This is a genomic window from Sinorhizobium sp. BJ1, assembly GCF_002531555.1.
In the GTDB taxonomy this organism is placed as follows: domain Bacteria; phylum Pseudomonadota; class Alphaproteobacteria; order Rhizobiales; family Rhizobiaceae; genus Sinorhizobium; species Sinorhizobium fredii_B.
The window spans coordinates 1-56,377 of record NZ_NWTH01000017.1 but is presented as its reverse complement, the minus strand read 5'-3'; the positions used below and the strand labels follow the sequence as shown (position 1 = coordinate 56,377).

The following is a 56,377-nucleotide window of genomic DNA, read 5'->3' as shown; positions in this document are numbered from 1 at the left end:
GTTGTGGACACGAGACAAGCGGCTGCGCAGGGTCGCGGAGAGAGCATGCGCGCGGGTAGTTTCTGACGGCACTGCAACCAACTAAATCCGCTTGAGCACTCGCCCGCACGAAGGTCTCCGCGCCAGCGTCCTGGCAAGCTCGTGCCAGTCACAAGCGCGCAGCCCATCGGCCTCTCGGTTCATAATCGCAGTGGCGCCAACGCGGATTGACGAGCACCGTCCCACCGGCTTCCACTCGTTGGCGGCGCTTCGCTATCATCTTCTGGATCGAATGCGGCATCGGGATGGCGAGGTAAAGAGCATAGCGGGCGCCCGCCGTGTGGTGTGCTCAAGGTGCGCGCCGATCATCGCCGCGGATCCAAGCATTCCTGTCAGCTCGGTGCGTCAGTTGCGGGACAATGGGATCTGTGGCCATTCGACTTGGTTCTATATTGCGAGAGCTCATCGAGTTCGGCAAGCAGGTCAGCAGATCCGCCCGAATGCGTTTAGAATCTAATCCGGTCGCGTCGCACAAGTGGTGGAGCTGGGCGGCGGCGAAGCCGCTCGCGAGCGCGCTCTCGACAGCGCCGTAGATGCGAGCGGCGGTGGGCATCAAAGTTCCCCGGTAGGTCGGGTTTTGTAGCCCTGTTGAAATCCACTCTGAATTGCGTAAACTAATCGGCGCTATTTAAAGTAACGCCTTTCCAGCATCTACAACGAACTACGCCGCGAACGGCGGTCATCGATCCAGTACCAATGGCGACTGGGCGCTCGCTGAACGCAGCCAACTCGTTGCTCGAACCTGAAACCGATGCTTCGAAATAGGAGCGGCAGACGCCGAGTACGGCGCAATACCCAGCATCGCAGAAAATTGTCTCAAGACACTTCTTCGGAGGATTGCACCGATGGGACCACTATTCAGGAACGCGGGGCTCCCGACCTACCATGAAGCGATGTTGTTTGTCCGCATGAAGCCGCAGCCGCGCCAGCCAAACTTCGAAGCCACCTTTGCGGCCGCCCGCACACCGCTGAGCAGCGGTCTACAGGCATTGTCCTATTACGAGCGAGCGGGGATGGTGAAACGCGTGACACCTGTGTCGCGGGAGTCACCACACTACGCCAGTCGAATGCTGGTCCGGCCAAATCGTGACTCCGGCGCCCAACCGGAATTGGTGGGGATCCCAGGCAATGAGGTGGAAGGATGGTCGGCACCGGCCCTGAACATGAACGCCGCCATCGATGAACGAACACCGGGCGGAGCAACCAGCCTGGTCGAGTTGGTCAGTGACGTCGATTTACGCCAGCTTCAATTGGCTCTCGCCGGAGATCCGACGGTTGCATCCGTGTCCCGGGTGCCGCTACGCTACCTGGTGGCGAAATCGCCGCGAAAAACCGCCGGGTCGACCTCCAGGAAATCGTCGCCCGCGGGTCGTGGCCGAATTGCCGCGGTACCGCCGCCTGCCCATGTGATGTGGAATCTCCGAAAAATCAAATGGGATGAAGCGCGCAACTTAACCGACTTCAACGACGCCAGCAGGGTCAAAGTCGCAGTGCTCGACACGGGCATAGACGCTGAGCACCCTGACCTCAAGGACCAAATCGGTGGATATGTATATGGACATCCGGATCTTCCTGCAGCTAGCTCTGCACAGGATCTTGTCGGGCATGGCACTCACGTAGCGGGCACCATTGCCGCGACCATCAACAACGATCTCGGCATCAACGGCATATCGCGGGCCAGGATTCACGCCTGGAAGATTTTCGACGATCGCCCCGACCTGATGACCTATCCTGATGGCACGGCGGAGTTTGCCTATTTCGTCGATCCGGTTATGTATCTGCGTGCGCTGCTCGACTGCGCGGATGCGGGTATTGACGTCATTAATCTCTCCATCGGCGGCGCAGGCGCGCCCGACCCTACGGAGAGTGCGGCATTCGAGGAATTGCTGGCGAACGGAACCACGGTCGTTGCGGCGATGGGAAATGAGCGGCGCGAAGGCAGCCCGATCTCCTACCCTGCGGCCACACCAGGCATCATCGCCGTCGGCGCGACGAACCTCCAGGACCGAATCACGAATTTTTCCAACCGCGGCAACCACATAACCATCGCGGCGCCAGGTGATGCAATCTGGTCCACGCTGCCGACTTACCCCGGTCAATTGCGTTGGCGAGCAGAAAGAGGCCCCGATGGAGGATGGAGGCAGGGAAAGCCTGATGTACGCGAGACGGACTATGACGCGTGGCCCGGAACATCGATGGCATCTCCGCATGTGGCTGCGGCTGCGGCGCTCTATATTGCAAATGGCGGCGCGAGAGACCCCACAGTGATCCGAAGTGCGTTGGCTGCGAGCGCCGATAAGGTGCCGGCCATGAGCGGCCAAGACTTTACCCCGGATTTCGGCTATGGTCGCTTGAACTTGGAGCAGCTGATCGGCAGCATAGCGACCGGGAATTCAGACAATGACTGACATCCTGTTTACAATCCGGGCCGGCGTGAGCGTCGAAGAACGCGAACGGCTATTGACTAAGATTCAAGCTATCCCAGATGTCGAGCACGCAGCTCCGGTTAAGCGCGACAGCAGCAGCGAGGCTTTGCAGCGGATCCATTTCGCTCGTTTAAGGAAACATTCCGAGGCGACTGGCTGCCTGTCGGTGATTAGAGAGATGCCGGAGGTGGAAGAAGCGAACATACCAGCTCGACGAAGAATATGATCTCGTCATTTCCGGCGCGTGCTCGCGGCGGAGCGCCTTGGCTGTAAGTCGCTTTGCCTCCTCATCTTGCGACGGGCGGTGTCGCTGACGACCTACGCGACTGCAGGAAGCAAAAATGGCCTGGACAGCTAGCAGACGGGTTTTCGCGGCTTCTGAGTCTTCGATGAAGCAAATATGAGCCAGGAACCAACATTTCCGATGGTCGTTGTCCTTCGAAAGGAGAACGCCATGCCGAAGCAAGATCCTATTCCCACCCCCGCCGAAACTCCAAGGGAACCACAGGGCATCCCCGGCAGGCCGGACCGTGGCCTGGAGAAGCCTGCCGAGCCGCCGATCAAAAAGCCGGAGGATACCAAGAATCCGACGGACCCGGCCCTTCTGCCGATCGGCGACCCGGCCGGGATGGCTTAGCCGGGACCATTCGTACGACACCGCTATCCTTGGGACGGCGACGGCACGGCCTCATGCTTGATCAGCTAGCCTGATCCAGCACATTGCCGGCGCGCATTTTTGATCGAGTGGTACTGGAGCCACATCCCTGCTCCAAGCGCGGGACGCGAGAGGCCAAGCCCGCCTCCCGCGTCGAACGGAGTTCCTGAAAGTCTCGTCCACGCGCTCCACTATGCGTGTCCGAGCGGCAGAGCGACGAAGCGCGTCGCACCGCCCGACGGGATGCGGAGCAGCGCGGCCACTCTGCCTTCCTTGCGAAGCGACGCAAGATCGCGGCGGAAGTCCCTGGCGTTCGTGACCGCCTTGCCGTCGACGTCGAGGATGACGTCGCCCGCTTCCAGCCCCTGCTCCGCCGCCGCTCCTTTGGGATCGATGGCGACGACGACCATGCCTTTCTCATTGGGGCCGGCCACCTGGCGTGCCGGCGCAAGCAGAAGCCCGAAGTCTTGCTCGCTGGTAGAGGCGGCGCTGTCGCTGCTTGCCCCTTCGATCGGCGCCGGGCGTTCTTCAGGCATCGTTGCAAGCTTCACGGCGAGGTCGTTCGGCGCGCCGTCGCGGACAATGCTCACCGTCGCAGAGGTCCCGGGTGCCATCGCACCGACCTTCTGGGCCAGTTCACGCGGATCATTGATGATTGCCCCGTCGACCGCCGTGATGACGTCGCCGGAGCGAATGCCGGCTTTGCCGGCCGGGCCGGCAGGGTCCGCCTCGTCGATAAGCACGCCCTTGGCTTCCTTCAAGCCGAGGCCCTTGGCAATGTCGGCGGTGACCTGCTGTTCCTTGATGCCGAGCCAGCCGCGCGTCACATGGCCCTTGTCCTTCAACTCGGCGATGACGGCTTTCGCCGTGTCGGCCGGGATGTCGAAGACGATGCCGACCGAGCCGCCGGAAGGCGAGAAGATCGCCGTGTTGACGCCAATCACATCGCCGTTGACGTCGAAGGCGGGTCCGCCGGAATTGCCTCGGTTGATCGGCGCATCGATCTGAACGAAATCGTCATAGGGACCGGCACCGATGTCGCGCCCTTCGGCGGAAACGATCCCGGCGGTGCAGTGCCGCCCAGCCCATAGGGATTTCCGATCGCGATCACCCAGTTGCCGACGCGCGGACGTTGATCGGCAAAGCGGACATGCGGAAAATCCCGGCCATCGACCTTGATCAGAGCGAGATCGGTTTTCGGGTCGGTGCCGACGACTTTGGCGTCGTAGCTCCGCCATTATTGGTCATCACTTCGAGGGACTTTGCATGGTCGACGACGTGATTGTTGGTGACGGCATAGCCGTCCGCCGAGATGAAGAAGCCAGAACCTTCGCCCATCATGACACCCTGTCCGTCATCGGGATCGATAGCACTGCCGTCACCCTGGGTCTCCACCTGCTGCTGCTGCGCGCCGTCGATCTCGACCCGCACCGAGAGGACCGCCGTTTTCACCCGGGCGACGAGGTCGGCAAAGTCAACGGACTTCGCCGCGGATTGAGCGGTATTTGCCGCCGCCCGCGCCGTGGATCCGGGTCCAGTTGCGTGCATCCCGACAGGCTCCGCTACGAGAGCGGCAAGGCTGAGGGCGGAAACGGAGGACAGGGTCGCCAGGGCGGCCGTGAAGCCGCGCACCCGCGAACCCTTTTGTTCTGGATAATTGGCCATAGCGTGTCTCCTTCTCTAGTTCGGAGGGTTTGATACACGCGACCGCAGTGGAATTACATCAGCTCTCAGAATAGATGCTGATGTTGAAATCGGCTCCATCGGATCGTCACGACCACATGGCGCCACGACAAAAATCAAATATGAAAAATCGACCCATTTGCGGGATTAAATTTCGTTCATCAAAAAAGTTAATCTTAGCCAATACGAAAATGCATCTTGAGCGACACCTTTTGTTTTTGAAGGGCGCACTGCCGGCACGTAAAGAGCAGGCTCGGCATTGCCATGCTGAGCAGCCATTACCGAATCCAGGACGATGTCGCCGGACTTGCGCTGTACCGGACCCGATGCGCCGCCGGGGCCGGATGGAGAATCTTGCAATCAGTCCTGAGAAGCGACAGCGGTATCGACCACCTCGAAATCGTGGGTGATCGTCGCCGTCTTGGCGAGCATCGCCGAGGCGGAGCAGTATTTCTCGATCGACAGCGCGATGGCGCGTTCGACTTTGCTGGCCGCAAGCCCCCGCCCCTTGACTACGAAGTGCATATGGATGCGGGTAAAGACTTTCGGCTCCTGATCCGCCCGCTCCGCGCTGAGCTCGACGATACAATCCTCGACCGCCTGGCGACCCTTTTCGAGGATGTGGACGACATCGAAGGCGGAGCAGCCCCCGGTGCCGATCAGCACCATCTCCATGGGGCTCGGCCCCGGCGTGCTTCCCTCCGGCCCGAAAGCCGTGCCGAGCACGACCTTGTGCCCACTTCCCGACTGGCCGACGAAGGTCCGTCCTTCAACCCATTTGATACGCGCCTTCATTAATCACCTCCTGTCGCGATTTGCGGGCTATTGCAGACGTTGATAGCCTGATTCATCCTGCAAAAACATGCCGCGCGAAGATATAGCGCGACATGTTCTCTTCGAATTCAGCAATCCAAGATGAACGTCAACTTCGGAGTGGTCGAAGCGCGCGACATCCGCATCCGCTCTGCTATTCCGCCGCCTGGATAAGCGACCAAAGGGGCATTCTGTTGTGGCGCCGGCCAGGCTCGGGTGACCCAGACTGATAATCACCCGCGGTGTTCGCGCCAGGCCAGGATGGGCGCGACGGCGTCCCGAAGCGCGGCGAGATCGGTCGCCTCGATCTTTCGGAACGGACGCCGTGAAGGCCCGCAGTTGACGCCCATGATGCCGAGCAATGCCTTTGACCCGGGCATTACGCCTACCTTGATCAGTGCCTGGATCACCCGGTTGGCCATGACCTGCAGTCGCCGCGCTTCCTCGATCCGACCTGCCGCCGCGCACGTCCTTAGGGCAACAAACACGTCGCCCATGAAGTTATAGGTCGTGCCGATCGCACCTTGTGCCCCCATCGCAAAGCCGGCGAGGCACATTTCGTCATACCCGTTGTAGACGATGGCGTCGGGTACGGCATGGCGGATGCGTTCGAGCTGAAACATGTCGCTCGATGTGTGCTTGATGCCGATGATATTGGGATGCGAGAGGAGTTCGACGAGTTCAGGCAGCGTGAAGCCACTGGTGCGGGCGGGAAAATTGTAGACGATGAGCGGCAAGCCGGAGGCATCGGCGAGTTCTCGATAGTGCGCCATGACTTCGTGCCGGGAGAAATCGTAGTAGAAAGGCGGGATGGCCGAGATCGCTTGATAGCCGGCTTTTGCTGCGTGCTCCGAAAGCCTGAGCGCGTCCCTCGTGGCAATCGTGCCGACATGGGCGATCAGCTTCAGGCGGCCGGCCGTGGCGGCAGCGACACTGGAAAGATAGTCGGCGCGCTCTTCGCGCGACTGCAGCATCGCTTCGCCGGAGCTGCCCCCGACATAAACGCCATCGATGCCAAGCCGGACCTGAAACTCGAGAAGCGGACCGATCGCCCGCCGGTCGATGGTCTCGTCTTCGGAAAACGGCGTGAGGAGGGCCGAATAGATCCCTTCAAGTTCCATGGTTGTGATCGCTTTCAAAGGTTCGTGGGAAAAAGCTCAGGCACTTCCTGGCGGGCCGCAGCGCCAAGCTGGACGACCGCTTCGTTGGGCGCGGAGCTGTAAGGCCAGAGCAGTTCCGGACCGATTGGGCACCAGCGGCCGGCTGCAGCCATTGCCTTGTCGAGTGCGGCGTTCGACAGGCCATAGCGCGCGGCAAGCGGCAGAACATGCTCGTTCATGAAGCCGACGACGCGGGTCTCGAACGCGAGAGCATCCGTCGGATCCTCATGGAGCTGCCGCCACCACCGCGCAGCGCCGGCGGGACTCAGACACGCGACATTGGAATAGGAGCCACGCCCCCCCGCCAGACAGCCGCTGGCCATGAAATGTCCGGGAATGAAGACTGCGAGATCCGGCAGCTTCCGACGAAGCTCTTCGTACCAGGTACGATCGCCTCCCGGCAGCTTGGCGCCGATCAGGGTGGGCACTGCTGTCTGAAGCCTTGAGATCTCGTCGAGGCTCAGCCGGCGCTTGGCATGCGGCGGATTGTAGAGGACCAGCGGAATGTCGGGTGCTGTTGCCGTCATGCCGGCAACGAAACGCTCCGCTTCGTCATAGGTCGGTGCCCACCAATCCGGCAGAGTTACCTGGACGGCATCGGGCCTCAGTGCGGCGATACGGGCCAGCCGCTCGCGTGCGACGCGTGCGTTCGTATGCGAAACGCCGATCTGGAAAGGCAGGGAACCGCTACGGCAGAAATCGGCGACCACGTGGCTAAGCCGGTCGAACTCTGCCTCCGTCTGGCTGTGAAATTCGCCTGCCGTGCCGCTCGTATAAATTCCCTCGAGGCCGCTCCCGTGAAGCACGGATAGCTGCTCTTGTAGGGCGGGCCAATCGATCGCGCCTTTTTGATCGAGCGGCAGGAGCACCGCTCCCCAGACGCCTTCGGGCGGTTTGGCGGGAAGGCTCACCGAGCAGCTCCGAGCATCTGGTCGGGAATGAAGGTGACGAGGGCTGGAAAGACGGTGATCAGCACCAGGACGATGATCAGCGGAACGAGCAGTGGAAGGATACCGCGGGCAAGCACACCGAAGGGAATGTTGGCGACTTTCGAGACCACGAAAAGCGCCACTCCCATCGGCGGTGTCAATATGCCGATCATCAGGTTGAACACCACCACCACACCGAAATGGACGGGATCTATACCGTATTGAAGCGCGGTCGGCACCAGCACCGGCACGATGAGCAGCAGGATCGCCAACGCCTCGATGAAGGTGCCGAGTGCAAGCAGCATGAGGTTCACGAGGATGAGGAATGTCAGCGGGTCATCCGCATAGTTGAGGAAGAACGCGGCGACGTGCTGAGGCACCTGCTCCCGCGCGATCACATAGCCGAATAGCGACACGCCCATGATGAGGAGGCCGACGGCGGCCGTATGGCCGACCGTCTCGCGGAGCACCGTCACGAGTCTGGCGAAAGTAATTTCGCGGTAGACTACGACGCCGAGGAAGAGCGCATAGCTGGCCGCAACGACGGCAGCCTCTGTCGGCGAGAAGATCCCCGCAAAGATGCCGCCAATAATAATGAAGGGCGTCATTAGCGGAAAGAGCGCTCGCCAGAAGGTGGACCAGACCCGGCGAAGGCTGGCGCGCTGCTCTGTCGCATAGTTCCGCCGCCAGGCGATGACATAGACCATGACCATCAGCGAGGCCGCGCACAGGAGGCCCGGCACGATACCGCCCAGGAAAAGCCCGCCGATTGAGGTGTTGGCAATGACGCCATAGACCACGAGAGGGATGGAGGGCGGGATAAGCGGTCCGATGATCGCAGATGCGGCCGTGATCGAACCGGAGAACTGCTCGTCATAGCCAGCGTCGCGCATTGCCTTGATCTCAAGCTGACCAAGACCGGCCGCATCGGCAACAGCCGAGCCTGACATGCCCGAGAACATCACGCTCGCCATGATGTTCACATGGCCGAGTCCGCCGCGGATATGGCCGACAAGGGCCTTGGCGAAATCGAAAATGCGCTCGGTTACGCCGGAAACGTTCATCAGCTGGGCGGTGAGAATAAAGAAGGGAACCGCAAGGAGCGGGAAGCTATTGAGGCCAGCGACCATGCGCTGCCCAGCAAAATTGAGACCCGTGCCCTGCCAGAGCATATAGGCGAGAGCCGCCACGATCAGTGTGAAGCCTACCGGCATGCCGGCGACCAGAAGAGCAAACCATCCCCCGAAGAGCGTCGTCATCTAAAGGTACCTTTCGGAAGGGGCATCGGCGACCGGATGACCGCCGCTCAAAAGCGCTCGGGTATCCCGCGCCATAACCAGCATGATCCTGATCGCCGCAAGCATGCCGAAGACCGGCAAAGCTCCGTAGAGCCAGGATTCCGGCACGCCGATCGCAATCGACATCACCTTATGGGCGCGAATTGCGCCGAAGATGCCGTAGTAGACGAGGATGAGGAGCGCGCCGAGCACCAGGCCATCCAAAATGAGCCGCAAGACGAGCTGCGCCCGCTCCGGAAGCATCATCGGCACAATGTCCATGGTGATGTGCGTGCGCGAGGTGATCCCCTCTGCAGCGCCTAGCGCCACCAGCCATACGAAAGCGTAGCGGGCAGCCTCCTCCGTCCAGAACAACGGATCGCCGAGAATGAACCGGGTGATGATCTGGAGCGCGATTACGGCAAATGCGAAGACCAAGAGGCCGGCTGCCAGTGTCTCTTCGATACGGGCAATGCTTTGCCTGCGACTTGGATTGGCCATTGCTGAATTCCTTGGGGTCAGAAGGCGTTGCCGCCTGCGGCAACGCCTGTATGGCCTAACGGAGATCGAGGAGCGTCTGCACTGTGCCGGCACCGAACTTTGCGTCGAGATCGGCATAGACAGGCTTCATGGCCTCCCGAAAAGCCGCCTTGTCCGGCTCGACTACGGTGATGTCGCGCTCGCGGAAAGCGCTGACGAGGCTCGCTTCCTTTTCATTGACGAGTTTGTTGTTGAGGACGCCGCCCGCCTCGAAGGCCTCCATCACGACCTGCTGGTCAGCCGGTTCGAGCGCGTTCCATGTATCTTCCGACATGAGGATGAGCTGGTCTTGCACCAGATGTCCGGTCAACGAGACATGTGATTGCACCTCGGTGAACTTCATCGAGTCAATGATCGGCAACGGGTTCTCCTGGCCGTCGACCTGGTTGGTTTGAAGCGCCAGATAGACTTCCGCGAAAGCCACGGGCGTCGGGCTGGCGCCCATCGCCTTCGCCCAGGTGAGAAGCGGCGCCGAGTTGGGAACGCGCAACTTCATGCCGGCGAAGTCGGCGGGCTTTTCGATCGGCTTTTTCGCCGTCGTGTGCCGCGTTCCGAAATACCAGGAGTCGACCGTTCGCCACTTGTGCTCGGTTCGCATCTCCTCGACGATTCCCTTACCCCAGTCCGAGGCGATGATCTTTTGAAGGTGATCGAAGTCACCAACCACATAAGCGGTGCTGGCCACCACAGCGCGGGGAACCCAGGCGTCCATCCCCCCGAACGGATTGAGCGTGAAGTCGAGCTCGCCGAGGGTGACCTGTTCCATCATTTCGCTGAAGGTACCGAGTTGGGAATTGGGAAAGATTTCCAGCGTCAACCGACCGCTCGATTTCTCCTTGATGATCCGCGCCGCCTCCGTGACACCCTCGAATTGCGGATCGCCGGCGGTGCCCTGCATCCCCAGCCGCAGCGTACGCGTCTCCTGAGCCGAGGCTTGCGACGCCATCAGCAGGCCCGCGAGGGCCAGTGACATCAGTCCCGTTTTCATTTGAACATTCCTCCCTTGTCGTATAGGCCCTAAGGGCTCGTTTGCCTGTACTTGCGTGCCGCACTCTCCAGATGCTCGCGCATGGCGCGCCCGGCCCGCTCCGGCTCTCCGGTCCGGATCGCCTCCACGATCGCGACGTGCTCCTCGAAACTCTCTCTGTTGGAAATCTCCGGCTGGACCGGCAAGGGCCGCTGAGCAATCAGCCAGTCTACGAAAGCATCATGGACGGCGAGAAAAATGGGATTCGAAACCATTTCCGTCAGCGTCCGATGAAAGGCGACATCGGTCATGGCGAAGGCGCGGGCCTTGCCGATCGCGGCCTCGTTGCGGGCAAGTGCGGCCTCGATCGCCTCAATCTGAGCCGCTGTGGCGTTCGCCGCGAGGTGACGGGCGCAACTTTCCTCCAGGAACAGCCGCGCCTGCTCGAAATTGGCGACGCCCTCCGGTCGGCCAAGCAGCATACGTGCCGCACCTGCGAGCGAAGAGAGGAAATGATCCGGCGTCGGCCGTGTGACCTTGGCACGCTCGCCCGTGTTGATCTTCACGAGCCCCATGCGCTCCAAGGCGAACAGCGCCTCGCGGATCGATGGTCGCCCGACCCCGAACATTTCCATCAGGTCCCGCTCGGAAGGAAGCGTAGTACCCAAGGGGTAGATCTCCTCCCGGATCATCTCCTCAAGGCGGAAGCGGACTTCGTCCGAGAGTTTTTTGCGTATCGCCAACGTGCTCATGGTATAACTGTTAAGGTGTTATACCACTTCTGTCAAGAGATACGCCCGGGACAGCTCGGCTAAAAAGGCAGACGCCTTGACTATCGCCATGTTCGAGAGATGACTGCGGGCGAAGAACCAGTGGCTGACGAGGCGGCCTGCATACCTGTGACAGGACAATGCCTCTTACCCGAGGAGTTCAAGCACCTTCGAGAAGCGCGGGTGACTACGGATCGGATCGAGATCCGAGTCGTATTTCACCCACCTCTTTGTTTCGTGGGTGGCACCGGGGAGAAGCTCCACTAGCAGGTCGATCGCTCCTTCATGTTCGCCCTCGAGCGCATAGAAGCAAGCGACGTTGTATTTCGCCAGGCGATCGTCGGGATCGATGGCCAAAGCGCGTCCCGCCCATTCCTTGGCACGATCAAGCTCGCCAAGCGCCGCCAGCCCCAAAGCCCCCAAGTAGGCGGGTCTCGGATTTTCCGGACGCAGCTTCAGCTCACGCTCGGCGCGCGCAACACCTTCCCGCGCCGCCATCTTCATTTCCTGCTCGCGCCCAAGCGATCGGAGAATGTTAATGAGCACAAGCAAGGCTTGGTAATCGTCAGGCTTGATCTCTGCGGCGCGCTGGAAAAGCCTGGCTGCTTCCTCCAGTTTCCCCTGGGTGAAGCAGGCGCGGGCGTAGAAGTAATAGGCTTCAAAAAGATTGAGATCGAGGGCGATCGCCTGATCGAACTCTTCCATCGCTTCCGGATGACGCTCGCGAAGTGACAGAGCAAGACCGCGTGAAGCATGCGCTTCTGCGAGACCGCTCTCAAGCTCCAGCGCCTTGGCGCTAGTCGCCAGAATGGCATCGATCGAGACATCCGCGTTATAATGCAGGAAGAGGAAGGAATCGCAGTCCGCAATTCCGGCGTAGGCCCGCGCAAAATGCGGGTCGAGTCCGACCGCCATGGCGAACATGCGCTTCGCCAGGACGTAATGAGATCTGGAGTGCCAGTGCAGGAAATGCCGTCCTCTAAGGTAGTACGTATAGGCCTCGAAGCTCCCGGTCGGCACCCGAGCGATTACCTTCTTCTCCTCTGGCAGCAGCTTGACCTTCAAGTGATCCACAATGGTATGGGTGATCTCGTCTTGAAGGGCAAATATGTCCGTGAGATCACGGTCGTACCGGTCGGCCCAGAGATGACCGCCGCCACTTCCGTCGACGAGCTGCGCAGACACCCGCACACGCGAGCCGACCTTGCGGACGCTTCCCTCCAGGATAAAATTGACCCTGAGATCCTGGCTCACCTGCTGCACCTTTACCGGCTTGCCCTTGTACGTATAGGCCGTGTTGCGCGCGACGACGAAGAGGCCGGAGATTTTCGACAGGTCGGTAATGATGTCCTCGGTGATCCCATCACTAAAATACTCTTGCTCGGGGTCACCGCTTATGTTGTTGAAGGGCAGGACCGCAATGGAGGGCTTTTCGATCTCCCAGGGCTCTTGCGGGCTTGCATCCGAACGGCGCGTTCGGGGAGCCGGTGGAAAGTCCAGGGTAATGCTATAGGCGCGCACCGGCCTGTCTATGTTCTTGAGCGTCTGCTCGCCCATATCATCGAATTGAAGATCGAGCCGGTTGCCGACATTGTCGCGGACGGCTGCAGAAACCGCGATCCCGCCGGGCGTCGCTATGCTTTCAAGCCGAACCGCCACATTGACGCCGTCCCCGAATATATCGTCGCCCTCAACGATCACGTCCCCAAGGTTGATGCCTATGCGAAGCTCAATGCGGCTGCGCTGCGGCACACCCGCATTGCGCTCAAGCATACCCAGTTGGACCGTGGCCGCGCAGGTGACCGCATTCACGACACTCGGAAATTCCGCCAGAAATCCGTCGCCTGTGAGCTTCACGACGCGCCCCTCATACTCGGCGATCTTGGCGTCGATCAGTTCACTGCGATGCGATTTCCATGCCGCGTGGGTGCCTGCCTCGTCCCGGCTCATGAGTCGGCTGTAAGTCACAACGTCTGCGGCGAGGATGGCCGTCAAACGTCTGTGCACCGTCGCATCGTTCATGTGACCACCCAGTCTTCGTGTACTGCCACTCTCGGGGTGCCAGAATTCCAGGCTGATCCGATCATACTCCTGCGTTGAGTGAATGTCTCTTTTTGCTGCGGCCAAGATGACATCTGTGAACCGCCGAGCGGCATCTCCGTCCGGATCAGACGACGCCGGGATACTTCGGCGTTCAAGAGTGTCGGCGACTGTAGCGGCCCCGACTCCCGGCATTGTGCTTCGGATGCAAGAAGGGCTTGATCGCCTTACTACGCTGAAACACCGAAGGGCATCGCGATGCCGGCACGCGAGTCGCTCCAGATGGAAGAGCGACGCCGATTAATTCGCGAGTTGTAAAGAGCTCCGTCACCGGAGGTTGCTGCGCCAAAAAACTCTCGACCTGTCGGCGATTGTCTGCTTCTATGTCCGCGGTATTCCGGCGGACAGAAGATGGTCTACGATTGGGAAGGAAGGCGCACGCGTCGCCTTCAATTGCTTAGATTCATCGGAGCGTTGGCTGTGCCCGCTCTGCTGCTCGGCTCCGCGATGACAGCAGCCAAATGGGCCAAGACCGGAACCTCTACGATTGCAGCACGATCACCGGCAGTTCCGAGGTGAATACAGCGAAGCGCGGCTGCGACCGCTTTGCACGCGGCAGCGGCGCCGAATGAAAACTCTATTAGCAGGGAATCTAGAGATGGACGACTGCGACATTGACTATCCGAGAGCAACCGCCGCGGCTTCGACCCTTTTGGAGATTGCCGAGCAACTCGCCGCTCTGGCACGGGACATCGAAGCTTTGGTTCAAAAGCCGATAGGATCAGACCTACCCATCGAGCCGGACGAACGGGCCGCCTCATTGGTCCGGTAACCGTCGGCAGGTGGGAATAGTGTTGCAGCAATTGCTCGCAACCGCTCAATACCGATGAAAGGAGCGGCCACGTTCTCCATCAAGGCGTTGGCCCGGAGTTACCGGATTCAAAGAACGGAGGAGCCTCGCGCCAGCCCGAGGATGGCAACCGACGTCTCCGGGAAAAACGGCACCGTTAGATAATCAGCCGACAGCAAAGGCGGGCGTTGAGCTTCAAGTCAGGTGAAAGTGTTTATTGGCGGGCCTGTTGGCAAATTGGTGCAATATGTTCAGAACCATCCGCAATGAAGTATACCCAATCTGGCCGTAAGGAGACGCAAGCAGGAGACTCGCCAAGATGAGGTATTCAGGGATATCCGTCAGATGCATATGGATTAAGCCCGGATCGCAATGACCCAGGCTTAATCGTGTTCAAACCGTATCTTCTGTAATATTAAGCATCGACACTGCAATGCTTATTCCCCTTGCCGATTCAGCAAGTTCTAAGAGCAATTCTGGGAAAATGTGCCGTTGCAGAAAGGATATTATCCGAAAGTATAAGAGACACAATAAAAAATAAGGGGTTTATTGATTAATCATACTTATACGCGCATTGGCCTTTCTGTGGCTATCCCAGCCGCGGTGTAGGAGAGCCGCACAAAGGCCCTCACGGCGCGTTCGAGCGGCGACGGGCTTCCGGCGAGTTACCGGCCGACTGCGACATACGGTTGACATGCCCCGGAATGCGGATGATTTAACGCCACGAACATGTCGCACATGAGAGCGCGACATGTTGTATTCAAATTCACCAATCCACCACCACGTCAACTTCGATGTGGTTGAGCTGCGCGACGTCGGCTTCGCTACTCTGCCGGCTGGGCAAGGGAGCCGACAGGGCATTCCGTTGTCGTGCCGGCTAGGCTCCGCTGACCCAGACCGATGGTCACCACGGTCGCAATGCCTGCGATCACGGACACCCAGAAGCCGTTCTGCGCTCGGAAATTGTCGACGACCCAGCCCGCGAGGAAGGCACCGAGCGCCATGCCGATCCCGATGCCGGTCATCACCCACGTCACTCCTTCCGTCAGCATCGACGCCGGCACACGGCGCTCGATCAGGCCGAAGGCGGTAATGAAGGTCGGAGAGATGGCGATACCGCTGACAAACACGGCGAGTGCCAGAAGCGGCACGGTGTCCGCCACCAGGAGCGGCAAGGACGTGATGGCAAGCACGCTGACCGCGATCAAGAGCTGCCTGTGCAAAGACATCGTTGGATTGAGAGCGCCGAGCACTAGGCCGACCACGAAGGAGCCGATTGCATAAACCCCGATGACGATGGTTGCTGCATTAGGCTGCCCGAGTTCCTTGGTGATTGCTACGGCGCTCACTTCGGCCGTCGCGAACATGGAACCCACGAAGACGAGAGCGAGCGTGATGATCTGCACGGCACGCAGGCGGATCGCCGAGCCTTGCGGGGCATCGATCTCCGTATGGCGCAGGTTCGGCTCGGTCGAGCGCTGCAGGATGAATGCCAGAGTTCCAACGGCAAGGAAAATAGTGCCGGCGAGCATGCCTGCCTCCGGGAAGAGAGCGACCGCCAAGCCTACCGAGAGCGAAGCGCCGGCGATGTAGACCAACTCGTCTGCCGATGACTCAAAGGCGAAGGCGGTGTTCAACTCGGGCCGGTTGCGGAAGATCTCAGTCCACCGGGCCCGCACCAGGGCCGGGATGCTGGGCATGGCTGCAGCCAGGAAGGCCGAGACGAAGAGCGCCCAGTCGGGCCATCCTTGATTGGCCGCCGCGATGAGGGCGAAGAAGGCAAAGACCGAAATGATCGTGGTCGGGATCACGACGGCCGTCTGGCCGTAGCGATCCACCAGCCGCGATAAGTGGGGAGAAACCAGCGCGTTCGTCAGCGCAAAGGTTGCCGACACCGCGCCCGCCAACCAGTATTCCCCGTGCGTCTGGGAGAGCATCGCAACGATGCCGATCGGGGCCATTGCTATCGGCAGGCGTGCGAGGAAGCCGGCCGCTGAGAAGCCCTTTGCTCCTGGCGCTCTGAAGATCTCTGCGTAAGGATTGGACATGGGACGTTCCTTGTGCGGTTCCACCACTTACATACGTGGCGTATGTCCTAGTTAGTTGCATACGTATCGTATGTCAAATAAAATACGCGACGTATGTGACCGGAGAGTATATGCGCAGACAACGCCACGACATGATCACTGAGACCCGGGCGAAGCTGATTGCCGCTGCCCGACAAGCCTTCGGCACCGTCGGATATGCCGACTCCTCGATGGACGATTTCACCGCAGCGGCGGGGCTGACGAGAGGCGCCCTCTATCACCATTTCGGCGACAAGAAGGGCCTCTTCCAGGCGGTCATCCAGGAAATCGACGCCGAGATGACAGCTCGGCTCAATCGCGTTTCGGCAGCCGCTCCGAGCCGCTGGCAGGGATTCGTGGAGGAGTGCGTCGCCTATATCCAGATGGCACTCGAGCCGGAAATCCAGCGCACCATGTTCCGCGATGGCCCGGCCGTGCTGGGGGACATATCGCAATGGCCGAGCACCAACGGCTGCATCGCTGCTCTCAGCGAAAGTCTGCGCCAGCTAAAAGCCGAGGGCGCGATCGTCGACATCGACGAGGAGGTGGCGGCCCGCTTGATCAACGGGGCCAGCAGCCATGCCGCATTGTGGATCGCCAATTCCGACGAGCCCCAGGAAACATCGAAGAGAGCGGTGGAGGGTTTCCGCGCCTTGCTTGAAGGGCTAAGGGTCGACAAAATGTGAGATGGGACTGCGCTGTGTCCACGTCAGTCCGTATTGACTTCGAAGAGGTGGTCGAGAACTGAACCGAGGCGGGACGCTTCAATCTCGTCTAGCGCCACCAGGGGAGCCCGGACGTTGAGCCAGGTGCGATCGCCGCTGCGGTGCGCGACGAGGGCCTTTACGGCCGGAACGACAGAGTATCTGAGCACCTCGTCCACCAAGCTGTTGATCCGCGCGTCGCCTCGCCCGTCCTGCGCCAGAGGCAGCAGCACCTGCGGGCAGACGTTGGCGAGGCCCGAGATCGCCCCCTCTCCTCCCAGGCGAACGCCGTCAGCCAGATAGCGCTCGTCGCCGATCAGGATGGCGAGGTCCTTGTGCGCCGCAAGCAGCTTCTGAGTATAGGCCCAGTCGCTGGAGGAATCCTTGACGCCGGTGATGATACCCGGGAAAGCCCGCTTCAAGCGGGCGATCAACTCGACAGACAAGGCGACTTGGGTGACCGCCGGGATGTTGTAGAGAATGACGCCGCCCGCCGCCGCTCCCAGCTTTTCCAGGACCTGGCTGAACCATAGAAACAGGCCGTCATCGCTAACACCCTTGAAGTAGAATGGCGGCGGCAGAAGAAGGTTTCCACTGCCGAAATCCGCAGCCATGCGCGCTTGCGCGAGCGCCTCGTCAACGGAGGCGGCAGCGACGCAGACGACGACGTCTCCTCCCTCTATCCCGGCACTGGCCAGAGCGCTGAGCACTTGCTCGCGCCCGGAGCTGTCGATCGACGCACCTTCGCCGGTCGTGCCGAAGGCGGTCACGCTGGTGCATCCGTTCTCCAGGCACCACCGCGCGTGTCGCGCAAAGCGGGCAAGATCAATAGCGCCGTCCGGCCGAAACGGCGTGCTCATTGCGGCGGAAAGCCCGAACCTACCGGGTCTCTCTAGCATCACGATATTCCTCCTGCACCTGACACTCGCGATAACTGACATCGAAGCCGCGGCATTGCTGCGTTGGCGGAGCTTGACATACCACTTGCTTTTGCTAAGGTACAGTACCTTACATACAAGAAACGGGCCTACGATGGATGCAGTGGATCGGGATCGTCCGAGGGAGGATGCACTCGAGGAATTGAGGGTCAAACTCGGGACTCAAGCGGTCCTGACCGGCAACGACATTCCCCTGCGCAACAGGAACGACTGGAGCAGCAAGCCTCCTGGTCAGCCAATCGCCGTATTGCGACCCAGCAATGCAGCGGAAGCGGCGCGCGCTGTAGCGACCTGCCGGGCCGTCCGGCTGCCCTTCGTACCACAGGGCGGCCTGACCGGCCTGTGCGGCGGCGCAACGCCCGAGCCAGGCTGGGTCGCCATCTCGCTGGAGCGCATGGTGGGCATCGAAGAGATCGATCCGGTCAGCGCGACGATGACCGTCAAGGCAGGCACGCCGCTCGAGGTCGTGCAGAAGGCCGCCGACGAGGCGGGATTTCTGTTCCCGCTGGATCTCGGCTCGCGCGGATCATGCGCCATCGGCGGCAATCTCTCCACCAACGCGGGCGGAAATCGCGTCATCCGCTATGGAATGACGCGCGATCTCGTTCTCGGCCTCGAGGTGGTTTTGCCGGATGGAACCGTGCTGACCAACCTGAACAAGCTCCTCAAGAACAATGCTGGCTACGATCTCAAGCACCTCTTCATTGGATCGGAAGGCACTCTCGGCATCATCACCCGGGTGGTCCTGCGGCTGTTCCCCAAGCCGCGCTCCACTACGGCCGCCCTATGTGCTCTCTCGAGCTACGAGGATGTGGCGGCACTGCTGGCCGGCGCCCGCAGCGGGCTCGGGCCCATCCTGTCGGCATTCGAGGTGATGTGGCCAGACTATTGGCAGGTCGTCACCGAGCGGCTGAAAGTCCGTGCGCCGGTCACCTCCGGCCACGCTTTCTACGTGCTGGTCGAGACGCACGGATCCGACGAGGCGACCGATGCCGCGCGGTTCCAAACCTGGCTGGAGGAGATGATGGAGAGCGGCATTCTGGCCGATGCGGCGGTCGCCCAGTCCCATGCTCAGGTGAAGGATTTTTGGGCGGTACGCGACGCCTGCGCCGAATTCGGCACCGGGCTTGGACCCCATATCTCCTACGATATCGGGCTCCAGGTGGGCCGGATGGACATCTTCGCGAGCCAATGCAAAGCGGAGCTCGAAGAGGGCATTCCCGGCTGCGAAAGTGTCTATTACGGGCATATCGGCGATGGCAACCTGCATCTGGTCGCCTGGGTACCGGGACTGCCGCTTGATGAGCAACCCAAGGAAGCGATGGATACGATCATCTACGGGCTCGTGCGCGATATGAGCGGCAGCATTTCGGCGGAGCACGGCATCGGCACGACGAAGAAGAAATGGCTGGGCCATGCCCGCAGCGAGGCCGAGATCGCCCTGATGCGGGTGCTGAAGGGGGCGCTCGACCCCGATAATCTCCTCAACCCCGGCAAGGTCATTTCGCTATGAACCGGGCGTTCCAGGCGATTGAGACGCTGCTCGCCCTTCTGCTGGTCGGCATGGTCGTGATGGTCTTCGGCAATGTGGTTCTGCGCTATGTCTTCAATTCCGGCATCACGGTATCCGAAGAGCTGTCCCGCATCTTCTTCGTCTGGATCACTTTCATCGGAGCGGTCGTCGCAATGCGCGACGGCTCTCATCTCGGCATGGACACTTTCGTGCGGGCGCTGACGCGGCGAGGCAAGATCGCCTGTTGCGTGCTCAGCCAGGGCTTGATCCTGATCTGCTGCGCAATGCTGTTGCGCGGCACATGGCTCCAGCACGAGGTCAATGCCAGCACCTTGGCCCCGGTGACGGAAATTCCGATGATCTGGGTCCATGGCGTCGTCTATCTGTCGGCCTCCGGCATCGGCCTCCACGCACTCGTCAAGCTCTGGCGCGCGGTGACGGGGCAGATCAGCGACAGCGAACTTCTCGAAATCAGCGAGAGCGAGGAGATCCCCCCGGTTCACATAGCTGAGAGAGTCGACCGATGACCATCGCGATTTTCACCGGTTCGCTGATCGGCGCCATCGCATTGGGCGTGCCGATCGCCTTCGCCCTGTTGATCTGCGCCGTCGCGCTCATGGTGCTACAGGGTAATATCGACACCACGATCCTGTCGCAGAAGATCATCGAGGGTGCCGACAGCTTTCCGCTGCTTGCCATTCCGTTCTTCATGCTGGCCGGCGAGCTCATGAATGCCGGTGGCATTTCGAAGCGGATCGTCACCTTCGCGCTGACCTTCGTCGGCCATCTTCGGGGCGGTCTCGGCTTCGTTGCGATTTTCGCTTCCGTGTTGATGGCCGCCATTTCGGGGAGTGCCGCGGCGGATGCGGCGGCGATTGGCGCGCTTCTCATCCCGATGATGCGCCGGGCCGGCTACGACGTGCCGCGTTCCGCCGGTCTCATCGCAGCCGGCGGGGTGATTGCGCCGGTAATCCCGCCTTCAATCGGCCTCATCGTCTTCGGCGTCATCGCCAACGTCTCGATCGGCAAGTTGTTCCTGGCCGGGATTGTTCCGGGGCTGATGATGGGGCTCTCTCTCCTCTTCGCCTGGCTGTGGGTTGCGCGGCGCGACGAGGTCAAGACCCTGCCACGTCAGGATTGGAGCGCCCGGTTGCGCGCCGGCATCGACGGAATCTGGGCGCTCGTCATGCCGGCCGGCATTATCGGCGGGCTCAAATTCGGCATCTTCACCCCGACGGAAGCCGGTGTCGCCGCCTGCGTCTATGCTTTCGTGGTCGGCGCCTTCGTCTACAGGGAGCTGCCGCTGCGCCAGCTCCACCCGATCCTCGTCGCGGCTGCAAAGAGCACCGCCGTCATCGTCTTCCTGATCGCGACCGCGCTAATTTCCGCCTGGCTCATAACCTTATCGGAGCTGCCGGCGCAGGTCGAGGCGATGCTCAGCCCCTTCATGGACAACAAGATCCTGCTGATGGCCGTCATCATGATCATCGTGGTGATCGTCGGTACCGCGCTGGACTTCGCACCTACCCTGATGATCCTGACCCCCGTCCTGATGCCGGTGATCAAGCAGGCGGGCATCGAGCCGGTCTATTTCGGCGTCCTCTTCATCATGAACAACGCGATCGGGCTGATTACGCCGCCCGTCGGCATCGTGCTGAACGTCATGTGCAGGGTCGCCAATATTTCCATGGGCGATCTGATGAAGGGCTTGTGGCCCTTCCTATGGGCCGAGCTCATCGTTCTCTTCCTGCTCGTCCTCTTCCCCGATCTCGTCATGGTTCCACTCGACTGGCTCACGCACCGATAAAAATTCATAGGGAGGATTGAACAATGCGCATGCTCATCACACAAACCGGCCTTGCGGCGGCCATCGCCGCCTCGACGCTGTTTGCCGCGGGATCGGCCAAGGCCGAGTTCGAAGAGCGGACGATCCGCGTCTCGAACGGCGTCAGCAAGGAACATCCCATGGGCAACGGCCTTGCCGCCATGGGAGCTTGCACGCTCGAAAAAACGGGCGGCAAGATGAAGATCCAGCCCTATTGGGACGGCGCTCTCGGCAACGATCTGACTGCGACCCAAAGCGTTCGAACCGGATCCCTCGAGATGGTGCTGACGTCGACGGCTCCGCTCACCTCGATTATCCCGTCTTTCGGCGTCTTCGATCTGCCCTTCCTGTTCAACGACGAGAAGGAAGCCGACCAGTTGCTCGACGGCAAGGTCGGCGGTTGGTTCTCGGACCAGCTGCCGGCGGTCGGCGCGGTCAACCTCTCCTGGTGGGAGAACGGCTTCCGCCACACCACCAATTCGCGCCACCCGATCACCAAGGTCGAGGACTTTGAGGGTGTGAAGATGCGCGTCATGCAGAACAACATCTTCATCGACACGTTCAAGGAGCTCGGCACCAACGCAGTACCGCTTGCCTTTTCGGAAATTTATTCCGCGCTCGAGACCGGAACGGTCGACGGCCAGGAGAACCCGTTCAACAACATCGAGAACATGAAGTTCTACGAGGTTCAGAAGTATCTGACGCTCACCAAACACGCCTATAGCCCGACACTGGTGCTGTTCTCCAAGAAGGTGTGGGACGGGCTCTCGCCGGAGGAGCAAACCGTCCTCAAGGAATGCGCCCTGGTCGGCCAGAAGGAACAGCGCAAGGTCAACCGGGAGAAGTCCGAGGTCAGCTTGGCGAACCTCAAGGACCAGGGAATGGAGGTCAACGAGATCACGACCGAAGAGATGGAGCGGCTACGCGACAAACTCAAGGTGATCTCCGAGCGCCATGCGGCATCGATCGGACCCGAAACGCTCGACCTCGTCTTCGGCGAGCTCAAGCGCATCCGGGGAGAATGACCCCCTTCCGGAAGCCAATCCGCACGGCGCCGGTACGGCTTGTCGCCATCAGGCGCTGTGTATATATCTCTGGCGTGCCGCCGCAAGCCGGGCCGACCCGGATCGGATCTCTCTAGCGGCGGCAATCGCCTGTAAATGGATCCTGCCATGCCGTCATTGAAGCTCGAGCCGTCACAATCTCTGGCCCAGAAGGTGGCGTCGCGCCTGCGAAAGGCGATCATCGAGGGCGAGTTTCCGCCTGGCGCCGTCATCGCCGAGGAGATGCTGGCGCAATCCTTCGGAATTAGCCGAACGCCCGTTCGGGAAGCCCTGAACCAGCTCCAGTTGCAGGGGCTCGTTGTGATCCGCCCCCAGGTCGGCAGCTTCGTCTTCAGCCCGGATGCCGAGGACATTGCCATGCTCTGCGAGTTCCGCGCCATTCTGGAGCCCCAGGCAGCCAGGCTGGCCTACCGGAACGACCGGGCCGGCACGCTCGCCGAGCTCGAAACGGTGATCGGCGAGATGGAGAAGGCCGTAGGAGCGAAGGACAAGGTCGCCTATGGTCGCGCCGATACGGCCTTTCATGACACTTTCGTCAATCACTGCGGAAATCGCTACATCCAGGAATCCTACCGTTTGGTGGCTGGGCGCGTCGCGGCCCTCAGGACCAACTACAGCGCCCCGATCGACGTGCAGACACCTCGCTCCTTCAAGGAACACCGTGCATTCGTCGAACTTTTTGAAAAGGGCGCCTTCGAGGAATTCGAGCGGCTGATGCGGATCCACGTGACGGACACCGCCAAGACATACACGGCGGCGCTAAAACTCTGATCCCAACACCGGGTGTCCGGTCTCTCTGTTGGAGCCACCGATCTGCGGCCGGGCAATTAGGAATGAGGGGGAAGACCATGCGTGAAGCACTGATCGTCTGGGGCGGCTGGAGCGGCCACGAGCCGCAGCAATGTGCGGCCATCATCAAGGACATGCTCGAGGAGGACGGCTTCAAGGTCCATGTCGAGCACGGCAGCGAAGCCTTCGCCGCTCCTTCTGTGCACGATTTAAGCCTTGTCGTGCCGATCGTCACGATGTCGAAGATTGAGAAGGAGGAGATCCAGAATCTGGCGGCCGCGATCGAGAACGGCGTCGGCCTTGCCGGCTACCATGGCGGTGCAGGCGACAGCTTCCGCGAATGCGTCGAATATCAATTCATCATTGGCGGCCAATGGGTCGCCCATCCCGGTAACATCATCGACTACACCGTCAACATCACGCGGCCGGACGATCCGGTGATGGAAGGGATCACCGACTTTCCCTATAGGTCAGAGCAATACTACATGCATGTCGACCCGTCGAACGAGGTGCTGGCGACGACGCGGTTCACGGGCGATCACGCCGACTGGATCGATGGTGTTGTCATGCCCGTCGTCTGGAAGCGGAAGCATGGTCGTGGCCGCGTCTTTTATTCCTCGCTTGGCCACCAGGCAAAGGAGTTCGATGTCCCGCAAATGAGGACGCTCTTCCGGCGCGGCGCCAACTGGGCAGCCCGTTAATGGCGCGCGATCGACTCAGCCGATCGGCCAATCGAGAAACTCGCCTGTATCCTCGTCAGCCCTTGAAAAACTTATAGTATGACGCGATCTGCGCCGCTGTGTTGGATGAGAGCTTGAGCTTGATACCTATGCGGTCTCCCCTGTTCCACCGGACAATGCCGGTCAGAAGGCCGAGCTCTGCGCTGCGGATCGTGACCTCCTGTCCGGTGCGGGCGCCGATGTCGAAAAAGAGCTGAAAGCAGATCCCCTCTTCAGAAAGATCCTTGACGATCCCGTTGCTCGATCCTGTCTTGCAACTGACGTTCCCGGTTATCTGGGTCGCGTTTCTCGGAGAAACACGCTGAACACTGTCTTTGTACGGCATAGCTTCCTCGCTGATTTATTTGGTAGTCTTATATTCAAAATCGTCAATCAACGAATAATCCTCGCGATTACTCTAACCAACATTAATCAGTTATATAGTTCTTATACCTTATCGCCGTGCAGCTACCGATTCATCGTTATTGCACTTTATTCAAAGCAACACATTGTTACATTAGGGCCGATCCGAACCTAGGGTCCTGAGTTCGTAGACAGGTTCGCGCCTACTCACCTGTTCGCTGGCCGAACTGCAATTCGACATGATTTTACTGTAATGCAGAAAAGCCCCGTCCTGTCGGTCATCCGCGGTAGAGCATCCAATCTTTGCGGGCGCCGCCGGCAGAAAAGAACGCGACCTTGTCGCTTGCCGCGTCTGTGGCGGTCTGCAGGGCCTTTTCCGCGTGGCCGACCAGTTCCGAGGCCGTGTTCGCGTCATAGGTGGTGCTGCAGCCGAACCGGGCGACGACGGCAGGCATCTTCGCCTGGCGGCTGTCCAATGCCGCAAGGCAGCTCTTGCGAAGGTGGTCCGCCATTTTCTGGATTTCCGCCTCTGCGGTCATCCAGACGAGGATGCCAATCTGTGGCCGCTCGAGCCAGGCGGCAAAGTCGGTGGCCTGGACTGCGCGCGACACAGCGAATCCTAAGCGCTCCAAAATGGCTTCCTTTACCTTGATGAGTTCCTTGGCGTCGAAGGGCTCGAGGACCAGAAGATTGCAGAGAAGAAGTGACACCCCGTCGGGATAGTGTTGGCCACCATAGAGTTCGGCCAGCTTCTTGTTGAAGCCACGCCGGTTGGCGAGACTGGTGACGAGATGCGTGAACTTTGTCCGCTCGAACTCATCCACATCGCTCGTGATTTCCGCGACGGCCGATATCTGGTTCGATACGCGCTCGAGGATCTGCGTGTTCGCCGAGTGCTGCACTTCCGTCAACTGCCGGATCGCCTGAAGCTCCGACCGTATTGTATTCATGTCGCGCGGATCGACCGCGGAGATCTTGCCGGTCGCCTGGCCAAGCATGCTGGTGTAGGTGGATAGCGAGTTCTGGCCCGACAGCAGCGACTCCTTCAACGTCGTCAATTCGCTCTGCAGGCGATTTGCGGACTGGTCATGGATTGATTTCCCGAAGTGATGCGGCAGATAGGTTCGTGCCAGCGTCTCGAGTTCCTCTTCGGAAATCGGCTTGTTTAGCCGCGCGAATTTCTCACGAAGTTCCGGATTGTTGCCGCTGACGATCTCGTACAGGAGCTCGTAGTTCACCGGAGATGCGTCGATCTCCAGCCGGTTCAAGGTTGCAAATACATTGTAGAAAAGTTCCTTGCGATTCTGCAGCGCAAGTTGTTTGGAAGAGGAATTCACAATTGCCATCATGCAGCGCCTTTCAAAGAAACGTCGCAGGCAATGGCGCCCATGACGACGTCGAACGGGTAGGCGTGAGGCCAGGACCTCGCATAGGATTTACGGCGGCAGGAGTGTCGTGTCCGACCCGCGTTCATGCGGCTGTATTGGCGCTAGATGCATCCCATCAGACAACTCAGAGTAAAACTGGGCGATTTAAGAATTGGTGAAGTCCACCGGCAAATGCCATTCTATAGCGGCTTGGTTTGCTTGATGTTGAAGGCTGCAGGCCGTCTAACGGTGACGTTCTCACGCGTTCACAATGAGCGCGGCACTGGAGGGCCGTCAGCCTGCGAGATCGGCCGCCTCTTGGCGCCTGCTGTCAAGCGTGTTGTGCGCGGCCTGCATGATGTCCAGGTCGTAGACGTAGCCAATAGCCGCCAATTCGCTCATCAGATCGCCGAGAACCACGTCAACGCGCCGGGGAATTTCCGCTTCATCGCGCATTATGACCGCCTCGAGCTGCTCGAACGATCCCCCTATCGCTCGGTAGAGTTCCAGTGCCGAAAGCAAGAGTTTCCTCCGGCGCTCTGCCAGATCATTCAAAGACCCCGCTTCACAGGTAGCCATCAGGCGAACAGCTTTGTTTTGAAATACGCTCATCAATATCAACTCATGTGAAATCAACAATGCCTCGCACGAATATCTCTAAAAGTTGAACACAGATTTAATTTCAACCACACCGGTTCGCAAATCATGCGTCTCCCATCGCGTCACACATTATCAGGCGGCGCGAAAAAGCAGTTTAGGTTGTCCTCGGTCGGATGAAGGCAGATGTGATAGTTGCCGTCCCCGGACGGAATCTCGTCTCCATAGGGGATGAAGAACCGGTGGCTTCTCGTGGCGAGGTGATGGTCCCCCGGAAGCAGGGTGACGGAGAAGCCGCGGGTGCCTTTTCTTACATCTGAGCTGGGTATGGCGGCGCAGTCTCCTCCGAGATCTTCGTCCTTGCAACAGGCTGGAGGATAGGTCCAGCCGCTGCCGGCCTGATGGGCGTCGCCCGGAACGACAAGAACCATCGATATGACGGCAACTGCGATGGCGGACAGTGTCAGGGGTGCGGAAGTCATCGACGCCTCCTCGAACGAACTGCTGCGCTGATCAAAGTAAATGTCGCAAACCCCGCGGGGCTTGTTGCGTCTATCGGTAACGGCACGGCGCAAGAAAGGCCGGCCTATGGGGCCACGCTGCCCCGACCTCGGCCGGGCTGCAATATTTTATCACTCTCTAATTTAGCCCTGTCTTGGTGATTTTGCAGCCCACATTCGCTCCAATACATGGCTGGTACCCGACTTTCGTCTTATTCGGATCCGATTAAATCGTATCCGCTTGACATTAGCCCTCACGCCGGCTATTTAGCTCGCATCCGATTAAATCGGAACGAGTGGAACGAACCAGAAAGGATTACAGCATGACCGAGAATCTTCTTTTCACCGGCAAGACTCACAACACCGGCGGCCGTAACGGCGGCACGCGGAGTAGCGACGGACAGCTCGACCTCAGGCTGGCTCAGCCGCACCCGGCCGCCGAGCAGCTGTTCGGCGCCGCCTGGTCGGCCTGTTTCATCGCAGCCGTCGGGGTCGCCGCCTCGCAGAAAAAGATCAAGCTCCCCGCCGATGCGGAGATCGATACCGAGATCGATCTGAACGTCGACGACGGCTCCTACTTCCTGCGGGCGCGCCTCAATGTCAGCGTGCCGGGCGTCGATCGCGAACTGGCACGTGAACTGGTCGATGCGGCGGACGGCATCTGCCCCTACTCCAAGGCGACGCGCGGCAACATCGACGTTTCGATCAACCTCGTCTGATAGATCGGTCGGGTCTGCAGGCTAAGGGCAATTTCAGGAAAAATGTGCAGCGTTTTTCCGTCCGGAATTGCGAAGTAGAGCAGACCCGGCGTTTCCTTCGATCGAGGCTATCCCTGCGGCCGGGGCGGCGATGACTGAGCTTCTCACTGCCCGACTTGTTTAGGCACCCTGACCCCGCGCATGACGCCGATCGCCGCTCCCAGCGTTTCCCCCCCCCGCGACCACGCCTCCAGAGCCGCCGGCAAGGAACGCAATCAGGCAATTGAGGACAGCCGCTCCTAGACCGGAATCCGACGAGAAAATGATCCCGGCGACCAGGCCGACCAGAGCGCCGATCACCGGCCCCTACCGCTACGTTGGTGTCTTCTGTCGGTTTTCCTCTCGACGTCGGCACGAATGTCATCGATTTACCTCCTCGAATGGCCGATGCTATCGCGCAACCTCTAACCGCATGAGCGAGTGAGAAGAGGCGATATCCGACGCCCCGTTGGTGCAGAGGCGGGACACCGCTTTCGGGTGATGAGCAGTCGCCCGCTGCGGCCAGCACGATTGACGGCCATGCGGACTTTTGAGACGTTCGTTCAACCGACACTTCCGACCCATTGCCGTCGTTCGGTGGGTCAGGCGCGTTGACAGGTCTTGGCCGCAAGAGCGGACGCTGGCGCGCGAGAAATGGACCTGCGAGGACGTGACGGCCTGTCGCCATGGGCGCGCCGCGGCGCCTTATCTGCAGGCGTCTTGAGGGACCCGGTTGCCATCGCTTGGCCGCCCGGCGGAATAAATCTACCTCCCGCCCCGACGCGCGATGGAGGTTGATTTCACCACAGGCGAAATTCAGACTATGCGTATACAAATCGTCTGCGTAGCTTCAAAGAGGCTCGAGGGTGCGGTCGGGAATTCACGCTAGTTTCGTGTCAGTACCGCCGACGCGCAGACGTGCCCTTACGTAGAGCCGGAGTGTGACTGCCACGGGTCTCCGCAAATGGCATCGATGCCTCTATACAGGCATCGATAAATGATAGCCTTGCCACCTCGGCTGTTTGAAGCCTCGACAACGCCGCACGGCAATCTCTGACTGCTTGGTAGTAACGTCTTCCGTGGTTCGGCCACTCGTGTTCGAGGAAGTCGAGGGCGTCATACGGGCCACAGAACCGTCGCTCTATGCCGTTTTGAAGTCTTACCGAAAGGGCTATGCGCCAGGGGATCTCCTTCATTGAGACCTCCCTTCTATGAACCTGCTATCCAACCAGGAGGCGCACGTGTCGTTCCACCGCCCGAGCCTTTGGTCCGATTTCGTACGCAGGACGAGCGAGGATGGAGCAATTTCGATTCGTGCCCTACTTTACAAAACCGCACACTAATGGCTTGCACGTTGATGGCCTGCCCCTCGGCAAATGTTCCGAGGGGCTTTTTTTGAGCGCTGAGGGTGAGCGCGACGACATCTGCTGGCGAGCGACTTGGGGACCTTCTTCCGGAATCAGAAAAGCCCTGTCATAAGCCGCTGGTATTCCGCTTCCGGCTTACCATAAGCGTCCCGGGCGAACTCCTCGAGGGCCTGTCTGTTCCGGATGATGATGTTCCCCCTGACGGAGCGAATGAAGCCGTTTCCTTCCAAAACATGCAGCGCCGTGGTGACGCTTGGACGACGAACGGCGAGCATCAGCGAAATGAATTCATGCGTCAGAGGAATTTCGTCGCCTGATACACGGTCATGACACATCAGCAGCCATCTCGCCAATCTCTCGTCCACCCCGTGCACGGCGTTCGAAATGGCAGTGTACGTAAGCTGAATCGAGAAGGCCTCGATGCATCGGATCATCACCCTGGCGAAGTTCCGATTATGATCCATCCACTTCCGGAATGCGGTGAACTCCATCCGGTAAGCATCTCCCTCGATCTGCATGATGACGTCGTGGACGCTGAGCTCAACACCCATCGCGGCAGAGGTCGGAATGTAACCTTCACGCCCGAAGATGCCCGCCTCTGCTCTGTTGCCTTCAGGAGTGGAGGCGACCAGCGAGCCTATGCCGGATGTGAGATAGTAGACATGCTCGATGGGATCGCCAGCCCTTGCCAGCAACGCCCCTCGCGCCACATTGAAAGAGGCGAGATCGGGCGCGATCTGGCGATAGTCGGCCTCTGGGAGCAGGGTCAGCAACTGATTGTTGAGCGAAGCTTGGGAAGGAACTGCCATAGCCGCTCCCCTAGGCTGCGGAGCCGGCCACCGCAGCGCCTCGCCGACCGCTCCGCTATAACCGAAACGGATAGGACATTAGCATGCCGGCTGCGCGCCGCCAATCTGCGCCCCGAGTAATTGGAATAGCAGAGCCACCGTCGGCTAATTTTGTTTTTCCCATCAGACTGATCTCCTCGTTCGTACGGTTCCGGACCCTTGATCCGCTAGGCGCTCTAATGACTCGCCATATTGGTGAAGTGGCGTAGACTTTGCGCCAGCATCGACCCTTCGGCGTTGCCGGGCACAGAGGAAAAGCTGATGAAATCCGAGCGAGTTTGGAGCTTCGACCCAATCGGGCCTGACGAGCTCAAGATGATCGAGAGAATTTTCCGAAGCGAACTGCAATTGCGGGCTCTGCCGCTGAAGTCGGAGGAAGCTCAAGTCCTTGCTGCGAAGCTGATCGATGCCTACCAGTCCGGGATCCGCGACACCACAGGTTTAGCGGCCGCAGCGAAGCGGTGTTGAGGCGCCCTGAAGCCGATCACTCTGGCGCTGAGGCACTCGGTTGGGCGTCCGGGGATGACGTCGTGAGCACCGCAAAACTCCTTATCGCCTTTGTGTCCCTCGTCGGCGCGACCTACCTCTCCCAGAGAGCCCGCATTCCGCAGAATCTGAAAGCCAGATCATTCTTCTAGGCCAATCGTTGGGAAGCGGCGTCGCGGTCGATATTGCGCGGCGAAGACTGGCTGTCGCCGTCATTCTCGTTTCTGGCTACCTGTCGGTGCTGTCGCTCGCTCAGTCGATCTACCCCTACTTCCCGGTTGCACTCCTTATAAAGAATCCGTTCCGCTCCGATCTGAGAATAGCGAAGGTCAGGCAACCGAAGCTGTTTATCCACGGTCGACGTGATCCTGTCATTCCGCTTTCCTCGGGCGAGGCGCTATATGAAATCGCACCCAAGCCCAAGCAAATGCTGATCTACGACGGCTTCGGTCACAATGATCTTTGGGACGCACCGATGGTCGACGACATTATCCGGTTCGTGGAGCGCTTTAACGACGCCCAGAACCGTATCTGAAGAGGCGGATCGCAGCGATCCCGCATCTTCGCCAGAGCACGAGCGCATAAGACGCCGCGACCTTTTCCGGTCGGCGCAAGTGCCGACGTAGATGGTGCTTGCACGAACTTCCGCCTCCCACCTAAAAAATCACTTCTTGAAGTACGATCCGTCCGCTCGAAGGTGAGCGCTGCGGTGTGGAGGGTGGCTTTCGGGAGGAAGGCTATGTCTAGCTGGAACTCGGGCCGCATCATCGGTCAGAAGCCTCCATTAAAGCCGAAGGTGGTCTGGGCCATCCGCACCCGCCTCCAGATGTTGGGTGCAGTGCGCGACCTGGCGCTGTTCAATCTCGCGATCGACAGCAAATTACGAGCTTGTGATCTCGTCGCGATCTCAGTTGGCGACGTTTCGATCTCCGGGAGGGTTCGCGACCGGGCGATCATCATTCAGAAGAAGACCGGCCGACCCGTGCAATTCGAACTGACCGATCAAACGCGGGAGGCTGTCGGTGCATGGATTGGCAGTCGCAGGCTCGGTGATCGGGATACCTGTTTCCGAGCCGCGTGCACGTATTGCCGCATCTGTCGACGCGGCAGTATAGGGTGTCCAGCATCGGGCTTGATCCCAAACGCTACGGCACACACTCGATGAGACGGACGAAGGCGGCGCACATCTACAGGAAGACGGGCAATCTGCGCGCCGTCCAACTCTTGCTGGGCCACAACAAGCTGGAGAGCACCGTACAATACCTCGGAATCGAGGTCGACGACGCGCTCGCTATCTCTGTACAGGTTGAATTGTAATAGTGCAAAGAGCGGCGCTTCTCATTGAAGCGCCGCTCTTTGGCCCCGCTGAAGGCCGAAGCCGACCCGTTGCGCTCATCTGTCTGCGGCCCTATGAATGGCACGGTTTGGCCCTAATCCGACCTTCCGGCCATACACCGGGAGCGCAGGTGACGCTCCCGGTGTACCGTATCCTGCACGTTTCCGGCCTCAACCCTTGGCGTGGCTCGGAGCTACGACCGATCAATCTTGGTTCGGTGCCACCGCAGTTTCGCCCAACGCAGCACCCTTAGCAGCCTGTTCGATCACATCGGCTACAGGCTCTGGCCGGGTAAGGAACACCACATGACTCCCCTTCACCTCGGTCGTCACTGCCCCGATGCGGCTGGCGGTGCTCCGAAGCAGTTCGGGCGCGATGGCGCCGTCCTCGGTTGCAATGATGTACCAGCTCGGCTTGGTCTTCCACGCAGCGGTGGTCACCTTGGCTTCAAGCGCCTTCATTGCGATCGGCACTTGGGAGTCGCGCAGGAATGCGGCGTCAGCATTGTGGGTGTCCCCGGCAAAGCCATCTTTAAACGTTTCAGCTTTCAGGAAGGCAAAGCCATCTGGCTGCACATCGGGTTGAAAGTTCGGCGGGGGAGGAACCTCGGCATATTGGTCCAGCGTTGACTGGCCGACTTCTGGCGCGAAGGCGGCGACATAGACGAGGCCCGCAACATTGGGAGCGTCGCCAGCTTCCGTGATCACGCTACCGCCATAGGAGTGACCAACAAGGATGGCCGGCCCATTCTGCCGGGCCAGCACGCGGCGGGTTGCGGCCACATCGTCTTCGAACGACGTAAGCGGATTCTGGACGATCGAGACTTGATAGCCGCGGCGCGTCAGTCGGTCGTAGACGCCGCGCCATCCGGCGCCGTCGGCAAAGGCGCCATGGACGATCACAATGTTGTGGACAGGCGCACTCTGTGCCTGGGCGGCAGTTGCAGAAAGCGTCAGCGCACCGGCGGCGATAGCGAGGGATTTGATCATGACAGTTCTCCAGTTGGATATTGCATTGATGGGACAATCATCATTTAGCCCGGGGAAGGTCTCTTGATTATCGGGCGGTTTCAGACATCAATGTCCCGAATTCAAAGACAATGCGTATGTTCTGGGGGACTCCGATGCTGCGCGACTTCACCGATACGGTTGCTTTCGTGAAAGTGGTGGAGGAAGGGAGCTTCACCGCGGCGGCGCGCGTGCTCAAGGTGCCGAAGACGCGGGTCAGCCGGAAGGTACAGGAGCTGGAATCGCGGCTCCAGGTCCAGCTGCTCAATCGGACAACGCGCAGCCTGAGGCTCACCGAAGCGGGAACGGTCTATTTCCAGCACTGCCAGCGACTGGTACGGGACCTCGAAGACGCCGAGAACGCGGTGGCAGAGCTGCAGCAGCATCCGCGCGGCTGGCTCAGGATCACGGCACCATACTGGCTCGCGACGCGAGTGCTTACGCCGCAGCTGACCGAGTTTCGCCGCTTTTACCCGGAGGTCGCCCCGCAGCTGCTTCTCGGGCACGAGGTCGTCGATCTCGTCACACAGGAAATCGACCTCGCCTTTCGGCTCCAGGAAGGTAGCTTGCCCGATTCCACGCTGACGGCGCGGCGGCTCGGCGTTCTGCCGATGAGCATCTATGCGGCCCCTGCCTATCTGGAACGAGCAGGAACGCCACAACATCCAGCGGACCTGGCGCACCACGCCTGCTTATTAACGGAGTTCTATTTCAACCGGCCGCTGGTGGCATGGCCGTTGTCGAACGGCGGCGAACGGTCGCAGTTCAAAGTACGACCAGTCGCCGTTGCCAGCGATCCAGACGCACTTCACGAGTTTCTGCTGGCGGGAGTTGGTCTGCTTATGACGAATGACGTGCGTGTCAAATCCGACGTTGCCGCTGGAAGGCTGGTTCGCGTCCTGCCCGAATGGGCAGGGCCGGAGCCAACTCTTTATGCCATTCGGCCCGGGGGGCGCGTTCAGCCCCCCAAGGTCAAGGCGTTCCTGGACTTCCTCATACCACGGCTTGACCGGAAGCGGATTGATGGCCGGGGAGCCGGGCCTGACCCCGCGCCGGCCGTGCGCCCGCTTGATTGTCTCAACGTTGGGACAATCAATCCCAATGAGGCGCGCTAATCAAGACTCCTTGAAGGAAGTACACCTCCATTGTCACGGAAATCGCCACCCACCTTCGCCGCGGTGGGGCAGCCTCTGGAGGAAATAATGACGACGCGCAGGTCTTTTTTGCAAGCCGGCCTTGGACTTTTCACGATCTCTGCCGCAGGCGCTTTAATGGTCCGACCCGGCTATGCCGCTGCCCCCTTCGCCAACCTGCGGGCGCCGGCCTTCTATCGCATGGCGCTCGGCGACATCGAGGTCACGGCCATTTCTGACGGCACTTTGCCCGTTCCGTTGGAAAAGTTCTTCAACAACACAACTGCGGAACATGTCGACGCGGTTTTGAGATCGGCTTTTCTCGAATCGCCGGTTGACCTCTCGGTGAACGCCTATCTGTTCAACACAGGGTCAAAGCTGGTCCTGATCGATGCCGGCACAGGTGACTTGCTGGGGCCGAGATTGGGGCATCTGGGTTCAAATCTTCGGGCTTCCGGCTATGAGCCCGCGCAGATCGACGATGTCATCCTGACGCATATTCACGCGGATCATTCCGGGGGCCTAACAGTGGCCGGCAAGCGGATATTTCCGAACGCTACGGTGCACGTGAACAGACAAGACGTCGAATACTGGCTGGATCCGATCAATCTCGCGAACGCGCCGGAAGCTGCGAAGAAGTCGTTCCACGAGGCCATCGCATCCCTGAAACCTTATATGGAAGCCGATCGCCTGCGCACCTTCGCCGACGACGCCAGTCCAATGCCCGGCTTCGGATCGATCCTGCGTCCCGGCCATACGCCCGGCCACAGCTCCATAGTCGTGGAGAGCAAGGGCGAAGTCTTCGTCGTCTGGGGGATATCGTTCATGGCGATGCCGTCCAGTTCGACGAGCCGAACATCGCCATAGACTTTGATGTGGATTCGCCGGCCGCCGCTGCCACACGCCGTCGGGCTCTCATTCACGCCGCGGAGAACGGCTATTGGGTGGCCGGGGCACACCTTCCCTTCCCAGGCATTGGCCATGTTCGGACCGACAGCGACGAGTATGACTGGGTTCCGGCGAACTACAGTGCTGGCGGGTAATACACCATTTGATCATAGCCAAGAAAGAACAAGCCATTCCCGCGAAACGAACACTGAACACGAGAATCCACATTCCGTGTCTCGGCGGCGCATTTATCGTCGCCGGCGCAGGAGCCGCCGTTTTGCCTTTGCTTGCGTCTGGCCCCGGCGGGGCACCGGAGAACCCATTCGCTTCTCACAACCTCTGAAAACGGAGCAACCAGCATGAGCACCGTCACCACCTCTGACCGTACGCGGATCTTCTACAAGGACGCCTACCGAATGAAATACTTCGATATTCCAAATCGCTGGTCATCTCGGTCTCCGGGCGCTCAATTCAAATCGGCACTTGTGCCGGCTAGTGCGGCACTGACGTAACGGTGTTATAGTCCAAGGGTGGTGGGGCGTTCTGAGACAGCCTTTCGGCCACAGCGATAGCCAAGGCTACAACGATCGCAGGCCCCGCACGATGAAGAACCGCAGCCTCTGAATGCGCTGGGTACGCCGGTCGTTGGTGCTCAACCTTCCTTGATCTTGCCTTTAACCTGCTTCCAATTTCCTTCTACGCGGTTCCAGTCCATCGCGGATCCTCCTGCATTCATTCGGTGTGGACCCAAGCAGCGACAGACTATTTTGTTCTACGCTGGTGCCCAGGCCACTCGCCCGGCACGTCTTGGGGAACTTTTTCGCACGACGACCGGTTCTTGGGCCAGCGCCGACCGACTCGTCAAAAAGAACGCGGGCGTTCGACATGGACGTGCAGAAGGCAGGCAAGGTAAGGCTGTTTCTTGCGGCCCCGGAGCTACGCGAGAGCGCCTGGATGGTGCATGACCTCGTATTCCTGAAGCTGTGCGAGGCATACGAGCTTGCGTGCCTGGAACGCGATGCTCTTCGATGTGCGGCACAGAAAGACGATGAAGCGCTTCTTCGCTCGGAAGCGGAATGCCGGCAGTTCGAGGCTGCTGCGGTCGCCTACATTCTCGAACAGCAAAATCATTCCGGAATCGTATAGCAGAGGGCATCGAAGCCGGATGCGCGTCGCTTTTAGTTGGCGCGCACCAGCCATCCGGCATCCGCAATGGCGCTGCTACTGCGCTTTCTCCACTTGCCCGCGGATCTCGCCGTCCGGGAACTTTTCGGTGTGGATGTTGAGATACCACTTTCCGGCTTGCAAATCCGCCACCTGCGCCTCGGTGATTTCAGCAGATCCGGAGGCGATGGCATTGGAGATGTCGACCACCGGCCCGGCATTCTCGCCCGCAGCCGCCGGGCCATGAAAATGCGCCGCCGTCGGTTGCCCTGTCAGACCGCTGGAGGTCACAGACCAGGTCAGCTTTTTGGTGGCTGTGTTGAGGGTAATGTCGCCCGTTCCCTTGCCGGGCGCTGTCGCTAGGCGGCACTTCACTCGATCCCGCCAGGTCTGCCTTGAATTTCAATGTCTCGGCAAAGACGGGGCTCGTGGCCATGACGGCACGGCGAGGCCGGTCAGGAGAGAATTCTTGCGGATAGGTCTCATCGGGCTTCTCCCAAATGCAAGTGTATTGCAGGCTGCCACTCAACTCTTGAGAATGGATTGGGTTCCGATCACGAGAGCCCCTCGCCTGCAAACCAAGCATGGGCCATTCGGCTCTGAGTTCTTCGAGTCGGCGGGCAAATCGTTGGCCGGTGCGGGGTAGAGAGATTCTGGCGCAGTCCAGATCTCGGTGAAGTTGCTTTTTTCTGAAGCTGCCATTTGATTGCCCCAGCGTCGAACTTCCGGTCTCCACCCTCTCGCGACGGATGGGAACCGAAAAGATCGACCGACCCGCGACGCTGATGAAGGCGAATTCTCGACCCGTTGCCGTCATTCACAGGTAGAGGTCGGAATTTCCGGTGCTGGCTGCCAAAGCAGCACTCGAGCTTAGCCACTCCGCAAGATCTAAAGCTCCGACATTATCTAGACTCTCGCAAAATAGGTGCCACATTATGAAACATGAGCGGCGGGAACGACAGCGCTGGGAATGCGGGGGACGCAAGGCAGCGCTTCGGCTTGGCGGGGCTTGCCGAAGCGATCGTCGAGACGCTTGATCAGCCGCTGCTGATCCTCACTTCCGATCTCACCGTCGCGGACGTCAATTCCGCATATTGCGAGACGTTCGGCATCACAGCCGAGGAGACGCGCGGCCAGCAGATATATCGGCTGGGCAATGGCCAATGGGACATACCCGAGTTGCGCGGGCTTCTGGAGCAGGTCCTGCCCGAGCGTGCGATGGTGAAAGGCTATCGGATCGAGCACAAGTTTCCCGATATTGGGCGGCGCGTCATGATCCTGAACGCCCGGAGATTAACGGCCGACAATGGGCGGCCGGAACTGATCCTGCTCACAGTTTCCGATCGAACGGAAGCGGAGCAGGCCCGCTTCGAACTCGAAGGCCATCGGGAGTTCCTGGAAAAGCTGATCGACAGCGTTCGTGAAGGACTGCTGGTGCTCGGCTGGGATCTGAGAGTCGTCAGGGCGAACCAGACCTTCTATGACCTGTTTCAGGTCTCCCCCGCCGACACCGTGGGCCGGCTGGTGTACGAACTTGGAAACCGGCAATGGGACATTCCGAAACTGAGGGAGCTCCTCGAAGACGTTCTCCCCGACAACAATGCTTTTGATGATGTCGAGGTAGAGCACGACTTCGAAACGGTCGGACGGCGCATCATGCTGCTCAATGGCCGCCGTCTCGACCATCTCGACCTGATCCTGCTGGCGATCCGCGACGTCACCGAACAACGTCGAATGGAAGCGGAGCAGCGGACAGTGATGGGCGAGCTCCATCACCGGGTGAAGAACGTGCTGGCGAGCGTGAACGCGCTGGCAAAGCGCAGCCTGCACGAGAGCCAATCGCTCGATGAGTTTCGCGACCGTTTTGCAACTCGCCTAGGCGCCCTGTCCAGAACCCAGGACCTGCTGATGCGAGCACCCGCGCATGATGTCCTCATGGCTGAGGTTCTGCGCTTGGAGTTGGAGGCCCAGGGCGGCCATGAGGGAGAAAACTACCAACTTGACGGTCCAGACGTCACCCTGCCGCGTGAAACCACGCAAGCGTTCGCCATGGCGATCCATGAACTGGCCACCAATGCCGTAAAACACGGTGCCTGGGCCACGCCCGAAGGCCGGTTGAAGGTAACTTGGACGGCACACCGAAGAAAGGGCAATGGAACATTAATCAGTTTTCGCTGGCGAGAGAACGGCCGCGACATCGATACCGCCCCCGCTCGCAAGGGCTACGGCTCGCAAGTGTTAGAGGGAGTGTTTAGCCATTCCTTAGACGGAACGTCCGAATTGACGCTCCATCCTGACGGCGCCGAATTCGCTGCTGAATTCAAGCTGCAGGATTAGGTTTGGCCTGTTGCTTGCTTCAATGACACCAAGGGGAGGACGTGCCTTCTCATTCAGGGGAATGCAAAGAACGACCCAAAGCTGTCATCTGCAGTGAAGGCGATGAACGTCTGAATTGGTTGCGGCCGCCGAAGGGTGAGTTTCGATCCCTTAAGCACACCGAGGTCTGTTCGCCCACGGTTGGCTCGGTCGGGCTCGCCGCAAGTGACCGAACAAATACTGTTCCGGACAGCCTGGAAAAGAGCTCGAAGGGCCTCTGACCAATCCGGAAAGGCTTGCACCTTCACAGGCTGGAGCGCCGAGCATCTCTTCCAGGTAGCGAGCGCCTGCAATATTGATTGCGGCTGCCCCCGTGCGATCTCCTTGAGGTCGCCCATGAGCGTCACGGACACGGCCCCGAGATTTTCCTCGGGCCTACCGAGGCTGCGGGTACCGAACAGCGGCACAGCCACGCCTTCTGCGCAAGCAGGAAGTTCGAGGGAACCGCCGGCAAGCGGGCGGCGTTTCCTTGCCGGGACGGCGCTTTGGAGTTCTTTCGAGATATCAATCCCTCTGATGCGAAAGACGCTGCCGGCCACAAGGGCCACCAAAATGAACAAGCAGATGAAGTTTAACATCTGGTACTGGGTCGCGGCCTTTTTCGCATTGATGGCTTTCCAATACATCTTCGCGACCGCTACACAGGTGGCCCAGATCCCCTATAGCCAGTTCGAATCTTATCTCAATGAAGGCAAGATCGCGGAGGTCGCGGTCTCAGATCAGTTCATCCAGGGACGTTTCAAGACGCCGCAGGACGGCAAGCCCATGTTCATAACCACACGCGTCGAGCCGGACCTTGCCCGGCAGATGCAGGAGCATGGCGTCATCGTGACCGGCCGGATCGAAAGCACGTTCCTGCGAGACATCCTCTCATGGGTCCTGCCAGCGGTGATCTTCGTCGGCATTTGGATGCTCGTTCTGAGGCGCTTCGGTGCCGGCGTCGGCGGTGGGCTGATGCAGATCGGCAAATCGAAAGCCAAAATCTATGTGCAGAAGGACACCGGGGTGACGTTCAAGGACGTTGCGGGCGTCGACGAAGCCAAAGACGAGCTGAAGGAAATTGTCGACTTCCTGAAGGACCCGAAGAGCTATGGCCGGCTCGGCGGCCGCATGCCGAAGGGCATTCTGCTGGTTGGGCCGCCCGGCACAGGCAAGACACTGCTTGCGAAAGCGGTCGCTGGTGAAGCCGGGGTGCCCTTCTTTTCGATCTCGGGTTCTGAGTTCGTCGAAATGTTCGTGGGTGTCGGCGCGGCTCGGGTCCGCGATCTTTTTGAGCAGGCCCGCGAGAAGGCGCCGGCGATCGTCTTTATCGATGAGTTGGATGCACTCGGCCGTGCGCGGGGCATCGGCCCAATCGCCGGTGGACACGACGAGAAGGAGCAGACCTTGAACCAGCTGTTGGTGGAACTCGACGGCTTCGATTCCTCGGTCGGCCTTATCCTGCTTGCCGCGACCAACCGGCCGGAAATTCTCGACCCGGCGCTGCTCAGAGCCGGGCGCTTCGATCGCCAGGTGCTTGTCGACCGGCCCGATAAGCAGGGCCGCATCCAGATCCTCAACGTGCACCTCAAGAAGGCGAAGCTTGCGACGGATGTCCAGCCGGAGCAGATCGCCGCACTCACGCCCGGCTTCACCGGCGCGGACCTAGCCAATCTCGTCAATGAGGCTGCCCTCCTCGCCACGCGGCGCAAAGCCGATGCGGTAACCATGGAAGACTTTAACAATGCCATCGAGCGGATCATCGCGGGACTGGAGAAGCGGAACCGCCTGCTCAATCCGAGGGAACGCGAGATCGTTGCCTATCACGAGATGGGGCATGCCTTGATGGCCATGAGCTTGCCCGGTCTCGATGCGGTGCACAAGGTCTCGATCATTCCGCGCGGCATCGGTTCGCTTGGCTACACGATCCAGCGCCCAACAGAGGATCGATTCCTGATGACCAAGGAAGAGCTCGAAAACAAGATGGCGGTGCTGCTCGGCGGTCGCGCCGCCGAATGGATCGTCTTCGGTCATCTCTCGACCGGCGCCGCCGACGACCTGGTCAAGGTCACCGACATAGCCCGCGCCATTGTCGCGCGCTACGGCATGACTGAAGAACTAGGCCACGTGGCGCTCGAGCGGGATCGGCGCTCGCTCCTGACACCCGAGCCGCTCTATGGCTCGAGCGAGCGCGACTATTCCGAAGCGACCGCGGCCATTCTTGACGAGCAGGTGCGCACGATCGTAGACGAAACCTTCGAGCGCACTGTGTCGCTGCTCAAAGAGCGGCGTCCGCTGCTGGAGCGATCTGCCAAGCTCCTGCTGGAACGCGAGACGATCACAGAAGACGAATTGCGGGAGTTAGCGGGCGAGCACGCGGGCACACACCGGATTGCCCGACCAGCTTAGCCGGATGAGGAAGCGGTGCAGTTTTCCGCCTGTGCCGCTATTTCGAAGGGGTCGATTTCCTCGCCTCGTCAGGAATGACCTGTCCAGCCACGAACCGGCGATTTTGTTCCCTCGTCCTGATGGGATTTGAACCTGCGTAGCCTGTTCTTTCTGGGGCGCTAACCCGTCGCAGCAGCCGTTCTCGACCGGCTGGAGGCCGCGCGCAGCGGAAGCCGCCGCGCGGGGCCCAGTGTCCTGACGTCGAGGGCGTGCCAGTGAGGCCTCAGGGCAACGCTTACCCTGCCTTGACCGTGATCTTCTTCTCGTTGCTCATCGCTTCAGCGGTCTTCGGCAGGTGCACCGTCAGGACACCTTTCGCGAAGGTGGCGTCGATCTTGTCGGCATCGACGCCGGGCGGCAACTGGAAGGTCCGCTGGAAGGCGCCGTAGCGGCGCTCCGAGACAAAGCGATCCTTCTCGCGTTCCTCCTTTTCCTCCTTTTTTTGGCCGCTGATCGAAAGTAGGCCGTTTGCGACCTTCACTTCGACCTCGTTCGCGTCCATTCCAGGCATCTCGGCTGTGATCTTGTATTCCTTGTCCGACTCGATCACGTCGACCACCGGAGACATATGCCAGGCGGCTCTCTCGAATGCCGCATACCGAACGCGCGCATGCGTTCGGGCAAGGATCGCCAGCCTAGCGGATTGAAGTCATCGAAAATCTGGTCGATCTCTCGACGAAGATTTTCGAACAGGGAAAATGGGGCCCGCTCGGCCGGAGCCGATTTCTCGACTTTGACGGGTTGTTTGTGAGGTGTGGTTTGACCCATGGCTGAACTCCCTTGCTTGACAATTCACGAACGTCTCGCAGGAAGCGGGCACGGTCGAGGAAAATGGCGACCCGCGCTCGCGAGGCAATCGTTCATCCCTCCGAGATAGGGCATCCAGTATTGAAAGCAATTTTCCGCTAATTATCTAATTTTTGCGCCTGCTTAAGTAGGCGCAACTTCGTTCAACTTCATCATCCGTGGAGGTTGTGATGGCAACGCTGATGGAAAGAAAAAAGCCGCAGGACTGGATGAACCTCGTCCTCGCGGTCGCGCTTTTCGTCTCGCCGTGGGTCATGGGCTTCGCTGGTGAGTTCATGGCCGCTTGGAACGCGTGGATCGTTGGTGTCGTCATAGGTGTTTTGGCGCTCGCCACGTTGACTGCGTTCTCGGAGTGGGAGGAATGGGCAAATATGGTGATCGGGATCTGGCTGGTGGTCTCGCCGTGGCTGCTCGACTTCGCCGCGAATGTGAATGCCATGTGGACACACGTGGTCCTGGGCCTGCTCGTTGCGGCGATATCGGCTTGGGCATTGTGGGACGAACGGCAGAACCCACATGCTCCTGCCTAGTCGTTTGGCCCGGCTCTCATGCCCGCCGCCCCGGCGGCGGGCATTCTCCCAGCAGACCCTCTGGCATATCTGCAAGAAAGAGTATGGAGCAGAACATGACGCACGCGGTACAAAGCTCGCTCGCGGTCGCCGGCGAGTCTCGCAAGAGCATATGCGGCGAGGCGACGCCCGTTCCGAGCGAATTGGACGAGATCGTCGATCCGGTTTTCCTCGCCGGGCTCGAGTCGTTTCCGGCAAGTGATCCGCCTTCATGGCTCGGCACCACGGCCGGGGCACCGGGCAAGTTGCCGACACAACATGGACAAATTCGGAAGGCGGATCAGTGAAGGACGGTGCCGCCTTCACTAACGTTGTCGCGTCACGATGACCGAAACGGCCCGCCTGACATCCTGACGGACCTCATCGGACTGACCCCGCAGGGCGCTGGCAATCGTTCTGAGCTCTCGCCTCACCCCGTAGAGCTGATCCAACAGCGCCAGGATGATCGGCACGGCGTCATCATTGACGTTCATGTCGTCCCGGAGTTCACAAACCAGGCGAATTCGAGCGATGTCGACATCATCGAACAGTGGTCCGCTCTCTACTTGGGACGGAACGATCCAGCCGCGACGCACCCACTGGCGCAACTGTCTGGCCGTGAGAGTGCGGAAGAGTTCGAGAACCTGCCCCTCTGTCAATCTCATGACGCCCTCCTTAGCGTATCGCGCGGATCATAGGGATGCGCCCGGCGCCAGGTTTCCATGAGAGCCTCGAGAGCCGGATCTACCTTGTCGGGCAAAACCACCTGCAGCTTGACACGCTGATCGCCAGCGGGGCCATGTCCAGTCTTCACGCCCTTCCCCCTGAGACGCAGGACATCCCCGGTGTTCGACCCTTTCGGCACGGTCATCGATACCCGTCCGGAGACGGTCGGCACCTCGATCTTTGCCCCGAGCACCGCTTCGTAGAGGGTAATTGGCAGATCGACCTCGATGTCGTCGCCCTTGCGCTGGAAAACCGGATGAGAACGGACACTGATTTCGATAAACGTATCTCCGCGCGGCCCGCCGTCAATTCCTGGCGCTCCCTTATCTCTCAGCCGCAGCGTGCTGCCATCACGCGTGCCGGGCGGAATGTTCAAGTCGAGCGTATTCCCGTCGGGAAGGGTGATGCGGCGCCGGGCGCCGTTGACGGCGTCCAGGAACTCGACCTCCAACTGGTAATGAAGGTCCTGCCCCCGCGCTCCTCCCCGGCCACGGCCGAACAGATCGGAGAAGATATCGGACAGATCCTCGAATTCGCCCGCGCCGCTCGCCGACGTATACCGGCTGGCCTGATCCGCGTCGGCAAAGTTCCTGTAGAAACGTTGCTGCGGCCGCTCCGCCCCGGAAGCATCGATCTCGCCGCGGTCGAAACGGGCGCGCTGCTCGGGATCGTTCAGTAGATGGTAAGCTGCCGAAAGTGCCTTGAATTGAGCCTCTACCTTCTTGTCGCCGGGATGCAGGTCCGGATGCAATTCCTTTGCGCGCTTGCGGTAGGCCTTTCGAATGTCGTTCTGTGTGGCCGTACGCGGAACGTCCAGAATCTGATATGGATCGTCAGTCACCGATGACCTCCATCGATTTGACCTGCGCTGAGTATTTGAGTCGCAAAGCGCACCTCTGTGGCAAGCTCAATATGGGGTTTCCAGTCGATCTTGCCCATCCTCTCCGGTGGTTACCTCCCGCTTGAGCGGGCGTAGAGACGGTGACTTCGGGCATCGCCAGCGCGGCAGCAGCATCAATGTCGAAGGCTGCGAGGATTTCATCCAGACAGACGCCTCGATCAATCCCGGCAACTCCGGCGGCGCTCTGGTCACGACGGATGGGCGGCTGGTGGGTATCAACACCGCCATCATCACGCCGGCCGGCGGCAATGTTGGCAGCGGAGCTGTTCAGATCTTGCACCCAAGCAAGGCGTGAATTGTCAGTACGGCGCTTGGTTCCGCGAGCTTGAAATTCGCTTATTCGCACCAATGTGTTTTTCACTTCTTTTTCATCCGGTGTGAATGCGAAAGGAGGACGTCATGCTCAACCCGGAATTGGTCTGGATGACTCCCGTCACCGTTCACATGAAGGACGGGGCGCCCCAGGTCTTCGCTTCTGTGAACGATGTGCTCGATTTCCTCGAAGAGGATTGGGCGAACGATCGAGGCGGAAAATACAATCGGGCGGTTCAAACGTGCCGCCGTGCTCTGAACCGAATGACGCCAGTCGCCATCGCGCGCGAGGCGTTCATTGACGCCTGCCGAGATGCGGGCATGTCGACGCTCGCGGACGGACCGCTCGGGACGAAGACGGGCGCTGGCGGTCAGCGCTCGCTTGCCTAGAACGGCTAAAGTGGGCTGGCACTATAAGTGCCCCGCACTTGCGAGAATTTGCTCGGCGGCGCGCCAGAGCTTTCGCCATCGCCTCAAAGCGTTTCGATAGAGCTGGTAAGCGTCATGAAGGCCGCGGCAGCCGGGCCTTCTGCCGGTCGCCAAACGACCGGACTGAAAGGGGAAGCCTGCCCTCGAGCATCGATGGAGAAGCTCAGCACGCTCCCTCACTCGAAAACTACAGGTCACGCCCCCTGTCGTCCACGACGATGTAATTTAGTTTGTGTCGTTCGGCGTAGGCAATGGCGGCATCGCGGGATGGAAAACGCAGTTCCACCTGTGTCAGTGTGTCACTCCCGCCCGTGTAGCCCATCAGATAGTCGATAACGGGCGGGACTTGCTGTTCGAAAACGAGCAACCAAGGTCGCCTAGACACGCGCGCCGAAGTCATCACCGAGCGTGAGGGGCGAAAAATACGTGCGACACGATCACCCCCGATTTGCGATCCGTTGATGTCGATCATAGGGCGCGAGTCGACATGCTCTTCGAACTTCCGGTTAGCACGGTTCGTTTGCATGTCCCGCTTCAGGGGCCTGGTCATCGACGTCTTCCCTTGCTTGCTCGCCAACTGCCAGCCGGGCCATTCCGCGCCGGCTGGCGTCGGTATCATTTGGTGCTGTCGATCGTAATGCGCTTGACGTTAGTTCGCGCCTTTTCGGTCTTCGGCAATGTCACTGCCAGAAGACCGTTCTTGAATGTAGCGGCGACCTTGTTCTCATCGACCTGGCCACCAAGAGCCAGCCGCCGTTCGAAGCGCCCGTAGTAGCGCTCTGTGAACCGGCGATCCTTGTCCTCGGTTTCCGACTTCTTCTCGCCGCGAAGCGTAAGCACACCATCGTCCAGCAGCACCTCGACATCGTCAGGATCGATGCCCGGAACCTCCGCTATCACGCGGATTTCGTTTTCGTTCTCCTCGACCTCCACGGTTGGCCACGATCCATTGAAGGGCGTCATGCCACCGAACGCCGATGGCTGACCGAAGCCGCGGAAGACGTCGTCAAACAGACGGTTTACATTGCGGTGCAACGACAGGAAAGGATCCATGTCATCGCCGCGATAGACGCTCGGGACCTGGCTGCTGCCACGGTTCCACGGGATCAGGTCACGTACATTCATGGCTTCATCCTTTCTTCCGTTTCATTCTCTCCTTTTGCTTTGGCGCAGTCTCCCTCCCCTCGCCTGTTCGGCGACCGGCGAGGTTCGAGCGGTGCGCGCCGTCTAGGCTGCCTTGTCGCCTTCGATCTGCTTCGAAGCGGGCATCGCCGTCTCGGTTTCGATGGTAATCCGACGCGGCTTCATCTCCTCAGGTATCTCCCTCCTGAGAGTGATGACGAGCAGCCCGTTTTCGAGCTTTGCGCCCTCGACGAGGACATGATCGGCGAGTTCGAATCTGCGCGCGAACGAGCGTACGGCAAGGCCTTGGTGGAGGTACTCTACCTCCTCATCCTCGGACTTTGTGCCGGTGACCACGAGCATGTTCGCCTCGTGAGTGATCGTCAGTTCCTCTTCGGCAAAACCAGCTACCGCGATGGCGATCCGGTAGGCATCTTCGCCGAGTTTGACGATATTGTAGGGCGGCCAGTTTTCGGCGTTGAGGCTGGCGTTTTCCAGCAGATCGAACATGCGATCGAAGCCGATACTGGACCTGTAGAAGGGGGTGAAGTCGAAGCTTGTTCTCATAGCTACATCCTCCGTAGAGCAACATAGATACGAGGAAGCGCCAAGAAGCGTGGGCGCTCCCTGACCATGCCGACCCCAATTGGGCATCGGCAGGAATGAGTTGGGAACTCCAGAGCGTCGCGTCAAGAGGCGAGTCGAAACAGTTTGAACAGGATTGGCGGAAATAATCCCGCTGAGTCAGGGGTTTAGCACTCTACGTGGATGAGTGCTAAAAAACTTCGTCGCCCCCTTGAAACTCGAAAATCCAGAAACCAGATCGATTGGCGCGATGCCAGAACATCGCGCGCCCGCGGCGGATTCGATCGGATGCGGCGCGGAGGACTCTCTAAAAATTGTTTGGCCACGAGGAGAGCGACATGACGTTCCGTCCCTTGCATGACCGTATCCTGGTCCGCCGCATTGAAGCCGAGGAGAAGACGGCCGGCGGCATCATCATCCCCGACACGGCGAAGGAAAAACCGCAGGAAGGCGAGGTTATCGCCGTTGGCCCCGGCGCGCGCGATGACAGCGGCAAACTTGTCGAACTCGATGTCAAAGCCGGCGACCGCATTCTGTTCGGCAAATGGTCCGGCACAGAGATCAAGCTCAATGGCGAGGAGCTGCTGATCATGAAGGAATCCGACGTGATGGGCGTGATCGAGAGCGAAGCCTCGGCGAAGAAGGTCGCCTGATGGGTCGGGTCGATTGAAGGAGTAGAAAAATGGCTGCCAAGGAAGTGAGATTCCATACTGAAGCCCGCGAGAAGATGCTGCGGGGCGTCGATATTCTCGCCAATGCTGTGAAGGTGACGTTGGGCCCAAAGGGCCGGAACGTGGTGCTCGACAAGTCGTTCGGCGCCCCGCGGATCACGAAGGACGGCGTCACTGTCGCCAAGGAGATCGAGCTGGAGGACAAGTTCGAGAACATGGGCGCCCAGATGGTGCGCGAGGTTGCGTCGAAGACCAGTGACATCGCAGGTGACGGCACGACCACTGCAACGGTTCTCGCGCAGGCGATCGTCAAGGAAGGTGCGAAGGCCGTGGCGTCGGGCATGAACCCGATGGATCTGAAGCGCGGCATCGACAAGGCCGTCGACGCCATCGTTGAGGAATTGAAGAAAAACGCGCGGAAAGTCACCAAGAACGACGAGATCGCCCAGGTCGGTACCATCTCGGCCAACGGCGACACGGAGATTGGTCGCTTCCTCGCCGAGGCTGTCGAGAAAGTCGGTAATGAAGGCGTCATTACGGTCGAGGAAGCCAAGACCGCGGTCACGGAACTCGAGGTCGTGGAAGGCATGCAGTTCGACCGCGGTTACCTCTCGCCTTATTTCGTGACGAATCCCGACAAGATGCGCGTCGAGTTGGAGGAGCCCTATGTGCTCATCCACGAGAAGAAGCTTTCCAATCTGCAGGCGCTGCTTCCGGTTCTCGAGTCGGTTGTTCAATCCGGCAAACCGCTGCTGATCATCGCCGAGGACGTCGAGGGTGAAGCGCTCGCCACGCTCGTCGTCAACAAGCTGCGTGGCGGCCTGAAGGTGGCTGCCGTGAAAGCTCCCGGTTTTGGCGACCGTCGTAAGGCCATGCTCGAAGACATCGCCATCCTGACGGGCGGCACGGCAATCTCCGAAGACCTTGGGATCAAGCTCGAGAACGTCACGCTCGAGATGCTCGGCCGCGCCAAGAAAGTGGTTGTCGAAAAGGAAAATACAACGATTGTCGACGGCGCTGGTTCGAAGACGGAAATTCAGGGCCGGGTCGCCCAGATCAAGGCCCAAATCGAGGAGACCACCTCGGACTATGATCGCGAGAAGCTGCAGGAGCGTCTCGCCAAGCTCGCCGGCGGTGTTGCGGTAATCCGCGTGGGTGGCTCGACCGAGGTCGAAGTCAAGGAACGCAAGGACCGCGTCGATGACGCCATGCATGCAACGCGGGCGGCTGTCGAGGAGGGCGTTCTGCCCGGCGGTGGCGTCGCTTTGCTGCGAGCAGTCAAGGCTCTGAACAGCGTTCAGACCGAGAACCCCGACCAGAGGCACGGCATCGAGATCGTCCGCCGTGCGATCGAAGCGCCCGTGCGCCAAATCGCCGAGAACGCGGGTGCCGAGGGCTCGATCATCGTCGGTAAGCTGCGCGAGAAGGCCGAATTTGGCTATGGCTGGAACGCCCAGACTAACGAGTTCGGTGACCTTTATGAGCAGGGCGTGATCGACCCGGTCAAGGTCGTCCGCACCGCTCTGCAGGACGCCGCCTCGGTCGCCGGGCTGCTGATTACCACCGAGGCAATGGTCGCCGAGAAGCCGAAGAAGGAAGCGCCGGTTCCACCGATGCCCACTGGAGGCATGGACTTCTGACACCAGCGAGCGCGGTCCGCGCCGATGGCGCGGACCGCTTGGCAGACTTGTGAACTGAGGCCTCGCCCCGCGGTGGGTAGGCGTTCGAATATCGATCTGGAGCAGGTTGGCAGGAGCCCGAGTGGCTCCGATAGGCTGGACCCGGAGCCGCCAGCCCGCTCCCGAAGGAGGATCTGGAAAAAATCGGGGCCAAAGATGACCACGCGTTCGTCGAAATATGTTGGCGTATTCGCCGCACTCGTCCTCGTTATGGTTCCTGGGCCGCCACCGGCGGCGCAGCCGCAGGCCGCCATCTCGACAGGCACTCAACGTTCCCTCGCTGACGTCCTCCAGGAGATCACGCCGGCGGTCGTCAACATTGCAGTGAGGTCCCGAGCTCCGGCCGAAACCAACCCACTCTACAACGATCCGTTTTTCCGTCGATATTTCAACTTGCCTGAGCAGCAGCAGCGCCTGAGCGCTGGTTCCGGCGTCATCGTTGATGCCGACAAAGGCTATATCCTCACCAATCACCACGTCGTCGCGGACGCCGGCGAGGTTGCCGTGACCCTGAAGGACCGCCGCCGGTTCACGGCCGAACTGGTCGGCAGCGACGAGGCAACCGATGTAGCTTTGCTGAAGATCGAGGCTGAAAAGCTGAAGGCCCTGCCCCTGGGCGATTCCAGTGCGCTCCGGGTGGGCGACCCTGTTGTCGCGATCGGCAATCCGTTCGGGCTTGGTCAGACCGTGACCTCCGGTATCGTCAGCGCCCTTGGGCGCGGCGGTATCAATGTCGAGGGCTACGAGGATTTCATCCAGACGGATGCTTCCATCAATCCCGGCAACTCGGGAGGCGCGCTGGTCACGGCGGACGGCCTGCTGGTCGGCATCAACACCGCGATCATCGCGCCAGCCGGCGGCAATGTCGGCATTGGCTTTGCGGTTCCGATCGCGATGGCCTCGGCCGTGATGGAGCAACTGATCAAGCATGGCGAAGTGCGGCGTGGCCGGATCGGCATCTCCGTTCAGGACCTGACGCCCGACCTGGCCGAAGCGCTCCGCATAGAGGAGAGCTCCGGCGCCGTCGTCGGCAGCGTCGAGCAGAATTCGCCGGCGGCGCATGCCGGCCTTCAAGCGGGCGATGTCATCCTCGCCGTCAACAATCGCAAAATCACCGGCTCGGCAGATCTCCGCAATCGTATCGGCCTGGCTCAGATCGGATCGCAGGTTGAGATCGAATATCTACGCGATCGGGCTCGCAAAACGGTGACAATGCGCATTGAGCCGGCCTCGGCAAAAGCTGGGGCTGAGGCGATACCCGCTCCCCTGCAGGGCGCGCAGTTCCAGGATGCGGCAGGTAATGTGGTTGTCTCCAACATTGAAGAGGGCAGCGCAGCAGAGCGATCGGGTTTGCGCATGGGCGACGTGATCGTTGCCGTCAATCGCCAACCGATCGCGACCGTCGCGGAGCTCGCCGCGGCGTTAAAGGATGCCGGAGGTACGATTGCGCTCGATCTGTTTCGCGGCGGCTCAAAACTGTTCCTGGTGATCGGTTAGGTCGCCGCGCACGGATATCGAACGTCGAAGGGAGAATGAGATGAGGACAATTGCTCGATGGATCACTGCAGCAGCATTGGCTCTTGGAGCGACATTTGCATGCACACCGGCTGTTGCTCAGGACCAGCAGCAGGAAGTCGCCAAGCTTACCGGCTTCTGGCTCACGACGCCGCATCCGGAACTGGCGATCCGCCCCGGAGAAACGGAAACGATCCCGCTGACGCTGCGCAATGCCAATCTGCCGCCCCAGCGGGCGTCACTTGAAGTTACAGGCATTCCCGATGGTTGGAAATGGTCGCTGAAGGGCGGCAACCGAGAGGTCTCGGCTGTCATCGTGGCGCCAGATGCGACACAGGAAATTGACCTCGAACTGACGCCGCCCGAGGGCGCTAGTGGCGAGCGCGTTCCGATTAACGTGAAAGCGCGATATGCAAACCAGACCGCCGATCTTCCCCTTGTGGTGAAACTATCGGAGGCGGCGGAGGGTGGCTTGGAGCTGAAATCCGAGCTGCCGGCGCTGCGAGGTACGGCCAGCTCCACATTCAGTTTCAAGATAGAAGCCACCAATGACGGCGCGGAAGAGAACCTGTTCAGTCTCGCCGCCAATGTGCCCGATGGATTTCAGTCACGCTTCAAGCGCGGCTATGGCTCGGAAGAGATTACCGGCTTGCCGATCGAGGCCGGGGCGAGCGAGAACGTAACATTGGAAGTGACACCGCCGAGGTCAGCACCGGCTGGCCGCTACCCGGTCGTGGTCGAAGTGGCGGGCGGTGGAGCGAGCGCTACGACCGAGCTCAGTCTTGAAGTCACCGGCCAGCCGGACGTTACATTGGCTGGGCCGCAGGAACGCCTCTCCGGACAGGCAGAGGCCGGCAAGGAAGCGAGCTTCCCGTTCACACTCGCCAACAATGGCAGTGCGCCTGCAACCGATATCGAGCTGTCGGCTAGTCCCCCATCAGGCTGGAAAGTCGAATTTGAGCCCGAGCGCGTCGATCTGATCGCGCCCGATGCTACGAGGCAGGTGAACGTCAGGATTACCCCTTCTGAAAAGGCAATAGCGGGCGACTACATGGTCTCGGTGCGTGCGAGCGGCGGGCCCGTGTCGGAGTCGGCTCAGTTCCGCGTCACTGTCAACACATCGACGATCTGGGGCATGGCCGGACTTGGCGTCATCGCAACCGCGTTGCTCGTCCTCGGTCTGGCGGTGATGAGGTATGGACGGCGATGAGCACGACGATCATAGAGGCAAGGGGACTGATGAAGCGCTACGGCTCCGCCGTGGCTGTTGCCGGACTCGATTTTTCGGTTCGTGCCGGAGAAGTCGTCGGCTTGCTCGGACCAAACGGTGCAGGCAAGACGACCACGATCCTGATGCTGCTGGGCTTGACCGAGCCAACCGAGGGGAGCGTGCACATTCTCGGTAAGGACCCGCTGCACCAGCCGCTCGAGGTAAAGCGAGAGGTCGGCTATCTGCCGGACGCCGTCGGATTTTACGACAACATGTCGGGAAGAGAAAACCTCGCCTATACCGCTCGCCTTGCCGGCATGTCTGCCGAGCTTGCAAGGGAAAGCATTGCCGCAGCGCTCAACAAGGTGCGGTTGGCGGAGGTGGCAGACCGCCATGTCGGCACCTACTCCCGTGGCATGCGTCAGCGGCTCGGCTTGGCCGAACTTCTGATGCGCAAGTGTTCCGTCGCCATCCTGGACGAGCCGACCTCCGGCCTCGATCCACAGTCCACCCAGGAATTGCTCGACCTGATCCGGGCGCTGAGCCGCGACGGCATGACGATCCTGCTGTCGTCGCACATGCTCAACGTGGTGCAAACGGTCTGCGATCGCATCGCGTTGTTCAGCAGCGGCCGGATCGGTTTCCTCGGCACCATCGAAGAGCTCGCCGACAAGATCGGTGGAGGCGCATTCATCATCGATGTCGAGGCCGATGGCGTCGACCTTTCCGCACTAGGCACGTCGGCCGAGGGTGTGAAGTCGATCGTGCCGGGTCGCCAGGGCCATTGGCTGGTCGAAGCCGAACGCGATGTTCGCCCGGAACTCGCCCGCCTTGTCGTCGGTGCTGGTGGTTCCCTGAGGAATTTGGACCTACGCCGCGCGCGGCTCGACCAAGCCTATAATCGGTATTTCCAGGAGGTTGTCCATGACGCGTGAAGGCTCACCCTTCAAAGGCACAGCAACGATCGCGTTCAAGGAGGCCGCCGATCATATGACCAGCGCACGCATGCATCTGATCATGCTGCTCGTGCTGCTCACCGCAATCGGCGCCGTCTATGGCGCGATTGGGCGCATCACCGAAACCACGGCCGAGGATCCTTTCCTGTTCCTGAAGCTGTTGACAGAGGCGCGCGAACCACTCCCATCCTTCGCCGCCTTGCTTGGCTTTCTGTTGCCATTGGTGGCCATTGCGCTGGGTTTCGACGCGATCAACGGCGAATACGCCCGGCGGACAATGAGCCGTCTCCTGGCGCAGCCAATCTACCGCGATGCGGTGCTGTTCGGAAAGTTCCTGGGTGGCTTGCTTGTCATCGCAATCGCGCTGCTGACGCTCTGGCTGCTCATGACAGGTCTCGGCATACTGTTCCTCGGTCTGCCTCCGTCGGCCGCCGACATCGTACGGGGTGTCGCCTATCTGGCGGCGACACTTGCCTATGCGGGTGTCTGGCTGGCGCTGGCGATCGCCTTCTCGACTTTGATCCGCTCGCCGGCGACCTCGGCGTTGGCCGCCCTCTCGGTCTGGCTGGTGCTCGCGGTGTTCTGGGACATGATCGCGCCGCTGCTTGCAAGCGCGCTGGCCCCCATTGATCCGCTCGATCCGATGACTGTGGTCACGCAGTTCGAAACGCAGCAGGCCGTCAGCAGGCTCTCCCCTCAGACGCTTTACGGCGAAATCACTGGGATGCTGCTGAACCCCGCGGCGCGATCGACCGGCCCCTTGTTTTTCAATCAGGTCCAAGGCGCGCTCGCCGGTGCGCCACTACCTACCTTGGAAAGCATCCTGGTCGTCTGGCCGCAGCTCTCGGGGATGGTCGCTGCGATGATCCTGCTGTTCACCGTGGCCTACGTCGTCTTCCAGCGTCAGGAGGTCAGGGCATGAAAGTTGCCGGGCGCTTCGCCACCCATAGAGTTGACGTCGTGTGAATGGAGGAGAACGATGGAGCACGGTCGCTTTCGACATCCGGTATCAATCTTCGTGGGTCTCGGATTTCCGGCCGAGATCCACGGCGTCAGCGAGGCCTACACCTGGCTGAACGAGTGGCCGCCGTCAAAGCGGAATCCGGCTCACTCCATCGCGCTCAACGCCTGCAAAGCGGCACTTGCGGGCGAGATTGATGCCGAGGTCGCTCGCACCGCCCTTGTTGCGTGCGCGCGACGAGCCAATCTCCTCGCGCCTGATGCCGGCGCGATCGTCGGCGCAAACAGACCGACGCAGTCGACAACTGACCCTGTTATCGAAGGAGGGTCGACGCCGACCACCGGCGTCTCTCGAGGGCTGACGCCCCAAAGCAGCATGAGGAGATGGGCTTTCACGAGGATGGAAGCAGTCGACAGGCCGGCTTGAGGCGTTGGACGCTTTGAACCCGCGCGTCGGTACCCCCTCGCCGCGATTTTTTGAGCACAGAAGGGGGACATTCGTGGAGGTTCGCCAAGCCCTCTCTCGGACCCATTGCCGTCGTTGCCGTCCCGCACGATGAACCGCGAGTTTGAGCCCGGTCCAGTCATTCCCACCACACTTCGCGGACGACCGCTGTGCGCCCCATTCCGGTCGTTCAATCAAGGTCCGCGAGTTCCCGAACCCTGACGTTCCCAATTCCTGGAAGAAGGTCTGGCGAGCCGGGGAAAGCAGACCTACTCTCCGGCCAACGCAATGAGGTACCCCGTCGGGATCGATTACGTGCAGGCGCCCGCATGCTCAGCTCTTTGGTGGAATGCGACGCCAGACGATGTTCGCAGGCCTTATGTCATGGTGGCGCAGGCCGTCCGCGCTGCATGCCGCGATCTCGCAGGTCGATCCACAGCATTGCGCATTCATTCACATCTCGACGCAGGCCGAGCTTGCGCGTTTTCGCACAGAGCAAGCTTTCTGTGCCGACAATGAGGCGGATCGGCGTGCCCTGGCTCGGTCGTCGACCTACAATGACCTTGCTGGTTCACATTGAAAACTAAGAACGACCCTGCTTCTCATTTGGAGTATAATTGCAAGCGGAGCTGGCCTGGGAGAAGGCGCGTGGATATCGCGGCATGGCTAACGAGCTTAGGGCTGAGCCAGTACGCGCCGGCCTTCCGCGACAATGACATCGACCTCGCGGTCCTTTCGAGCCTGACTGCCGAGGACCTGATTGCGATCGGGGTCACTCCCGTCGGACACCGTCGCAAGCTACTCAATGCCATTGCCGCACTCGCCATGAAGCCAGAGGAGCTTCCGTCCGCCGACCAACGGGCAGAGTTGGATGCAACCCCGGCCGAGGGGCGCGTGTCGGCTTCGCCCAGCGCCGAGCCACCGTCGCCGCGTGCTGAGCGGCGGCAGCTGACCATCATGTTCGTTGATCTCGTCAGCTCGACTGAGCTGTCGCAGCGGCTCGACCCAGAGGACATGCGCGAAGTCATCTTCGGCTATCAGAGGGCGGTGTCGCGCGAGATCGCGCGCTACGACGGCAGGGTCGCCAAGCTGATGGGCGACGGCGTGCTCGCGTATTTCGGCTGGCCGCGTGCGCACGAGGACGACGCGGAGCGAGCTGTTCGCGCCGGGCTCGCCGCGGCTTCCGCCACGGCTGGCCTGACTGCGGCCGACGGCAAGGCACTTTCAGCGCGCGTCGGAATAGCTACAGGGTTGGTAGTCGTCGGCGACCTGATCGGCGAAGGCACTGCACAAGAGGAGGCGGTCTTAGGAGACACGCCCAACCTTGCGGCGCGGCTGCAGGCGCTCGCTGAGCCAGGCTCTGTGGTGGTCGCCGAGGCCACGCAGCGGCTGGTCGACGGCTTGTTCGTGGCAGCCGATTTGGGAAACCGCCAACTCAAAGGATTCGCCACCTCCGTGCGCTCCTGGCGTATAATCGGCGAGGCGGCCGCCGAGAGCCGTTTCGCAGCGCGGCACAGTGTGCTTATGCCGCTGGTCGGGCGGGAAGCAGAATTGGCCTTCCTGCTCAAGCTCTGGCATCGCGCAACGTCGGGAGAGGGACAGGCCGTGCTGCTCTCCGGCGAGGCGGGAATCGGCAAGTCGCGTCTGATCGTAGCACTTGCAGAGCAGCTCGGACCCGAGCCGCATGCCGAGCTGCGCTTTTTCTGCTCGCCCTATCACGTCAATAGCGCGCTCCATCCTCTCATCGCGCAGCTCGAAAGGGCTGCGGGATTTGTCAGCGATGACAGCGCAGACAGAAGGCTTGACAAGCTCAAGACGCTACTCGGCAGGGTCGGTACGAACGTCGAGGAGACGCTGCCGCTGCTGGCGGCGCTGCTATCGATCGATGCGCCAGGGCGGTATTTGCCGTTGAAACTGCCGGCACCAACAATGAGGGCACGCACCCTCGCTGCGTTGGTGCGGCTAGTCGAGACTGCGGCAGTGAGCAGTCCGGTCCTTGTACTCATCGAGGATGCCCACTGGATCGATCCGACGACGGCAGAGTGGTTGGGAATGTTGATCGAGCACCTCGCGGAATTGCCGGCTCTGCTTATTGTCACGGCGCGGCCGGAGTTTGCTCCGCGCTTGGAGGCTCTTTCGCACGTTACCGTGCTGCCGCTCAGACGGTTGGAAGAGGACCAGAGCGCGGCGATCGTTGAGCGAGTGGCGGGTGGGAAGAAGCTCCCGTCGGAGATTGCGGACCGAATCTTGGCCAATACCGAAGGCGTGCCGCTGTTTGTCGAGGAACTGACGAGGACAGTCGTCGATTCCGGCCTGCTGGTCGAGGCCGGCGACCGGTATGTGTTGAATGGGCCGCTGCCTTCTCTTGCGATCCCCTCGACGCTGCAAGATTCGTTGATGGCGCGGCTCGACCGGCTGGCGGCGGTGAAGGAGACGGCTCAGATCAGCGCCTGCATCGGCCGCGTCTTCAACCATCGGCTCCTAGTCGCCATTAGCGATGTAAGCCAAGATCAGCTCAACGACGCGCTGCAGCAGCTTGAACAGGCTGAGCTCGTGTTTCGCAGCGGCCCAGCACCGGAGGCGACCTATACGTTCAAGCACGCGCTGGTGCGCGACACCGCCTACCACAGCCTGCTGAAGAGCCGGCGCCAGCACATACACGGTAGGATCGCGGCGGCCCTAGAAGCCGAGTTCGCCGATATCGCCGAGACCGAGCCGGAGACTGTGGCGCAGCACTACACACTCGCAGGCCGGGCTTCGCAGGCCGTGCCGTGGTGGTTAAAGTCCGGGCAACGGGCGCTGAGGAGTTTCTCCCACCACGAGGCCGCGGCCCATTTCGCAAAAGGGCTTGAGCTGGTTGCTTCCCTGCCTGCTTCCGAGGACCGTTTGAGGCAGCAGCTTTCACTGCAAACCGCCATGGGCTCGGCCCTGATCCCCGCCAAAGGTTGGGGCGATCCGGAGGTTCTGAACGCGTTTTCGCGTGCCCGAACGCTTGCTGAGAGACTTGGAGATAAGGCTCAGCTGTTCGCCGCCCTCCGAGGCGAAAGCTCGTGCCGTACCATTTCGGGTGATCTGCGAGCTGCCGAGACACTAGAGCACGTCCGTTGAAGACGGAGTCGGGCTGAGGATTCCCTTCTTGTGAGTTCGG

The 56,377-nt window shown here is 60.4% G+C and carries 53 protein-coding genes and 6 pseudogenes (1 of these 59 cut by a window edge); 32 read left to right on the top strand and 27 right to left on the bottom strand.

The window, feature by feature from the left end:
* The 4 genes from CO676_RS20600 to CO676_RS20585 all read left to right on the top strand — a co-directional run.
* Positions 1-85, top strand: the 3' portion of a protein-coding gene (locus tag CO676_RS20600; RefSeq protein WP_097522432.1) for a type II toxin-antitoxin system VapC family toxin. The gene continues 299 nt to the left of window position 1, outside the view; 85 of the gene's 384 nt are visible here — the last part of the coding sequence; the start codon falls outside the window, past its left edge; the stop codon is at positions 83-85.
* A 799-nt stretch (positions 86-884) separates the two neighbouring features.
* Positions 885-2,447: a S8 family serine peptidase gene (locus CO676_RS20595; RefSeq protein WP_097522431.1), complete on the top strand. Its 1,563-nt coding sequence runs from the start codon at positions 885-887 to the stop codon at positions 2,445-2,447.
* Positions 2,440-2,691, top strand: a complete 252-nt coding sequence (locus CO676_RS20590; protein ID WP_097522430.1) for a hypothetical protein — start codon at positions 2,440-2,442, stop codon at positions 2,689-2,691. The genes CO676_RS20595 and CO676_RS20590 overlap by 8 nt, the downstream gene beginning before the upstream one ends.
* 228 nt (positions 2,692-2,919) lie before the next feature.
* Positions 2,920-3,102, top strand: a complete 183-nt coding sequence (locus CO676_RS20585; RefSeq protein ID WP_097522489.1) for a hypothetical protein — start codon at positions 2,920-2,922, stop codon at positions 3,100-3,102.
* Positions 3,103-3,311: 209 nt separating this feature from the next.
* Here the strand turns inward: CO676_RS20585 and CO676_RS20580 are convergent.
* From CO676_RS20580 to CO676_RS20530, 10 genes and pseudogenes are all read right to left on the bottom strand, one after another.
* Positions 3,312-4,785: pseudogene (locus CO676_RS20580) on the bottom strand (trypsin-like peptidase domain-containing protein).
* 378 nt (positions 4,786-5,163) lie between these two features.
* Positions 5,164-5,598 carry an OsmC family protein gene (locus tag CO676_RS20575; RefSeq protein WP_097522429.1) on the bottom strand — a complete coding sequence of 145 codons (435 nt, stop codon included), beginning with the start codon at positions 5,596-5,598 and terminating at the stop codon, positions 5,164-5,166.
* Between the two features lie 251 nt (positions 5,599-5,849).
* Positions 5,850-6,737, bottom strand: a complete 888-nt coding sequence (locus CO676_RS20570; protein ID WP_097522428.1) for an N-acetylneuraminate lyase — start codon at positions 6,735-6,737, stop codon at positions 5,850-5,852.
* 14 nt (positions 6,738-6,751) lie between these two features.
* Positions 6,752-7,687, bottom strand: a complete 936-nt coding sequence (locus tag CO676_RS20565; protein ID WP_097522427.1) for a dihydrodipicolinate synthase family protein — start codon at positions 7,685-7,687, stop codon at positions 6,752-6,754.
* Entirely contained in the window at positions 7,684-8,964 is a 1,281-nt protein-coding gene (locus tag CO676_RS20560; protein ID WP_097522426.1) for a TRAP transporter large permease, read from the bottom strand. Before CO676_RS20560 ends, CO676_RS20565 begins: the two co-directional genes overlap by 4 nt.
* Complete coding sequence (locus CO676_RS20555; RefSeq protein WP_097522425.1) at positions 8,965-9,483, bottom strand: TRAP transporter small permease; 519 nt, start codon at positions 9,481-9,483, stop codon at positions 8,965-8,967.
* A gap of 55 nt (positions 9,484-9,538) precedes the next feature.
* Entirely contained in the window at positions 9,539-10,510 is a 972-nt protein-coding gene (locus CO676_RS20550; RefSeq protein WP_097522424.1) for a sialic acid TRAP transporter substrate-binding protein SiaP, read from the bottom strand.
* Between the two features lie 29 nt (positions 10,511-10,539).
* Positions 10,540-11,241: a transcriptional regulator NanR gene (gene nanR / locus CO676_RS20545; RefSeq protein WP_014763520.1), complete on the bottom strand. Its 702-nt coding sequence runs from the start codon at positions 11,239-11,241 to the stop codon at positions 10,540-10,542.
* 165 nt (positions 11,242-11,406) lie between these two features.
* Positions 11,407-13,281 (bottom strand): adenylate/guanylate cyclase domain-containing protein, encoded by a 1,875-nt coding sequence (locus CO676_RS20540; RefSeq protein ID WP_097522423.1) that lies wholly within the window; start codon positions 13,279-13,281, stop codon positions 11,407-11,409.
* A gap of 1,692 nt (positions 13,282-14,973) precedes the next feature.
* Complete coding sequence (locus tag CO676_RS20530; protein WP_097522422.1) at positions 14,974-16,197, bottom strand: MFS transporter; 1,224 nt, start codon at positions 16,195-16,197, stop codon at positions 14,974-14,976.
* Positions 16,198-16,307: 110 nt separating this feature from the next.
* On the opposite strand from CO676_RS20530, the gene CO676_RS20525 reads away from it, so the two are divergent.
* The gene (locus CO676_RS20525) at positions 16,308-16,901 is read left to right on the top strand and encodes a TetR/AcrR family transcriptional regulator (protein ID WP_097522421.1); all 594 of its coding nucleotides are present in this window, start codon (positions 16,308-16,310) and stop codon (positions 16,899-16,901) included.
* A 23-nt stretch (positions 16,902-16,924) separates the two neighbouring features.
* On the opposite strand, the gene CO676_RS20520 is transcribed toward CO676_RS20525, so the two are convergent.
* Positions 16,925-17,818, bottom strand: a complete 894-nt coding sequence (locus tag CO676_RS20520) for a dihydrodipicolinate synthase family protein (protein WP_097522420.1) — start codon at positions 17,816-17,818, stop codon at positions 16,925-16,927.
* A 133-nt stretch (positions 17,819-17,951) separates the two neighbouring features.
* On the opposite strand from CO676_RS20520, the gene CO676_RS20515 reads away from it, so the two are divergent.
* From CO676_RS20515 to CO676_RS20490, 6 genes are all read left to right on the top strand, one after another.
* On the top strand, positions 17,952-19,370 hold the full coding sequence (locus CO676_RS20515; RefSeq protein ID WP_097522419.1) for an FAD-binding oxidoreductase: 1,419 nt from the start codon (positions 17,952-17,954) through the stop codon (positions 19,368-19,370).
* Positions 19,367-19,897, top strand: coding sequence for a TRAP transporter small permease (locus CO676_RS20510; protein ID WP_097522418.1), 531 nt, complete (start codon positions 19,367-19,369; stop codon positions 19,895-19,897). Before CO676_RS20515 ends, CO676_RS20510 begins: the two co-directional genes overlap by 4 nt.
* Positions 19,894-21,177, top strand: coding sequence for a TRAP transporter large permease subunit (locus CO676_RS20505; protein ID WP_097522417.1), 1,284 nt, complete (start codon positions 19,894-19,896; stop codon positions 21,175-21,177). Before CO676_RS20510 ends, CO676_RS20505 begins: the two co-directional genes overlap by 4 nt.
* Before the next feature lie 23 nt (positions 21,178-21,200).
* Positions 21,201-22,220, top strand: coding sequence for a TRAP transporter substrate-binding protein (locus tag CO676_RS20500; protein ID WP_097522416.1), 1,020 nt, complete (start codon positions 21,201-21,203; stop codon positions 22,218-22,220).
* Between the two features lie 147 nt (positions 22,221-22,367).
* The gene (locus tag CO676_RS20495; protein WP_245424376.1) at positions 22,368-23,030 is read left to right on the top strand and encodes a GntR family transcriptional regulator; all 663 of its coding nucleotides are present in this window, start codon (positions 22,368-22,370) and stop codon (positions 23,028-23,030) included.
* Between the two features lie 77 nt (positions 23,031-23,107).
* Positions 23,108-23,749 carry a ThuA domain-containing protein gene (locus CO676_RS20490; RefSeq protein WP_097522414.1) on the top strand — a complete coding sequence of 214 codons (642 nt, stop codon included), beginning with the start codon at positions 23,108-23,110 and terminating at the stop codon, positions 23,747-23,749.
* A gap of 55 nt (positions 23,750-23,804) precedes the next feature.
* Here CO676_RS20490 and CO676_RS20485 read toward each other — a convergent pair whose 3' ends face one another.
* The 4 genes from CO676_RS20485 to CO676_RS20470 form a co-directional block, all read right to left on the bottom strand.
* On the bottom strand, positions 23,805-24,113 hold the full coding sequence (locus tag CO676_RS20485) for a PilZ domain-containing protein (protein ID WP_014763509.1): 309 nt from the start codon (positions 24,111-24,113) through the stop codon (positions 23,805-23,807).
* Between the two features lie 295 nt (positions 24,114-24,408).
* Positions 24,409-25,476, bottom strand: coding sequence for a diguanylate cyclase (locus tag CO676_RS20480; RefSeq protein WP_179875572.1), 1,068 nt, complete (start codon positions 25,474-25,476; stop codon positions 24,409-24,411).
* 315 nt (positions 25,477-25,791) lie between these two features.
* Entirely contained in the window at positions 25,792-26,109 is a 318-nt protein-coding gene (locus tag CO676_RS20475; RefSeq protein WP_097522488.1) for a hypothetical protein, read from the bottom strand.
* A 110-nt stretch (positions 26,110-26,219) separates the two neighbouring features.
* A complete protein-coding gene (locus tag CO676_RS20470; RefSeq protein ID WP_097522412.1) occupies positions 26,220-26,576 on the bottom strand; it encodes a hypothetical protein in 357 nt (118 codons plus the stop codon).
* Positions 26,577-26,917: 341 nt separating this feature from the next.
* Between CO676_RS20470 and CO676_RS20465 the strand changes: the two genes are divergently transcribed.
* A complete protein-coding gene (locus CO676_RS20465; RefSeq protein WP_097522411.1) occupies positions 26,918-27,313 on the top strand; it encodes an Ohr family peroxiredoxin in 396 nt (131 codons plus the stop codon).
* 143 nt (positions 27,314-27,456) lie between these two features.
* On the opposite strand, the pseudogene CO676_RS37025 reads toward CO676_RS20465, so the two are convergent.
* The 3 genes and pseudogenes from CO676_RS37025 to CO676_RS20450 all read right to left on the bottom strand — a co-directional run.
* Positions 27,457-27,668, bottom strand: a pseudogene (locus CO676_RS37025) (hypothetical protein); the annotation flags it as partial.
* Positions 27,669-28,227: 559 nt separating this feature from the next.
* Positions 28,228-28,527, bottom strand: a complete 300-nt coding sequence (locus CO676_RS20455; RefSeq protein ID WP_097522410.1) for a DUF982 domain-containing protein — start codon at positions 28,525-28,527, stop codon at positions 28,228-28,230.
* A gap of 263 nt (positions 28,528-28,790) precedes the next feature.
* Entirely contained in the window at positions 28,791-29,507 is a 717-nt protein-coding gene (locus tag CO676_RS20450) for a Crp/Fnr family transcriptional regulator (protein ID WP_097522409.1), read from the bottom strand.
* A 300-nt stretch (positions 29,508-29,807) separates the two neighbouring features.
* On the opposite strand from CO676_RS20450, the gene CO676_RS20445 reads away from it, so the two are divergent.
* From CO676_RS20445 to CO676_RS35345, 3 genes and pseudogenes are all read left to right on the top strand, one after another.
* Entirely contained in the window at positions 29,808-30,014 is a 207-nt protein-coding gene (locus CO676_RS20445) for a hypothetical protein (protein WP_041414189.1), read from the top strand.
* Positions 30,015-30,150: 136 nt separating this feature from the next.
* Positions 30,151-30,567 (top strand): annotated as a pseudogene (locus CO676_RS20440) (alpha/beta hydrolase); the annotation flags it as partial.
* A gap of 204 nt (positions 30,568-30,771) precedes the next feature.
* Positions 30,772-31,349, top strand: a pseudogene (locus CO676_RS35345) (tyrosine-type recombinase/integrase).
* A gap of 222 nt (positions 31,350-31,571) precedes the next feature.
* Here CO676_RS35345 and CO676_RS20425 read toward each other — a convergent pair.
* A complete protein-coding gene (locus CO676_RS20425) occupies positions 31,572-32,357 on the bottom strand; it encodes an alpha/beta hydrolase (protein ID WP_097522407.1) in 786 nt (261 codons plus the stop codon).
* A 134-nt stretch (positions 32,358-32,491) separates the two neighbouring features.
* On the opposite strand from CO676_RS20425, the gene CO676_RS20420 reads away from it, so the two are divergent.
* From CO676_RS20420 to CO676_RS20410, 3 genes and pseudogenes are all read left to right on the top strand, one after another.
* Positions 32,492-33,490 (top strand): LysR family transcriptional regulator, encoded by a 999-nt coding sequence (locus CO676_RS20420; protein ID WP_097522487.1) that lies wholly within the window; start codon positions 32,492-32,494, stop codon positions 33,488-33,490.
* Between the two features lie 87 nt (positions 33,491-33,577).
* Positions 33,578-34,551 (top strand): annotated as a pseudogene (locus tag CO676_RS20415) (MBL fold metallo-hydrolase).
* 730 nt (positions 34,552-35,281) lie between these two features.
* On the top strand, positions 35,282-35,542 hold the full coding sequence (locus CO676_RS20410; protein ID WP_097522406.1) for a hypothetical protein: 261 nt from the start codon (positions 35,282-35,284) through the stop codon (positions 35,540-35,542).
* Between the two features lie 75 nt (positions 35,543-35,617).
* On the opposite strand, the gene CO676_RS20405 is transcribed toward CO676_RS20410, so the two are convergent.
* Entirely contained in the window at positions 35,618-35,935 is a 318-nt protein-coding gene (locus tag CO676_RS20405) for a CHRD domain-containing protein (RefSeq protein ID WP_245424375.1), read from the bottom strand.
* A gap of 567 nt (positions 35,936-36,502) precedes the next feature.
* Between CO676_RS20405 and CO676_RS20400 the strand changes: the two genes are divergently transcribed.
* Complete coding sequence (locus CO676_RS20400; protein ID WP_097522405.1) at positions 36,503-37,897, top strand: PAS domain-containing protein; 1,395 nt, start codon at positions 36,503-36,505, stop codon at positions 37,895-37,897.
* 53 nt (positions 37,898-37,950) lie between these two features.
* Here CO676_RS20400 and CO676_RS36155 read toward each other — a convergent pair whose 3' ends face one another.
* Positions 37,951-38,562 carry a hypothetical protein gene (locus tag CO676_RS36155; protein ID WP_245424374.1) on the bottom strand — a complete coding sequence of 204 codons (612 nt, stop codon included), beginning with the start codon at positions 38,560-38,562 and terminating at the stop codon, positions 37,951-37,953.
* On the opposite strand from CO676_RS36155, the gene ftsH reads away from it, so the two are divergent.
* Positions 38,489-40,324, top strand: coding sequence for an ATP-dependent zinc metalloprotease FtsH (ftsH, locus tag CO676_RS20390; RefSeq protein WP_097522486.1), 1,836 nt, complete (start codon positions 38,489-38,491; stop codon positions 40,322-40,324). The genes CO676_RS36155 and ftsH overlap by 74 nt on opposite strands.
* Positions 40,325-40,598: 274 nt before the next feature.
* Here the strand turns inward: ftsH and CO676_RS37020 are convergent, their stop codons facing one another.
* Positions 40,599-40,913, bottom strand: a complete 315-nt coding sequence (locus CO676_RS37020) for an Hsp20/alpha crystallin family protein (protein ID WP_348628073.1) — start codon at positions 40,911-40,913, stop codon at positions 40,599-40,601.
* Positions 40,914-41,337: 424 nt separating this feature from the next.
* On the opposite strand from CO676_RS37020, the gene CO676_RS20380 reads away from it, so the two are divergent.
* Positions 41,338-41,700, top strand: coding sequence for an SPW repeat protein (locus CO676_RS20380; RefSeq protein ID WP_097522403.1), 363 nt, complete (start codon positions 41,338-41,340; stop codon positions 41,698-41,700).
* Positions 41,701-41,783: 83 nt separating this feature from the next.
* Positions 41,784-42,026 (top strand): hypothetical protein, encoded by a 243-nt coding sequence (locus CO676_RS20375; protein ID WP_097522402.1) that lies wholly within the window; start codon positions 41,784-41,786, stop codon positions 42,024-42,026.
* Between the two features lie 18 nt (positions 42,027-42,044).
* Here CO676_RS20375 and CO676_RS20370 read toward each other — a convergent pair whose 3' ends face one another.
* On the bottom strand, positions 42,045-42,383 hold the full coding sequence (locus tag CO676_RS20370; protein WP_097522401.1) for a chaperone modulator CbpM: 339 nt from the start codon (positions 42,381-42,383) through the stop codon (positions 42,045-42,047).
* The gene (locus CO676_RS20365; protein ID WP_097522400.1) at positions 42,380-43,285 is read right to left on the bottom strand and encodes a DnaJ C-terminal domain-containing protein; all 906 of its coding nucleotides are present in this window, start codon (positions 43,283-43,285) and stop codon (positions 42,380-42,382) included. The genes CO676_RS20370 and CO676_RS20365 overlap by 4 nt, the downstream gene beginning before the upstream one ends.
* A gap of 134 nt (positions 43,286-43,419) precedes the next feature.
* Between CO676_RS20365 and CO676_RS36150 the strand changes: the two are divergent.
* Positions 43,420-43,601: pseudogene (locus tag CO676_RS36150) on the top strand (trypsin-like peptidase domain-containing protein); the annotation flags it as partial.
* A gap of 143 nt (positions 43,602-43,744) precedes the next feature.
* Positions 43,745-44,047: a DUF982 domain-containing protein gene (locus CO676_RS20355; RefSeq protein ID WP_245424373.1), complete on the top strand. Its 303-nt coding sequence runs from the start codon at positions 43,745-43,747 to the stop codon at positions 44,045-44,047.
* Between the two features lie 226 nt (positions 44,048-44,273).
* On the opposite strand, the gene CO676_RS20350 is transcribed toward CO676_RS20355, so the two are convergent.
* The 3 genes from CO676_RS20350 to CO676_RS20340 all read right to left on the bottom strand — a co-directional run bounded on the left by CO676_RS20350 (position 44,274) and on the right by CO676_RS20340 (position 45,775).
* Complete coding sequence (locus CO676_RS20350; RefSeq protein ID WP_245424372.1) at positions 44,274-44,636, bottom strand: NADH dehydrogenase ubiquinone Fe-S protein 4; 363 nt, start codon at positions 44,634-44,636, stop codon at positions 44,274-44,276.
* 65 nt (positions 44,637-44,701) lie between these two features.
* Positions 44,702-45,211 (bottom strand): Hsp20/alpha crystallin family protein, encoded by a 510-nt coding sequence (locus CO676_RS20345; protein ID WP_097522398.1) that lies wholly within the window; start codon positions 45,209-45,211, stop codon positions 44,702-44,704.
* Between the two features lie 102 nt (positions 45,212-45,313).
* Entirely contained in the window at positions 45,314-45,775 is a 462-nt protein-coding gene (locus CO676_RS20340; protein WP_097522397.1) for an Hsp20 family protein, read from the bottom strand.
* Between the two features lie 356 nt (positions 45,776-46,131).
* On the opposite strand from CO676_RS20340, the gene groES reads away from it, so the two are divergent.
* The 8 genes from groES to CO676_RS20295 all read left to right on the top strand — a co-directional run bounded on the left by groES (position 46,132) and on the right by CO676_RS20295 (position 56,337).
* Positions 46,132-46,446 carry a co-chaperone GroES gene (gene groES, locus CO676_RS20335; protein ID WP_097522484.1) on the top strand — a complete coding sequence of 105 codons (315 nt, stop codon included), beginning with the start codon at positions 46,132-46,134 and terminating at the stop codon, positions 46,444-46,446.
* A gap of 29 nt (positions 46,447-46,475) precedes the next feature.
* Positions 46,476-48,104 (top strand): chaperonin GroEL, encoded by a 1,629-nt coding sequence (gene groL, locus CO676_RS20330; RefSeq protein ID WP_097522396.1) that lies wholly within the window; start codon positions 46,476-46,478, stop codon positions 48,102-48,104.
* A 195-nt stretch (positions 48,105-48,299) separates the two neighbouring features.
* Positions 48,300-49,640 carry a Do family serine endopeptidase gene (locus CO676_RS20325; RefSeq protein ID WP_097522395.1) on the top strand — a complete coding sequence of 447 codons (1,341 nt, stop codon included), beginning with the start codon at positions 48,300-48,302 and terminating at the stop codon, positions 49,638-49,640.
* Between the two features lie 40 nt (positions 49,641-49,680).
* Positions 49,681-50,868 carry an NEW3 domain-containing protein gene (locus CO676_RS20320; protein WP_097522394.1) on the top strand — a complete coding sequence of 396 codons (1,188 nt, stop codon included), beginning with the start codon at positions 49,681-49,683 and terminating at the stop codon, positions 50,866-50,868.
* On the top strand, positions 50,865-51,803 hold the full coding sequence (locus CO676_RS20315) for an ABC transporter ATP-binding protein (protein ID WP_097522393.1): 939 nt from the start codon (positions 50,865-50,867) through the stop codon (positions 51,801-51,803). The genes CO676_RS20320 and CO676_RS20315 overlap by 4 nt, the downstream gene beginning before the upstream one ends.
* Entirely contained in the window at positions 51,793-52,746 is a 954-nt protein-coding gene (locus CO676_RS20310; RefSeq protein ID WP_097522392.1) for an ABC transporter permease subunit, read from the top strand. Before CO676_RS20315 ends, CO676_RS20310 begins: the two co-directional genes overlap by 11 nt.
* Positions 52,747-52,803: 57 nt before the next feature.
* Positions 52,804-53,211: a DUF982 domain-containing protein gene (locus CO676_RS20305; protein ID WP_097522391.1), complete on the top strand. Its 408-nt coding sequence runs from the start codon at positions 52,804-52,806 to the stop codon at positions 53,209-53,211.
* 666 nt (positions 53,212-53,877) lie between these two features.
* Positions 53,878-56,337, top strand: coding sequence for an AAA family ATPase (locus tag CO676_RS20295; protein ID WP_097522389.1), 2,460 nt, complete (start codon positions 53,878-53,880; stop codon positions 56,335-56,337).
* The last annotated feature ends 40 nt before the right edge of the window (positions 56,338-56,377 follow it).

What these genes read in the sequence shown, in the direction of transcription:
- CO676_RS20595 (WP_097522431.1), top strand. Translation starts at nt 885, where the DNA reads ATGGGACCACTATTCAGGAACGCGGGGCTCCCGACCTACCATGAAGCG.
- CO676_RS20590 (WP_097522430.1), top strand. Translation starts at nt 2,440, where the DNA reads ATGACTGACATCCTGTTTACAATCCGGGCCGGCGTGAGCGTCGAAGAA.
- CO676_RS20585 (WP_097522489.1), top strand. Translation starts at nt 2,920, where the DNA reads ATGCCGAAGCAAGATCCTATTCCCACCCCCGCCGAAACTCCAAGGGAA.
- CO676_RS20575 (WP_097522429.1), bottom strand. Translation starts at nt 5,598, where the DNA reads ATGAAGGCGCGTATCAAATGGGTTGAAGGACGGACCTTCGTCGGCCAG.
- CO676_RS20570 (WP_097522428.1), bottom strand. Translation starts at nt 6,737, where the DNA reads ATGGAACTTGAAGGGATCTATTCGGCCCTCCTCACGCCGTTTTCCGAA.
- CO676_RS20560 (WP_097522426.1), bottom strand. Translation starts at nt 8,964, where the DNA reads ATGACGACGCTCTTCGGGGGATGGTTTGCTCTTCTGGTCGCCGGCATG.
- CO676_RS20555 (WP_097522425.1), bottom strand. Translation starts at nt 9,483, where the DNA reads ATGGCCAATCCAAGTCGCAGGCAAAGCATTGCCCGTATCGAAGAGACA.
- CO676_RS20550 (WP_097522424.1), bottom strand. Translation starts at nt 10,510, where the DNA reads ATGAAAACGGGACTGATGTCACTGGCCCTCGCGGGCCTGCTGATGGCG.
- nanR (WP_014763520.1), bottom strand. Translation starts at nt 11,241, where the DNA reads ATGAGCACGTTGGCGATACGCAAAAAACTCTCGGACGAAGTCCGCTTC.
- CO676_RS20540 (WP_097522423.1), bottom strand. Translation starts at nt 13,281, where the DNA reads ATGAACGATGCGACGGTGCACAGACGTTTGACGGCCATCCTCGCCGCA.
- CO676_RS20530 (WP_097522422.1), bottom strand. Translation starts at nt 16,197, where the DNA reads ATGTCCAATCCTTACGCAGAGATCTTCAGAGCGCCAGGAGCAAAGGGC.
- CO676_RS20525 (WP_097522421.1), top strand. Translation starts at nt 16,308, where the DNA reads ATGCGCAGACAACGCCACGACATGATCACTGAGACCCGGGCGAAGCTG.
- CO676_RS20520 (WP_097522420.1), bottom strand. Translation starts at nt 17,818, where the DNA reads ATGCTAGAGAGACCCGGTAGGTTCGGGCTTTCCGCCGCAATGAGCACG.
- CO676_RS20515 (WP_097522419.1), top strand. Translation starts at nt 17,952, where the DNA reads ATGGATGCAGTGGATCGGGATCGTCCGAGGGAGGATGCACTCGAGGAA.
- CO676_RS20510 (WP_097522418.1), top strand. Translation starts at nt 19,367, where the DNA reads ATGAACCGGGCGTTCCAGGCGATTGAGACGCTGCTCGCCCTTCTGCTG.
- CO676_RS20505 (WP_097522417.1), top strand. Translation starts at nt 19,894, where the DNA reads ATGACCATCGCGATTTTCACCGGTTCGCTGATCGGCGCCATCGCATTG.
- CO676_RS20500 (WP_097522416.1), top strand. Translation starts at nt 21,201, where the DNA reads ATGCGCATGCTCATCACACAAACCGGCCTTGCGGCGGCCATCGCCGCC.
- CO676_RS20495 (WP_245424376.1), top strand. Translation starts at nt 22,368, where the DNA reads ATGCCGTCATTGAAGCTCGAGCCGTCACAATCTCTGGCCCAGAAGGTG.
- CO676_RS20490 (WP_097522414.1), top strand. Translation starts at nt 23,108, where the DNA reads ATGCGTGAAGCACTGATCGTCTGGGGCGGCTGGAGCGGCCACGAGCCG.
- CO676_RS20485 (WP_014763509.1), bottom strand. Translation starts at nt 24,113, where the DNA reads ATGCCGTACAAAGACAGTGTTCAGCGTGTTTCTCCGAGAAACGCGACC.
- CO676_RS20480 (WP_179875572.1), bottom strand. Translation starts at nt 25,476, where the DNA reads ATGGCAATTGTGAATTCCTCTTCCAAACAACTTGCGCTGCAGAATCGC.
- CO676_RS20475 (WP_097522488.1), bottom strand. Translation starts at nt 26,109, where the DNA reads ATGAGCGTATTTCAAAACAAAGCTGTTCGCCTGATGGCTACCTGTGAA.
- CO676_RS20470 (WP_097522412.1), bottom strand. Translation starts at nt 26,576, where the DNA reads ATGACTTCCGCACCCCTGACACTGTCCGCCATCGCAGTTGCCGTCATA.
- CO676_RS20465 (WP_097522411.1), top strand. Translation starts at nt 26,918, where the DNA reads ATGACCGAGAATCTTCTTTTCACCGGCAAGACTCACAACACCGGCGGC.
- CO676_RS20455 (WP_097522410.1), bottom strand. Translation starts at nt 28,527, where the DNA reads ATGAAGGAGATCCCCTGGCGCATAGCCCTTTCGGTAAGACTTCAAAAC.
- CO676_RS20450 (WP_097522409.1), bottom strand. Translation starts at nt 29,507, where the DNA reads ATGGCAGTTCCTTCCCAAGCTTCGCTCAACAATCAGTTGCTGACCCTG.
- CO676_RS20445 (WP_041414189.1), top strand. Translation starts at nt 29,808, where the DNA reads ATGAAATCCGAGCGAGTTTGGAGCTTCGACCCAATCGGGCCTGACGAG.
- CO676_RS20425 (WP_097522407.1), bottom strand. Translation starts at nt 32,357, where the DNA reads ATGATCAAATCCCTCGCTATCGCCGCCGGTGCGCTGACGCTTTCTGCA.
- CO676_RS20420 (WP_097522487.1), top strand. Translation starts at nt 32,492, where the DNA reads ATGCTGCGCGACTTCACCGATACGGTTGCTTTCGTGAAAGTGGTGGAG.
- CO676_RS20410 (WP_097522406.1), top strand. Translation starts at nt 35,282, where the DNA reads ATGGACGTGCAGAAGGCAGGCAAGGTAAGGCTGTTTCTTGCGGCCCCG.
- CO676_RS20400 (WP_097522405.1), top strand. Translation starts at nt 36,503, where the DNA reads ATGAGCGGCGGGAACGACAGCGCTGGGAATGCGGGGGACGCAAGGCAG.
- ftsH (WP_097522486.1), top strand. Translation starts at nt 38,489, where the DNA reads ATGAACAAGCAGATGAAGTTTAACATCTGGTACTGGGTCGCGGCCTTT.
- CO676_RS36155 (WP_245424374.1), bottom strand. Translation starts at nt 38,562, where the DNA reads ATGTATTGGAAAGCCATCAATGCGAAAAAGGCCGCGACCCAGTACCAG.
- CO676_RS20375 (WP_097522402.1), top strand. Translation starts at nt 41,784, where the DNA reads ATGGAGCAGAACATGACGCACGCGGTACAAAGCTCGCTCGCGGTCGCC.
- CO676_RS20370 (WP_097522401.1), bottom strand. Translation starts at nt 42,383, where the DNA reads ATGAGATTGACAGAGGGGCAGGTTCTCGAACTCTTCCGCACTCTCACG.
- CO676_RS20355 (WP_245424373.1), top strand. Translation starts at nt 43,745, where the DNA reads ATGCTCAACCCGGAATTGGTCTGGATGACTCCCGTCACCGTTCACATG.
- CO676_RS20350 (WP_245424372.1), bottom strand. Translation starts at nt 44,636, where the DNA reads ATGACCAGGCCCCTGAAGCGGGACATGCAAACGAACCGTGCTAACCGG.
- CO676_RS20345 (WP_097522398.1), bottom strand. Translation starts at nt 45,211, where the DNA reads ATGAATGTACGTGACCTGATCCCGTGGAACCGTGGCAGCAGCCAGGTC.
- CO676_RS20340 (WP_097522397.1), bottom strand. Translation starts at nt 45,775, where the DNA reads ATGAGAACAAGCTTCGACTTCACCCCCTTCTACAGGTCCAGTATCGGC.
- groES (WP_097522484.1), top strand. Translation starts at nt 46,132, where the DNA reads ATGACGTTCCGTCCCTTGCATGACCGTATCCTGGTCCGCCGCATTGAA.
- groL (WP_097522396.1), top strand. Translation starts at nt 46,476, where the DNA reads ATGGCTGCCAAGGAAGTGAGATTCCATACTGAAGCCCGCGAGAAGATG.
- CO676_RS20325 (WP_097522395.1), top strand. Translation starts at nt 48,300, where the DNA reads ATGACCACGCGTTCGTCGAAATATGTTGGCGTATTCGCCGCACTCGTC.
- CO676_RS20320 (WP_097522394.1), top strand. Translation starts at nt 49,681, where the DNA reads ATGAGGACAATTGCTCGATGGATCACTGCAGCAGCATTGGCTCTTGGA.
- CO676_RS20315 (WP_097522393.1), top strand. Translation starts at nt 50,865, where the DNA reads ATGAGCACGACGATCATAGAGGCAAGGGGACTGATGAAGCGCTACGGC.
- CO676_RS20310 (WP_097522392.1), top strand. Translation starts at nt 51,793, where the DNA reads ATGACGCGTGAAGGCTCACCCTTCAAAGGCACAGCAACGATCGCGTTC.
- CO676_RS20305 (WP_097522391.1), top strand. Translation starts at nt 52,804, where the DNA reads ATGGAGCACGGTCGCTTTCGACATCCGGTATCAATCTTCGTGGGTCTC.